General features: G+C 69.3%; 55 protein-coding genes and 2 riboswitches (1 of these 57 cut by a window edge). Of the genes, 23 read left to right on the top strand and 32 right to left on the bottom strand.

Annotation, left to right across the window (positions count from 1 at the left end; all coding sequences use genetic code 11):
* Positions 1 to 153, top strand: the 3' end of a protein-coding gene (locus Q0Q47_RS12115) for a DUF1499 domain-containing protein (RefSeq protein ID WP_293859533.1). 624 nt of this gene lie to the left of the window's left edge; 153 of the gene's 777 nt are visible here — the last part of the coding sequence; its start codon lies beyond the left edge, outside the window; it ends in the stop codon at positions 151 to 153.
* On the opposite strand, the gene Q0Q47_RS12110 is transcribed toward Q0Q47_RS12115, so the two are convergent.
* Entirely contained in the window at positions 154 to 1,065 is a 912-nt protein-coding gene (locus Q0Q47_RS12110; protein ID WP_293859530.1) for an MBL fold metallo-hydrolase, read from the bottom strand.
* 151 nt (positions 1,066 to 1,216) lie between these two features.
* On the opposite strand from Q0Q47_RS12110, the gene Q0Q47_RS12105 reads away from it, so the two are divergent.
* The 5 genes from Q0Q47_RS12105 to Q0Q47_RS12085 all read left to right on the top strand — a co-directional run bounded on the left by Q0Q47_RS12105 (position 1,217) and on the right by Q0Q47_RS12085 (position 8,108).
* Positions 1,217 to 1,816 carry a biotin transporter BioY gene (locus Q0Q47_RS12105; protein WP_293859527.1) on the top strand — a complete coding sequence of 200 codons (600 nt, stop codon included), beginning with the start codon at positions 1,217 to 1,219 and terminating at the stop codon, positions 1,814 to 1,816.
* Between the two features lie 66 nt (positions 1,817 to 1,882).
* On the top strand, positions 1,883 to 3,034 hold the full coding sequence (locus tag Q0Q47_RS12100) for a sugar MFS transporter (RefSeq protein ID WP_293859524.1): 1,152 nt from the start codon (positions 1,883 to 1,885) through the stop codon (positions 3,032 to 3,034).
* An 87-nt stretch (positions 3,035 to 3,121) separates the two neighbouring features.
* Positions 3,122 to 3,775, top strand: coding sequence for a TetR/AcrR family transcriptional regulator (locus tag Q0Q47_RS12095; protein WP_293859521.1), 654 nt, complete (start codon positions 3,122 to 3,124; stop codon positions 3,773 to 3,775).
* On the top strand, positions 3,772 to 4,965 hold the full coding sequence (locus tag Q0Q47_RS12090) for an efflux RND transporter periplasmic adaptor subunit (RefSeq protein ID WP_293859518.1): 1,194 nt from the start codon (positions 3,772 to 3,774) through the stop codon (positions 4,963 to 4,965). The genes Q0Q47_RS12095 and Q0Q47_RS12090 overlap by 4 nt, the downstream gene beginning before the upstream one ends.
* A complete protein-coding gene (locus Q0Q47_RS12085) occupies positions 4,965 to 8,108 on the top strand; it encodes an efflux RND transporter permease subunit (RefSeq protein WP_293859515.1) in 3,144 nt (1,047 codons plus the stop codon). The genes Q0Q47_RS12090 and Q0Q47_RS12085 overlap by 1 nt, the downstream gene beginning before the upstream one ends.
* Here the strand turns inward: Q0Q47_RS12085 and Q0Q47_RS12080 are convergent.
* Entirely contained in the window at positions 8,089 to 8,397 is a 309-nt protein-coding gene (locus tag Q0Q47_RS12080; RefSeq protein ID WP_293859512.1) for a hypothetical protein, read from the bottom strand. The genes Q0Q47_RS12085 and Q0Q47_RS12080 overlap by 20 nt on opposite strands.
* Before the next feature lie 3 nt (positions 8,398 to 8,400).
* On the opposite strand from Q0Q47_RS12080, the gene Q0Q47_RS12075 reads away from it, so the two are divergent.
* Positions 8,401 to 8,748 carry a hypothetical protein gene (locus Q0Q47_RS12075; protein ID WP_293859509.1) on the top strand — a complete coding sequence of 116 codons (348 nt, stop codon included), beginning with the start codon at positions 8,401 to 8,403 and terminating at the stop codon, positions 8,746 to 8,748.
* A 106-nt stretch (positions 8,749 to 8,854) separates the two neighbouring features.
* Here Q0Q47_RS12075 and Q0Q47_RS12070 read toward each other — a convergent pair whose 3' ends face one another.
* The 5 genes from Q0Q47_RS12070 to Q0Q47_RS12050 form a co-directional block, all read right to left on the bottom strand.
* A complete protein-coding gene (locus tag Q0Q47_RS12070) occupies positions 8,855 to 9,436 on the bottom strand; it encodes a Crp/Fnr family transcriptional regulator (RefSeq protein WP_293859506.1) in 582 nt (193 codons plus the stop codon).
* 50 nt (positions 9,437 to 9,486) lie between these two features.
* Positions 9,487 to 10,203 (bottom strand): HAD family hydrolase, encoded by a 717-nt coding sequence (locus Q0Q47_RS12065; protein ID WP_293859503.1) that lies wholly within the window; start codon positions 10,201 to 10,203, stop codon positions 9,487 to 9,489.
* 157 nt (positions 10,204 to 10,360) lie between these two features.
* Positions 10,361 to 12,595 (bottom strand): glycine--tRNA ligase subunit beta, encoded by a 2,235-nt coding sequence (gene glyS / locus Q0Q47_RS12060; RefSeq protein WP_293859500.1) that lies wholly within the window; start codon positions 12,593 to 12,595, stop codon positions 10,361 to 10,363.
* Positions 12,596 to 12,749: 154 nt separating this feature from the next.
* Positions 12,750 to 12,992 carry a CDGSH iron-sulfur domain-containing protein gene (locus tag Q0Q47_RS12055; protein ID WP_293859497.1) on the bottom strand — a complete coding sequence of 81 codons (243 nt, stop codon included), beginning with the start codon at positions 12,990 to 12,992 and terminating at the stop codon, positions 12,750 to 12,752.
* Between the two features lie 135 nt (positions 12,993 to 13,127).
* Positions 13,128 to 14,054, bottom strand: coding sequence for a glycine--tRNA ligase subunit alpha (locus tag Q0Q47_RS12050; RefSeq protein ID WP_293859494.1), 927 nt, complete (start codon positions 14,052 to 14,054; stop codon positions 13,128 to 13,130).
* Between the two features lie 267 nt (positions 14,055 to 14,321).
* On the opposite strand from Q0Q47_RS12050, the gene Q0Q47_RS12045 reads away from it, so the two are divergent.
* The gene (locus tag Q0Q47_RS12045; protein WP_293859491.1) at positions 14,322 to 14,612 is read left to right on the top strand and encodes a hypothetical protein; all 291 of its coding nucleotides are present in this window, start codon (positions 14,322 to 14,324) and stop codon (positions 14,610 to 14,612) included.
* A 43-nt stretch (positions 14,613 to 14,655) separates the two neighbouring features.
* Here the strand turns inward: Q0Q47_RS12045 and Q0Q47_RS12040 are convergent, their stop codons facing one another.
* Together Q0Q47_RS12040 and Q0Q47_RS12035 are read right to left on the bottom strand one after the other, a co-directional pair.
* Entirely contained in the window at positions 14,656 to 15,429 is a 774-nt protein-coding gene (locus tag Q0Q47_RS12040; protein ID WP_293859486.1) for a methyltransferase, read from the bottom strand.
* A complete protein-coding gene (locus tag Q0Q47_RS12035; RefSeq protein ID WP_293859483.1) occupies positions 15,430 to 15,663 on the bottom strand; it encodes a DUF2007 domain-containing protein in 234 nt (77 codons plus the stop codon).
* 166 nt (positions 15,664 to 15,829) lie between these two features.
* On the opposite strand from Q0Q47_RS12035, the gene Q0Q47_RS12030 reads away from it, so the two are divergent.
* The 4 genes from Q0Q47_RS12030 (at position 15,830) to Q0Q47_RS12015 (ending at position 19,454) form a co-directional block, all read left to right on the top strand.
* Entirely contained in the window at positions 15,830 to 16,828 is a 999-nt protein-coding gene (locus tag Q0Q47_RS12030) for a polyprenyl synthetase family protein (protein ID WP_293859771.1), read from the top strand.
* 67 nt (positions 16,829 to 16,895) lie between these two features.
* Positions 16,896 to 17,093 carry a hypothetical protein gene (locus Q0Q47_RS12025; RefSeq protein WP_293859480.1) on the top strand — a complete coding sequence of 66 codons (198 nt, stop codon included), beginning with the start codon at positions 16,896 to 16,898 and terminating at the stop codon, positions 17,091 to 17,093.
* Between the two features lie 194 nt (positions 17,094 to 17,287).
* Positions 17,288 to 18,436 (top strand): DUF898 family protein, encoded by a 1,149-nt coding sequence (locus Q0Q47_RS12020; protein ID WP_293859477.1) that lies wholly within the window; start codon positions 17,288 to 17,290, stop codon positions 18,434 to 18,436.
* Complete coding sequence (locus Q0Q47_RS12015) at positions 18,429 to 19,454, top strand: M48 family metallopeptidase (protein ID WP_293859474.1); 1,026 nt, start codon at positions 18,429 to 18,431, stop codon at positions 19,452 to 19,454. The genes Q0Q47_RS12020 and Q0Q47_RS12015 overlap by 8 nt, the downstream gene beginning before the upstream one ends.
* Positions 19,455 to 19,497: 43 nt before the next feature.
* On the opposite strand, the gene Q0Q47_RS12010 is transcribed toward Q0Q47_RS12015, so the two are convergent.
* From Q0Q47_RS12010 to Q0Q47_RS12000, 3 genes are all read right to left on the bottom strand, one after another.
* Positions 19,498 to 20,346 carry a 4-(cytidine 5'-diphospho)-2-C-methyl-D-erythritol kinase gene (locus Q0Q47_RS12010; RefSeq protein WP_293859471.1) on the bottom strand — a complete coding sequence of 283 codons (849 nt, stop codon included), beginning with the start codon at positions 20,344 to 20,346 and terminating at the stop codon, positions 19,498 to 19,500.
* Positions 20,347 to 20,369: 23 nt separating this feature from the next.
* Positions 20,370 to 22,157: a tetratricopeptide repeat protein gene (locus Q0Q47_RS12005; protein WP_293859468.1), complete on the bottom strand. Its 1,788-nt coding sequence runs from the start codon at positions 22,155 to 22,157 to the stop codon at positions 20,370 to 20,372.
* Between the two features lie 154 nt (positions 22,158 to 22,311).
* Positions 22,312 to 23,991 (bottom strand): electron transfer flavoprotein-ubiquinone oxidoreductase, encoded by a 1,680-nt coding sequence (locus Q0Q47_RS12000; RefSeq protein ID WP_293859465.1) that lies wholly within the window; start codon positions 23,989 to 23,991, stop codon positions 22,312 to 22,314.
* Positions 23,992 to 24,262: 271 nt separating this feature from the next.
* Here Q0Q47_RS12000 and Q0Q47_RS11995 point away from each other — a divergent pair, with 271 nt between their 5' ends.
* Complete coding sequence (locus tag Q0Q47_RS11995) at positions 24,263 to 25,069, top strand: uracil-DNA glycosylase (protein WP_293859462.1); 807 nt, start codon at positions 24,263 to 24,265, stop codon at positions 25,067 to 25,069.
* On the opposite strand, the gene Q0Q47_RS11990 is transcribed toward Q0Q47_RS11995, so the two are convergent.
* The 7 genes from Q0Q47_RS11990 to mutY all read right to left on the bottom strand — a co-directional run bounded on the left by Q0Q47_RS11990 (position 25,011) and on the right by mutY (position 29,640).
* Complete coding sequence (locus tag Q0Q47_RS11990; RefSeq protein ID WP_293859459.1) at positions 25,011 to 25,496, bottom strand: PleD family two-component system response regulator; 486 nt, start codon at positions 25,494 to 25,496, stop codon at positions 25,011 to 25,013. The two genes, Q0Q47_RS11995 and Q0Q47_RS11990, sit on opposite strands and share 59 nt — an antisense overlap.
* 194 nt (positions 25,497 to 25,690) lie before the next feature.
* Positions 25,691 to 26,170 carry an ATP F0F1 synthase subunit B gene (locus Q0Q47_RS11985; RefSeq protein WP_293859768.1) on the bottom strand — a complete coding sequence of 160 codons (480 nt, stop codon included), beginning with the start codon at positions 26,168 to 26,170 and terminating at the stop codon, positions 25,691 to 25,693.
* A gap of 18 nt (positions 26,171 to 26,188) precedes the next feature.
* Positions 26,189 to 26,731, bottom strand: coding sequence for a F0F1 ATP synthase subunit B (locus Q0Q47_RS11980; RefSeq protein ID WP_293859456.1), 543 nt, complete (start codon positions 26,729 to 26,731; stop codon positions 26,189 to 26,191).
* A gap of 89 nt (positions 26,732 to 26,820) precedes the next feature.
* Positions 26,821 to 27,048 (bottom strand): F0F1 ATP synthase subunit C, encoded by a 228-nt coding sequence (locus tag Q0Q47_RS11975; protein WP_091831801.1) that lies wholly within the window; start codon positions 27,046 to 27,048, stop codon positions 26,821 to 26,823.
* 53 nt (positions 27,049 to 27,101) lie between these two features.
* Positions 27,102 to 27,851 (bottom strand): F0F1 ATP synthase subunit A, encoded by a 750-nt coding sequence (locus tag Q0Q47_RS11970; protein ID WP_293859435.1) that lies wholly within the window; start codon positions 27,849 to 27,851, stop codon positions 27,102 to 27,104.
* 86 nt (positions 27,852 to 27,937) lie between these two features.
* Complete coding sequence (locus tag Q0Q47_RS31140) at positions 27,938 to 28,150, bottom strand: AtpZ/AtpI family protein (RefSeq protein WP_367278238.1); 213 nt, start codon at positions 28,148 to 28,150, stop codon at positions 27,938 to 27,940.
* 404 nt (positions 28,151 to 28,554) lie between these two features.
* Complete coding sequence (gene mutY / locus Q0Q47_RS11960) at positions 28,555 to 29,640, bottom strand: A/G-specific adenine glycosylase (RefSeq protein ID WP_293859429.1); 1,086 nt, start codon at positions 29,638 to 29,640, stop codon at positions 28,555 to 28,557.
* Positions 29,641 to 29,686: 46 nt separating this feature from the next.
* Here mutY and Q0Q47_RS11955 point away from each other — a divergent pair, with 46 nt between their 5' ends.
* From Q0Q47_RS11955 to smc, 3 genes are all read left to right on the top strand, one after another.
* Positions 29,687 to 30,223, top strand: a complete 537-nt coding sequence (locus Q0Q47_RS11955; RefSeq protein ID WP_293859426.1) for a DUF721 domain-containing protein — start codon at positions 29,687 to 29,689, stop codon at positions 30,221 to 30,223.
* A gap of 163 nt (positions 30,224 to 30,386) precedes the next feature.
* A complete protein-coding gene (locus Q0Q47_RS11950) occupies positions 30,387 to 31,022 on the top strand; it encodes a DsbA family protein (protein WP_293859423.1) in 636 nt (211 codons plus the stop codon).
* A 57-nt stretch (positions 31,023 to 31,079) separates the two neighbouring features.
* Positions 31,080 to 34,535 (top strand): chromosome segregation protein SMC, encoded by a 3,456-nt coding sequence (gene smc, locus Q0Q47_RS11945; RefSeq protein ID WP_293859420.1) that lies wholly within the window; start codon positions 31,080 to 31,082, stop codon positions 34,533 to 34,535.
* A gap of 259 nt (positions 34,536 to 34,794) precedes the next feature.
* On the opposite strand, the gene Q0Q47_RS11940 is transcribed toward smc, so the two are convergent.
* The 4 genes from Q0Q47_RS11940 to Q0Q47_RS11925 form a co-directional block, all read right to left on the bottom strand.
* The gene (locus Q0Q47_RS11940; protein ID WP_293859417.1) at positions 34,795 to 35,886 is read right to left on the bottom strand and encodes a site-specific DNA-methyltransferase; all 1,092 of its coding nucleotides are present in this window, start codon (positions 35,884 to 35,886) and stop codon (positions 34,795 to 34,797) included.
* Positions 35,887 to 36,123: 237 nt separating this feature from the next.
* Positions 36,124 to 36,774, bottom strand: a complete 651-nt coding sequence (locus Q0Q47_RS11935; protein WP_293859414.1) for a ribonuclease HII — start codon at positions 36,772 to 36,774, stop codon at positions 36,124 to 36,126.
* 57 nt (positions 36,775 to 36,831) lie between these two features.
* Complete coding sequence (locus Q0Q47_RS11930; protein ID WP_293859411.1) at positions 36,832 to 37,275, bottom strand: VOC family protein; 444 nt, start codon at positions 37,273 to 37,275, stop codon at positions 36,832 to 36,834.
* 16 nt (positions 37,276 to 37,291) lie between these two features.
* Positions 37,292 to 38,467, bottom strand: a complete 1,176-nt coding sequence (locus tag Q0Q47_RS11925; protein ID WP_293859408.1) for a PA0069 family radical SAM protein — start codon at positions 38,465 to 38,467, stop codon at positions 37,292 to 37,294.
* 136 nt (positions 38,468 to 38,603) lie between these two features.
* Between Q0Q47_RS11925 and Q0Q47_RS11920 the strand changes: the two genes are divergently transcribed.
* Positions 38,604 to 39,122, top strand: a complete 519-nt coding sequence (locus tag Q0Q47_RS11920) for a hypothetical protein (RefSeq protein WP_293859405.1) — start codon at positions 38,604 to 38,606, stop codon at positions 39,120 to 39,122.
* Here the strand turns inward: Q0Q47_RS11920 and Q0Q47_RS11915 are convergent.
* The 9 genes from Q0Q47_RS11915 to Q0Q47_RS11875 all read right to left on the bottom strand — a co-directional run bounded on the left by Q0Q47_RS11915 (position 39,117) and on the right by Q0Q47_RS11875 (position 49,434).
* Positions 39,117 to 40,034: a neutral zinc metallopeptidase gene (locus Q0Q47_RS11915; protein ID WP_293859403.1), complete on the bottom strand. Its 918-nt coding sequence runs from the start codon at positions 40,032 to 40,034 to the stop codon at positions 39,117 to 39,119. The genes Q0Q47_RS11920 and Q0Q47_RS11915 overlap by 6 nt on opposite strands.
* Positions 40,035 to 40,159: 125 nt before the next feature.
* Positions 40,160 to 41,731, bottom strand: a complete 1,572-nt coding sequence (gene gcvPB, locus Q0Q47_RS11910) for an aminomethyl-transferring glycine dehydrogenase subunit GcvPB (RefSeq protein ID WP_293859400.1) — start codon at positions 41,729 to 41,731, stop codon at positions 40,160 to 40,162.
* The gene (gcvPA, locus tag Q0Q47_RS11905) at positions 41,731 to 43,071 is read right to left on the bottom strand and encodes an aminomethyl-transferring glycine dehydrogenase subunit GcvPA (protein WP_293859397.1); all 1,341 of its coding nucleotides are present in this window, start codon (positions 43,069 to 43,071) and stop codon (positions 41,731 to 41,733) included. The genes gcvPB and gcvPA overlap by 1 nt, the downstream gene beginning before the upstream one ends.
* Positions 43,072 to 43,126: 55 nt before the next feature.
* The gene (gcvH, locus tag Q0Q47_RS11900) at positions 43,127 to 43,501 is read right to left on the bottom strand and encodes a glycine cleavage system protein GcvH (protein ID WP_293859394.1); all 375 of its coding nucleotides are present in this window, start codon (positions 43,499 to 43,501) and stop codon (positions 43,127 to 43,129) included.
* Positions 43,502 to 43,535: 34 nt separating this feature from the next.
* Positions 43,536 to 44,699, bottom strand: coding sequence for a glycine cleavage system aminomethyltransferase GcvT (gene gcvT, locus Q0Q47_RS11895; protein ID WP_293859391.1), 1,164 nt, complete (start codon positions 44,697 to 44,699; stop codon positions 43,536 to 43,538).
* A 57-nt stretch (positions 44,700 to 44,756) separates the two neighbouring features.
* Positions 44,757 to 44,856, bottom strand: a riboswitch (glycine riboswitch).
* Position 44,857: 1 nt separating this feature from the next.
* A riboswitch (glycine riboswitch) is annotated at positions 44,858 to 44,961 on the bottom strand.
* Between the two features lie 65 nt (positions 44,962 to 45,026).
* A complete protein-coding gene (locus Q0Q47_RS11890) occupies positions 45,027 to 45,449 on the bottom strand; it encodes a flagellar biosynthesis regulator FlaF (protein WP_293859388.1) in 423 nt (140 codons plus the stop codon).
* A gap of 70 nt (positions 45,450 to 45,519) precedes the next feature.
* Complete coding sequence (locus Q0Q47_RS11885; RefSeq protein WP_293859385.1) at positions 45,520 to 48,084, bottom strand: hypothetical protein; 2,565 nt, start codon at positions 48,082 to 48,084, stop codon at positions 45,520 to 45,522.
* A gap of 170 nt (positions 48,085 to 48,254) precedes the next feature.
* Positions 48,255 to 48,884 (bottom strand): hypothetical protein, encoded by a 630-nt coding sequence (locus tag Q0Q47_RS11880; RefSeq protein WP_293859382.1) that lies wholly within the window; start codon positions 48,882 to 48,884, stop codon positions 48,255 to 48,257.
* A gap of 58 nt (positions 48,885 to 48,942) precedes the next feature.
* Positions 48,943 to 49,434, bottom strand: coding sequence for an invasion associated locus B family protein (locus tag Q0Q47_RS11875; RefSeq protein WP_293859379.1), 492 nt, complete (start codon positions 49,432 to 49,434; stop codon positions 48,943 to 48,945).
* 434 nt (positions 49,435 to 49,868) lie between these two features.
* Here Q0Q47_RS11875 and coxB point away from each other — a divergent pair, with 434 nt between their 5' ends.
* From coxB to Q0Q47_RS11845, 6 genes are all read left to right on the top strand, one after another.
* Positions 49,869 to 50,711: a cytochrome c oxidase subunit II gene (coxB, locus tag Q0Q47_RS11870; RefSeq protein WP_293859765.1), complete on the top strand. Its 843-nt coding sequence runs from the start codon at positions 49,869 to 49,871 to the stop codon at positions 50,709 to 50,711.
* Between the two features lie 53 nt (positions 50,712 to 50,764).
* Positions 50,765 to 52,378: a cytochrome c oxidase subunit I gene (gene ctaD / locus Q0Q47_RS11865; RefSeq protein ID WP_293859376.1), complete on the top strand. Its 1,614-nt coding sequence runs from the start codon at positions 50,765 to 50,767 to the stop codon at positions 52,376 to 52,378.
* 218 nt (positions 52,379 to 52,596) lie between these two features.
* Positions 52,597 to 53,511: a heme o synthase gene (locus tag Q0Q47_RS11860; protein ID WP_293859762.1), complete on the top strand. Its 915-nt coding sequence runs from the start codon at positions 52,597 to 52,599 to the stop codon at positions 53,509 to 53,511.
* Complete coding sequence (locus tag Q0Q47_RS11855; protein WP_293859373.1) at positions 53,508 to 53,675, top strand: hypothetical protein; 168 nt, start codon at positions 53,508 to 53,510, stop codon at positions 53,673 to 53,675. Before Q0Q47_RS11860 ends, Q0Q47_RS11855 begins: the two co-directional genes overlap by 4 nt.
* Before the next feature lie 2 nt (positions 53,676 to 53,677).
* Complete coding sequence (locus Q0Q47_RS11850; protein ID WP_293859370.1) at positions 53,678 to 54,283, top strand: cytochrome c oxidase assembly protein; 606 nt, start codon at positions 53,678 to 53,680, stop codon at positions 54,281 to 54,283.
* A gap of 56 nt (positions 54,284 to 54,339) precedes the next feature.
* Positions 54,340 to 54,664 (top strand): cytochrome c oxidase subunit 3 (locus tag Q0Q47_RS11845; RefSeq protein WP_293859367.1); only part of this gene is annotated, 325 nt, incomplete at its 3' end.

The raw sequence follows: 54,664 nt of genomic DNA, 5'->3' as shown, positions 1-54,664 counted from the left end.
GACGACATCACCATCCGCATCCGGCCGACAGCGGTCGGCGCGCGGGTGGACGTGCGCTCGGCCTCCCGCATCGGCACGCACGACTTCGGGTCGAACGCACGCCGCATCCAGTCCTTCCTGCAGACCTTGCAGGAACTGGCCGAGGACCGCTGATCAGGCAGCCCGGTAGCGGGTGTCGAGCAGGGGCGGCCCCTCGCACACCACCGCGCCGCGCCCGACGAGGTCCTCGATGTGGGCGAACACGGACAGCGCCGCGGCACCGCGCAGCGCCGGCGACAGGCCCTCGTAGATCCGCTCGACGATCGCGGGAATGGTCTCGTCGCCCGCCTTGATCCGGTCGAGGATCGACGCCTCGCGCTGCCGCCGGTGGCCCATGAGGGCCCGCACGAAACGGTTCGGCTGGGTGACGGGGCCGCCGTGGCCCGGCCAGTAGACCACGTCGTCGCGGTCCATCAGCTTCTGCAGCGAGGCCATGTAGGGGGCCATGGCGCCGTCGGGCGGGGCCACGATGGTCGTCGACCACGCCATCACGTGGTCGCCCGAGAACAGCGCCCGCTCCTGCGGCAGCGCGAAGGCCAGGTGATTCGCCGAATGACCGGGGGTGTCGACCGCCACCAGTGACCAGCCGTCGCCCTCCACGCTGTCCCCCTCGGCCAGGATGCGCGCCGGGGCGTGCTCGCGGTCGCCGGCCGCGTCGAGACCCGGGGCTTCCTCGTCCCAGCGGGGCCGGAACGACACGTGCGGACCGCATCCCACGATCGGCGCGCCCGTGAGCGCCGACAGGAGGCGGGCCCCCGGCGAATGGTCCCGGTGGGTGTGGGTGACCACGATGGCCGACACGCGCTCGCCGGCGAGGGCGGCCGCCAGCGTGTCGATGTGACGCTGGTCGGCAGGGCCCGGATCGATCACCGCGACGTCGCCGCGGCCCACGACGTAGGTGCAGGTGCCCGTGAACGTGAACGGGCTCTTGTTCCCCGCCACCATGCGTCGCACGAGCGGGCTCAGGGCCCGCAGCTCGCCGGGGGGATCGTCGAACGTGGTGTCGAAGGGAATGGGCTCGCTCATCGTCCCTCGTCGCATGCTCGGAATGCACAGGCAAACCGTCTTTTGTCGGGCCTGCGCGCCCTTGTGGGGCGGGCCAGGGAAAAGCTATAGAGCACGGGTCGAGTTTCCTCGGTCCGCGCTGCGGCCCGGCCTGCGCAATGAAGGACGTCCGATGGCTTCCCAGCCCATGCCCACCACCATCGCCTCCGCCCTCTGGCCGTCGCGCGGCGATACGGCTGGCGTGATCCGGATGATCGTGCTGGCCTTCGCCGGCACCCTGCTCCTGACGCTCTCGGCCAAGCTCAAGGTGCCGTTCTACCCGGTGCCGATGACGATGCAGACCCTGGTCGTCCTGGCGATCGGCGCGGCCTACGGCTCGCGCCTCGGCGCGGCCACCGTGGCCCTCTACCTCCTGGAAGGGGCTCTCGGGCTGCCCGTCTTCGCCGACACGCCCGAGCGCGGCATCGGGCTCGCCTACATGATGGGCCCGACCGGCGGCTTCCTCCTTGGCTTCGTGGCCGGCGCCTGGATCTCCGGCGTGATCGCGGAAAGCGGCTTCGGCCGCTCGATCGTGGGCATGTTCGCCGCCATGACCATCGGCCATGTCGCGATCTTCGTGTGCGGCTTTGCCTGGCTCGCCACCCTCATCGGCACGGGCCCGGCCTGGATGGGCGGCGTCGCCCCGTTCTTCGCGGCGACCCTGCTGAAGACGCTGCTGGGCACCGCCCTGGTTCCGGCCGTCTGGAACCTGGTGGACCGCCGCCAGGCCTGATCGCCCTTCGCAGATCAGATCGGCAAACGGCGTCCGCGAGGGCGCCGTTCTTCTTTTCAGGCACCGATGTCGCGCCAGCCCCTCCCCTTCGTCCGCGATCGCGTGACCTTCGCGGTCTATGCCGCGACGGGCGCCTTCGCCATGCAGCTGGGCTTCATCGGGCCGCTGATGCCGCACCTGCGCGATGCGCTCGGCCTGAGCTACGCCGAGGCCGCGCTCCACACGAGCGCCTTCGCCATCGGCATGATCGTCTGCGGGCTCGTGGGTGAGCGGCTGGTTCGCCTCATCGGCCGGGACGGGACGATCTGGGTCGGCTTCCTCGGCATGGCGGTCGGGCTGACGTGCCTGGCCATCGCCCCGACCGCAGCGGTCAGCATCGCGAGTTGCGGCCTGATGGGCGTGTTCGGGACGATGATGGTCATCGCCGTCCCGGCCGTTCTGTCCGAAGTGCACGGCGAAAACCGCGGCTTCGCCTTGGCCGAGCAGAACGCGGTGGCCTATGTCGGCGCCCTGCTGGCGCCGATCCTCGTCTGGGCCTTCGTGCTGGTCGGCGGATGGCGGTGGGCCGGGCTCGTGGGATGGCTGGCGCTCGCCGCCTATGCCCTGGCCTTCATGAAGGCCCGCTGCCCGCCACCCACGGTCACGGCGTCGGCCGGATCCGCCCGCCTGCCCCGCGGCTACTGGGCCTTCTGGACCCTGCTCTGCGTCAACGTGGCCTGCGAATTCGCGGTGCTGATCTGGAGTTCGTCCTACCTGGAGACGGCCAAGGGCCTCTCGCGCGAGACGGCGATCCTCTCCACCGCGGTGTTCTCCGTCGCCATGATCGTCGGCCGCGTCGTGGGCATGATCCTGCTGCGCAAGATCCGCGTGGGTTGGCTCGTGCTCCCCTCGCTGACCCTCGGCTTCGTGGGCTTCATGATCTTCTGGCAGGTGACGAACCCGTTCCTGAGCTTCACAGGCCTCTTCGTGACGGGGCTCGGGCTCGCCAACCTCTACCCGGCCGGCATCGCCCTCGCGATGGCCGCCGCCGGCCCGGCCACGGGCGTCGCCGCGTCGCGGGCGCCGCTGGGGTCGGGCCTCGCGATCATCCTGTCGCCGCTCGTCCTGGGCGCCCTGGCCGACCGCTTCGGCATGGAGGCCGCCTATGGCGCCGTGCCTGTGCTCTTCGCCATCGGCGTGCTGTCCTACTCCATCGGCCGACGCGCCCCCGCGCGGTGATCCGCGCCCAGGGCGAACACGTAGCCCTTGACGAATGTTGCCACCCGCCCATATGAGAATGAACGTTCATTCTCATTCCTGGGCCGCATGTCCGTCCAACATCGATCTCCCGAGGCCGCGCGCCAGCGCCGCGACCACATCCTGGAAGCAGCCGAGCGCTGCTTCGTGCGCAGCGGCTTCCACCGCAGCACGATGCAGGACGTGGCGGCGGAAGCCGGCATGAGCGCCGGCAACCTCTACCGCTACTTCGCCTCCAAGGAGGCGATCGTGTCCGGGCTCGCCGAGCGTGACCGCGAGATGCTCACGGCGGACTTCGCCGCGATGGGCACGGCCACCGACTTCCTGACCGCGTTCGAGGCCGTGGGCCGCAAGCACCTCATCGAGGAGCCCCGCGAAAAAGCCATCCTCGTGGTCGAGATCTGGTCCGAGGCCAGCCGCAACCCGAACATCGCGGCCATGTGTCGCGCGTTCGACGGCGAGGTCCACAACGGCATGCGCATGCTGTTCTCGGCCGCCAAGGCCGCGGGAATGATCTCCCCGTCGACCGACGTCGACATGGCCGCCCAGATGATGCTCACCATCGCCGACGGGCTGGTCAAACGTCGCGCGCTGGAACCCGGCTTCGACGGCGAACGCGAACTGGCGATGGCCATGACCATCTTCCGCGCCGTCTTCGCCGGGCTGATCCCGACCGCGACCGCAGGCATCCCCTCCCCCGACCGTCCCGAGGCTCTCCCGTGACAAGCGTGATCCGCGTTTCCCTTCTCTGCACCGCCATGGCCCTTTGCGCGGCACCGGCCGCGCGTGCCGTCGAGGCCGCGCCGGCCGCCGGCGCGAGCAGCCTGTCCGTTCCCGCCGTCACCACCGCCACGGTGGCACCCCGGCCGATGACCGACCGGCTCATCGCCACGGGCAACCTCGTGGCGCGCCAGGAGGCCCTGGTCTCGGCCGAGATCGACGGCGTCCGGGTGGTCGAACTCCTCGCCGACGAGGGCGACAAGGTAGAAGCCGGGCAGGTTCTCGCCCGCCTGAGCCGCGACACCCTCGATGCGCAGGTGGCGCAGAACGATGCGACGATCGCCCGCGCGTCGGCCACCATCGCCCAGGCCAACAACCAGATCCCCCAGGCGGAAGCCTCTCTCGACGAGGCGCAGGCGGCGCTGACCCGGACCCAGGCCCTCCGGCAGACCGGCAACGCCACGCAGGAGATCCTGGAGCAGCGCACGGCCGCGTGGCGCACCGCGGACGCCCGCCTCGCCGCCTCGCGCAGCGGCCTGGCCATCGCGCAGGCCGACAAGGCCTCCGCCGAAGCCCAGCGCCGTGAGCTTATGGTGAAGCTGGCGCGCACCGAGATCCGCGCACCGGTCGCCGGCGTGATCAGCCGGCGCACCGTCAAGGTGGGCGCCATGGCCTCGCTCGGCGGCGATCCGATGTTCCGGATCATCGCCAACGGCGAGGTCGAGCTGGAGGCCGACGTCCTGGAAACGCAGCTCACCCGCCTCGCGGTGGGCAACGCCGTGACGGTCACTCCCGCCGGCGGCAAGGCCGTCGAAGGCCGGATCCGGCTGTTGCCGGCCGAGGTCGACAGCACCACGCGTTTGGGCAAGGTCCGGGTGTCCCTGCCCGCGGACCCGGCGCTGCGCGTCGGTGCCTTCGCCCGCGCCGTGGTGACCGTGGCCAGCCGCTCCGGCCTGGCCGTGCCCTCGCCGGCCGTGCTTTTCGCCGACAACGGCCGGCAGCGCGTGCAGCTCGTGCGCGACGGCAAGATCGAGGAGCGCCTCGTGCGCACCGGCATCGTCGCCGACGGCTGGACCGAGATTCTCGAAGGGGTCGCCCAGGGCGACGAGGTGATCGCCAGGGCGGGAGCGTTCCTGCGCGACGGCGACGCCGTCCGGCCGGTCGTGCCGGCGTCCGCGACGGGAGTTCGGTGATGGCTCTCAACGTCTCCGCCTGGTCCATCCGCAAGCCGATCCCCTCGATCGTGCTCTTCATGGTGCTGTGCGTCCTGGGGCTCGTGAGCTTCAAGGGCCTGCCCATCACGCGCTTCCCCAACATCGACCTGCCGCTCGTCTCCGTCACCGTCACCCAGTCGGGCGCGGCGCCGGCCGAGCTCGAGACGCAGGTCACCAAGAAGGTCGAGAACGCCGTCTCCGGCATCTCGGGCGTGAAGCACGTCGTCTCCGCCATCACGGACGGCAGCTCCGTGACGACCATCGAGTTCCGGCTCGAGGTGAACAGCGACCGTGCCCTGAACGACGTGAAGGACGCCATCGCGCGCATCCGCGCCGACCTGCCGCGCACCATCGACGAGCCGATCACCCAGCGCATCGACATCGCCGGCCTGCCGATCGTCACCTACGCGGCGCGCGCGCCGACGCTCTCGCCGGAAGAACTGTCCTGGTACGTGGACGACGTGGTCGCCCGCGACCTGCAGTCGGTGAAGGGCGTGTCCAAGGTCGACCGCATCGGCGGCGTCGACCGCGAGATCCGGGTGTCGCTCGATCCCGATCGCCTGCTCTCCTTCGGCATCACCGCCGCCGACGTGAACCGGCAGTTGCGGGCGACGCATGTCGACCTCGCCGGCGGACGCGGCGAGATCGGCAGCCGCGAGCAGTCCATCCGCACGCTCGCGGGCACCACGAGCATCGAGGATCTCGCGGCCACCTCGATCTCGCTGTCCGGAGGGCGCAAGGTCCGCCTGGACGATCTCGGCACGGTCACCGATGGCGCCGCCGAGGCCCGCACCTTCGCGCGCTTCGACGGGCAGCCGGTCGTCGGCTTCTCGATTTCCAGGGCGCGCGGCGCGAGCGACGCCACCGTGGCCGAACTGGTCGCCAAGCGCGTCGCCCAGCTGGCCGAGAAGCGCCCGGACGTCGAGCTGAAGCTCATCGACAGCTACGTCACCTACACGGTCGGCAACTACGAATCCGCCATGGACACCCTCATCGAGGGCGCCATCCTGGCGATCATCGTGGTGTTCATCTTCCTGCGCGACCTCCGCGCCACGCTGATCTCGGCCGTCGCCCTGCCCCTGTCGGTGATCCCGGCCTTCTGGGCCATCAGCGCCATGGGATTCTCGCTCAACCTCGTGAGCCTTCTCGCGATCACGCTGGTGACCGGCATCCTCGTCGACGACGCCATCGTCGAGATCGAGAACATCGTGCGCCACATGCGCATGGGCAAGTCGGCCTACCGCGCCGCCATCGAGGCCGCCGACGAGATCGGCCTGGCGGTGATGGCGATCACCCTCACCATCGTCGCCGTCTTCGCGCCGGTGAGCTTCATGGGCGGAATCGCCGGCCAGTACTTCAAGCAGTTCGGCCTGACCGTCGCGGTGGCCGTCCTGTTCTCGCTGCTGGTGGCGCGCCTGATCACACCCATGATGGCGGCCTACCTGATGCGCTCGCATCATCACGAGCCGCCGACCGACGGCTTCGTGATGCGGGCCTACACCCGCCTCGTCGGCTGGTCCGCGCGCCACCGCTTCCTCACCGTGCTGCTGGGCCTCGCCTTCTTCGGCGCGTCCGTCTACAGCACGCGGCTGCTGCCCTCCGGCTTCCTGCCGGGCGAGGACACCGGCCGTTCGCTCTTCGTGGTGGAACTCGCCCCCGGCGCCCGCCTCGACGACACCCGCGCCCTGACCGACCGCATCGTCGCCAAGCTGCGCGAGCGCCCGGAGGTGACCAGCGTCTTCGTCAACGGCGGCCAGGTTCTGGGCGGCGGCGCCGAGGTCCGCAAGGCCACGCTGGTGGTGAACTACGTCCGCAAGGACAAGCGCACCATGAACCAGAAGGCGCTCGAGCGCGCCGTCCTGGCCGACATCGCGCAGATCCCGGACATCCGCTCCTGGCTCCTCAACGAGAACGGCCAGCGCGGCCTGTCGCTGCTCGTCACGGGCGAGGATCCCAAGGTCGTGGCCGACGTCGCGGCTCGCCTGCAGAGCGAAATGCGCCGCATGCCGACGCTGCAGGGCGTGGTGTCCACCGCGGCGCTGGAGCGGCCCGAGATCCGGATCGAGCCGCGCAACGACCTCGCCGCCGACCTCGGCGTGTCCACCGACGCGATCGCCGAAACGGTGCGCGTCGCCACCATCGGCGACGTCGGGGCCAACCTCGCCAAGTTCAACGTCGGTGACCGGCAGGTGCCCATCCGCGTGCAGCTCGACGAGCGCTCGCGGTCGGATCGCAGCATCCTGGAGGCGCTGAAGGTGCCCACCGCCCGCGGCGGATCCGTGCCTCTCGCCGTCGTCGCGTCCGTCGGCTACGGCCAGGGTCCGTCGGGGATCGACCGCTACGACCGCACCCGCCGCGTCGCGCTGGAGGCCGATCTCTACGGCACCGACGCGCTGGGCCAGGTGCTGGAAGAGGTCATGAACCTGCCGACCGCCAAGGCCCTTCCGCCCGGCGTGAAGCTGCAGACCTCCGGCGACGCCGAGGTCATGGAGGAGGTGTTCCAGGGCTTCGCCACCGCCATGGGTGCCGGCGTGCTGATGGTCTACGGCGTGCTCGTGCTGCTGTTCGGCAGCTTCCTGCAGCCCATCACCATCCTGTTCTCGCTGCCGCTCTCCTTCGGCGGCGTGGTGCTGGCGCTGCTCATCACCAGCAAGCCGATCAGCATGCCGGTCGTGATCGGCCTGCTGATGCTGATGGGCATCGTCACCAAGAACGCGATCATGCTCGTGGACTTCGCCATCGAGGAGATCGCGACGGGTGTGAGCCGCACCGACGCCATCATCGACGCAGGCCGCAAGCGGGCCCGGCCGATCGTGATGACCACGATCGCCATGGCCGCCGGCATGCTGCCGAGCGCGCTCGCCTTCGGCGACGGCGGCGAGTTCCGCGCGCCCATGGCGATCGCTGTCATCGGCGGCCTGATCGTCTCGACGCTGCTGTCGCTGGTGTTCGTGCCGGCCGTGTTCCTGGTGATGGACGACGTCAGCCGGCTGCTGCGGTGGGTCTTCGGCCGGTTCCTCGGCAAGGCCGACGAGCCGGACGCACCGGGCCAGCCGGACGGCACCGCGACGGGCGCCCAGCTCAGCGCGGGCGAGCGTCCCTTCAGGATCGCGGCGGAGTGAGGCGGGCCAGCAAGGCTGCCGTCATGGCGGCCCATTCCTCTGCCAGAGAGCCGGAATGGGTCGGTTTGCCGGCACGCCGATACCAGTAGGCCGCATTGGAGGCGTCGCCTTCCTTGCGGTGGAGATAGGCATGAACCCATGCCGCGTCTGTGCTGTTGTCGTCCATCACGCAGGCGTGGGCTGAATCCCATTCGCCCTTCGCGTCCCACCACAGGGCCGCGAGGGGCGCAGACAGCGAAATGGGCGGGCGACCGTCCGAGAGCGTTGCCGAGAAGTCGTCGAGGGTCATGGCATGAGTACTTCCGATGGCGAGGACACGAAGGGGACGGACCTGGTTCCCGGGACGGAGCCGGTCTCCCCGGCCCGGCAGCCCCCGCGGTGGCAACGCCTGTGGGTGGTTCTGTGTTCGCGGTTCCCGAGCCTGAGTGTCGGTCGTGGCGACGTTTCCGTCGAGGGCGAAGTCGCAGCGCAGGGGCCGCGCCGCCTGCGCATGCTGGGCTTTGCGTGCCTGGGCGTCGCCGTCATGGTGGTGCTGGCCGGGACCACGGTGGGAAGCCTCATCGGGGCCGCCGCGGTGAGCGTGGTGAAGATCATGACGGAGCGTGAGCCGCTCGTGACGGGCGGAACGGGCGTCGAGTAGAGCATCATCCCACCAAGTGGATGCCGGTTGGTGGAAAAGGATGATGCTCGGTCAGGACCCTGGAGCGGACGACCTGACTCGGTCAGGTCGGATTCCGCTCTAGGCTTCAGGCCGCCGGCCCGGCCGCCCAGCGCTGGAGCAGATCCGGCTGCAGCACCGTGAGGGTGCCCCGCGCCAGCGCAACGGCCCCCCTCCGTTCGAAATCCTTCAGATGGCGGCTCACCACCTCGCGCGCCGTGCCGAGCTCGGCGGCGATGGCCTGGTGGGTGTGGGCCACGCGGCCGTCCCCGTCCCGCTGCCGCAGCAGCAGTTCGGCGAGGCGCCGGTCGATGGCTGTCTCGAGCAGGTCCTCGACCAGCAGCACGAGTTCGGTGAGCCGCGTGCCGTAGACCCCGAAGAGCCAGGACCGGAAGCCGGCGTCGTCCCGCAGCAGGGCTTCGACGTCTCGCGCCCCCAGGAAAGAACCGGCCACTTCGGTCTCGGCGATCCCTTCCGCCGGATAGGTCCCGCCGGCCAGGAGGCACTGGGTGGACAGAACGCAGGCCACGTCCGGAACGACCCGGTAGAGCGTGATCTGCCGGCCGGACTCCGACACGAGCTGCACCCGGATGCACCCCTCCTGCACCACCAGCAGCCCGCCACAACTGTCGCCCGGCCGGAACAGCACGGTCCCGGCCGGAACGCGCATCGGGGTGCCCCGTGCGGCAAGTGTCTCGGCGAAAGCTCCCGGCGGCACGCTCAGGCCGCCCGTGGTCCGGCCGCCCCCAGCAGCGCGGGAAGGTCGGCAATGCTGTCCACGACGTGATCGGCGAGCGGCTCCAGCTCCTCCCGCGTCGCCGGCCCGGTGAGCACCGCGATGGCGACGGCGCCCGCCGCCTTGGCGGCATGCAAGTCGTGACGGCTGTCGCCGACCAGCGCGACCTCGCCGGGGGGCACCCCGATCCGGGCGGCGAAGGCCAGCACCATGCCCGGCTCAGGCTTCTCGCCGTGGCCGGAGTCGTAGCCGGCCACAAATTCCAGGTGCGGCGCGAGCCCCAGCCGTTCGACCTGCCGCCAGGCCGAAGCCTCGGCGTCGTTGGTCGCGATGCCCAGCCGGTAGCCGGCCTCCGCCAGGAGCTGCAGCACCGCGAGGGGCTCGCCGATCGGCGCCATCGACTTCAGGGCCCAGTCCGACAGGCGCTGGTCCATCTCGGCATGGAGGTCCGGGTGGTTCTCGCGGCCGAGCGCTTCCGCCCACAGGTGGCCGTAGCTCGCGGACGTGCCGGACACCAGCGGCGAGGTGCGCAGGAAGCGCTTTTCCTCGACGATGAAATGATTGAGCTCGGCGAGCTTGCGGAAGGCGGCCTCGTCGCCGGCGGACATCTCGCGCATCACCTCGTAGGTGGCCGGCCCCCACGTCTGCTCGAAGTCGACGAGCGTGCCGTCCTTGTCGAAGAGGATGCCCTTGAGCGCCATCACGATCCCCGCTGGTGAGAGATCCCGCGTCCTTCGACACGCGGCCTGCGGCCGCTGCTCAGGATGAGGACCGTGGATTATGCACGACTACAGAGGTCCTCATCCTGAGCAGGCCGCGGAGCGGCCGTGTCGAAGGACGCACGACCGATTGAACGCCTCACCCGCCGATCTTCGAGAAATCCGCCACCGCCCGTGTCGCCTCGCGCAGCCGCGCCAGCAGGCGCAGGCGGTTGGCCCTCAGCGCCGGATCGTCGGCGTTCACGGTGACCTTGTCGAAGAAGGCGTCCAGCGCGGGACGGACCGCCGCGAGCTGCCCCATGGCGCCGGCGAAATCCTCCGCCAGGACGTGCTGGCGGGCATGCGCCTCGGCCACGTCGAGGACCTCGGCCAACACCTTCTCCTCGGCCTGCCCCGCGCCCTTGAGGAGCGGCAGGTCGAGCGGCTCGGCGTAGGAACGCCCGTCCTTCTTCTCCTCGATTCGCAGGATGTTGGCCGCGCGCTTGGTGGCGGCGAGCAGGTTGGCGCCGTCCTCGCTGTCGAGGAACTTCGCCAGCGCGTCCACGCGGCGCACGATCATCAGGAGGTCGTCCTGGTTCTCGCCGGCCGACATCACGGCGTCGATCAGGTCGTGTCGCGCGCCCTGGTCGCGAAGATAGACCTTGAGCCGGTCCGCGAAGAAGTCGCCGAGCTTGGCCGTGCGGAAGGCCGCGGTCATCACCCGCTCCATCTGCGCGAGCTCCTCGAGCGTCGCGGGCGAGGACCAGCCGTTGAGACCCGCGAGAACGGCCGGAGCCTTCTGCTCCAGCCAGCAGCGCACGACGGCGCCGAACACCGTGCCGAGCGGCAGGCGCGTCTCGTTCTCCAGCACGATCCGGATGACACCGAGTGCGGCGCGGCGCAGGGCGTAGGGATCCTTTGAGCCGGTGGGCTTCTCGTCGATGGCCCAGAAGCCGACCAGCGTGTCGAGCTTGTCGGCGAGCGCGACGGCGATGCTGACCGGGTCGGTCGGCACCCGGTCGGACGGACCCTGCGGCTTGTAGTGTTCCTCGATCGCCGCGGCGACGGAGGGGTGCTCGCCCTGCAACTCGGCGTAGCGCCGGCCCATCAGGCCCTGCACCTCGGGGAACTCGCCGACCATCTCGGTCACGAGGTCGGCCTTCGCGAGGCGCGCCGCGCGGCCCGCGAGGTCGGCATCCGCGCCCACCATCGGCGCGATGGCGCGCGCGAGCTCGACCAGGCGCTCCACGCGCTCGCCCTGGGTGCCGAGCTTCTCGTGGAAGACGATGTTGAGGTTCTCGAGCTTGGCGAGACGCTGGTCGAGCGGCTTGTCCGCGACCATCGCGTAGTCCGGCAGCGGCCGCTGGTCCGTCTCCCAGAAGTGCCGCGCATCCGACAGGCGGGCGCGCACGACGCGCTCGTTGCCGGCGACGATCTTCTCGCCGCCGTCCTTCGCCTCGATGTTCGAGACCAGGACGAAATGGTTCGACAGCGCCCCGCCCTTCTCCGCGGGCTGGCGCAGCACGAAGCACTTCTGGTTGGCGCGGATCGTCGCGCGGACCACCTCGGGCGGAATGGCCAGGAAGCTCTCGTCGAAGCTTCCCACCAGCGCGACGGGCCACTCCACCAGCCCGGCCACCTCCTCCAGGAGGCCTTCGTCCTCGACGAGTTCGAGGCCGCGGGCGAAGGCCAGGTTGCGCGCATCCGCCAGGATGATCTCCTTGCGGCGGTCGGCGTCGAGCACGACCTTGGCGCGCTGCAGGGCCTGCTCGTAGTCCTCGAACCGGCGCGCGAGGATCAGGTCCGGAGCCATGAAGCGGTGACCGCGCGTGAAGTCGCCCGAGCGCAAGCCGTCGATCTCGAAGGGCACGACGTCCGGCGTCTCGGTCTCCGGGCCGAAGGTGCACAGGATCGACTGCAGCGGACGCACCCAGCGCAGCGCGCCGGGCTGCGAGGAGGCGTTGCCCCACCGCATCGACTTCGGCCAGGGGAAGGACCGGATGATGCCCGGCATGATCTCGGCGATCACGTCGGGAGTCGGCTTGCCCTTGCTCTCCACGATGGCGACGTAGAAATCACCCTTCTTGGGATCGGTCTGCACGGTCGCCTGGCCGATGTCGCTCAGGCCGGCGCTCTTCAGGAAGCCCTGGATCGCGGCGTCGGGCGCGCCCACGCGCGGGCCCTTCTTCTCCTCGCGAAGATCAGGCTGGCTCGCCGGCAGGCCCGCTACGTGCAGCGCCAGGCGACGCGGCGTCGCGAAGGCCTGCGCGCCCTCGTAGACGCAACCGCGACCGACCAGCGCGTCCGTCACGAGCGACTTCAGGTCCTCCGCGGCACGCCGTTGCATGCGGGCGGGGATCTCTTCGCAGAACAGTTCGATGAGCAGGTCGGGCATGCGCTGACACCAGGATCGTGGCCGGAGCCGGAGTACTGGCTTTAATCAGGAGCAGCCGACCTGTCGAGACGCGAAAGCCGCCCGATTGGGCGGCTTGGTGCAGGAACGGCAAAGACGAGGGGTCCATGCCGGCGGCACGAGGACCGGAGGTCGATCAGGCGATCGCCTTGTGGCTGCCGTCGCACATCGGCCCGTTCTTCGTCTGCTTGCAGGTGCAGAAGAAGACTTTCTTGTCGTCCGGGGCCGTGAACTTCTGGGGCGTGAAGGTCGAGCCCTTGTGCGAACCGTCGCAGAACGGCTGGTTCTTCGACTGGCCGCACGTGCACCACCAGTAGTCCTGGCCGGCCTTGACCTCGACGGGGATGGGCGCTTTGCCCCCGATGGCGGGCGTCGTCATGTGTGAGCTCTCCGATGCGACGCACCCTCCGCGCGCCGTCGCCCCTAGGCTAAGGCGTGGCCGCAGGCCGCGGCAAATGCGTCAGCGCAAGCGACGCCGTGCGAGCGTGCAAGCGCAGGCACGGGTCGCCTTGGTTCAGCCCGAGAACCCGCCGCCGTCCGTCTGCAGCCAGGCCGCGCCGCAGGCCTTGGCGAGTTCGCGGACGCGCAGGATGTAGCTCTGGCGCTCGGTGACCGAGATCACGCCGCGCGCGTCGAGCAGGTTGAAGACGTGGCTCGCCTTGATGCACTGGTCGTAGGCCGGCAGCGCCATGGTGTGCGGCCCGCCATTGGCCCCCGCGGCGCCCTGCTCGAGCAGCGCCTTGCACTCGGCCTCGGCGTCCTTGAAGTGCCGGAACAGCATCTCCGTGTTGGCCGCCTCGAAGTTGTGGCGAGAATATTCCTGCTCGGCCTGCAGGAAGACGTCGCCGTAGGTGACCTTGTCGGCCCCGCTGCCGCCGTTGAAGTTCAGGTCGTAGACCCGGTCCACGCCCTGCACGTACATGGCCAGGCGTTCGAGCCCGTAGGTGAGTTCGCCCGAAACCGGCGAGCATTCGAAGCCGGCGACCTGCTGGAAATAGGTGAACTGGCTCACCTCCATGCCGTCGCACCAGCACTCCCAGCCCAGGCCCCAGGCGCCGAGTGTCGGGCTTTCCCAGTCATCCTCGACGAAACGGATGTCGTGCACGCCGGGGTCGATGCCGATCGCGTAGAGCGAGCGCAGGTACAGGTCCTGCAGGTCCGGCGGCGAGGGCTTCAGGATCACCTGGTACTGGTAATAGTGCTGCAGGCGGTTCGGGTTTTCGCCGTAGCGACCGTCCTTCGGCCGGCGCGAGGGCTGCACATAGGCCGCCTTCCAGGGCTTGGGACCCAGCGAGCGCAGCGTCGTGGCGGGATGAAAGGTCCCCGCGCCGACCTCCATGTCGTAGGGCTGCAGGACCACGCAACCCTGTTCCGCCCAGAAGCGGTGGAGCGTCAGGATCAGTCCCTGGAACGAGCGTTCGGGGCGCAGGGCATCGGTCATGCGAGGTCTCTCGGTATGGGCCGGCCGCCTGAACGGCACGCTCCCAGGAGCGGTCTGCGGTGCGGCCGGGCCGCACCTGTCGCATACAGCATCAGGGCCAACGATGAAAACCCGGTTTGTTCACCCTGCCGATCGCTGCCTCACGATCGCCGGAAACCGAGAGTCGGTGACGGCGTTGAGACGTGTGCGCCGCCGCACATCGGCCAATCGGGCGCAATGGCATTGACGCGTCCAGACACGGAACAACACGCTTCGAGGGTGACCGCCATGATCCGCCTGCTCGCCACCGCTTCCGCCGCCGCCCTGGTCCTGACCGCCGCCGTCGTGGGCTTCGACGGCGGTGCCACCGCCGGCACCGCCACCATCGACCGGCCGGCCCCGGTCCAGACGGCCAGCATGGACGCTCCCCAGGCCCCGGCCGAGCGCAAGGCCGAGGTCGTGACGGCCACGCCCGCCGGCTGCGCCAAGACGGTCCGCGTCGTGGGCGTGGGCTACGGCGAACCCGTCATCAACACCTGCAGGACCGCGACGCCCGCTCCCCAGCCCGTGCGTCAGTGAGTTGCCGCGAGCCGGTGAACGCGTGATCGCGCGGATGAACCCGTCACCACGCCAGGGCTGCGTCGCCGCGATGCATCGCCTCGACCCGCGGGACGAAGGCCCCGTCGGCCGCGTGGAGCACGAGGCCCGGCGCGATCGCCAGCGGCGCCCTGCTGGCGCGCACGGCGCGCAGGAGAATGCGGGTCGCCGGCACCCCGTCGCGCGGGTGGATCGGCAGCACGGTAACGCCCCCGAAGGCCGGCCCCAGGGCTGACAGAGCCCTCGACAGCCCGTCTGCGCGCAGGATCGCGATGAACCGCCCCTTCGGGCGCAGCAGAACGGCAGCGGTCCCGAACCAGGCCTCCAGATCGCCCGCGGCGGACAGATGGGCCAGCCGCCTGGCCGGATCCGGCGAGGGGCGCCCGCGCCCGGCATCGTCGAAGGGCGGGTTCGTCAGCACGAGATCGAACGCGTCGGCGGCAAGCCCGGCCTCCCGCCGCCCCTTTCCCGAGGCCAGGACGTCGGCCTCGATCACCTCGACCCGCTCCGCGAGCCCATTCGCCCGCGCATTCTCCGCGGCGAGCCGGCACAGCCCGGGTTCGACCTCGACGAGGCTCATCCGACACCCCCGTTCGCGCAACGCGAAGGCGAGCCCCACCACGCCGATCCCGGCCCCCAGATCGGCGGCCCGTCCGGCAAAGCCCTGGGGGCCGGCAGCGGCCAGCAGCAGCGCGTCGGTCCCGGCGCGGTGACCGCGGACGGGCTGGCGCAGGTGCAGGCGGCCGCCGAGAAAGGCGTCCGTGCGCACCGCCGCGTTGGGCTCGGCCGGCTCTGTCAATCAAGGCTCCTGCGCGGGCAGCAGTTCGGCGGCGAGCCCGGCATCGGTCAGGAGCCGACGGGCCTGGCGCACCTCGTCGGCCGGCACCAGGAGGCGCCGGGGAAAGGCTCCGATCGAGCCCTCGATCGCGCTCATGTGCTGGTCGGCCACGAAGCAGGCCACGTCCGCATCCTGCAGGATCGCCTCGGCGAGAGACAGGAGCACGATGTCGTTGGTGCGAAGGACCGGGATCATGCCGCACCATCCCTGCTGGAGCCGGCAAACGCAACCGGGGCGGCGGTTCGCCGCGCGTGACGAACTGGCGTGTTGCCGGCCCCCCTTCACCGTGGCAGTTTGCGCGGGTCGCGGCACACCCGGCCGCGGTCCGCAGAGAGGCATTCGCGTGGGCATCGTACTCAATATGGACGGCAAGCCGTCGTCCGCACCGTCCATCGACGCCCTCGTCCGCCTGACGGCCGGGGGCATGGACAAGGTGAACCAGCTCATCCTGGCCCGCGTCGGGTCGGACGTGATGCTGATTCCCGAGATCGCGCGCCACCTGATCAATTCGGGCGGCAAGCGCCTGCGCCCGATGCTGACGCTCGCGACGGCCGAGCTGTGCGGCTACAGCGGCGAGGGCGACGCCAAGCTCGCGGCCAGCGTCGAGTTCATGCACACCGCCACGCTGCTGCACGACGACGTCGTCGACGGCAGCGAGATGCGGCGCGGCCGGCTCGCCGCCCGCATGCTGTGGGGCAACGAGGCCAGCGTCCTCGTCGGCGACTTCCTGCTGGGCCAGGCCTTCAAGATGATGGTCGAGGTGGGCTCGCTGCAGGCTCTCGACGTGCTGTCGACCGCGGCGGCCGTCATCGCCGAAGGCGAGGTGATGCAGCTCGCGGCCGCCAAGAATACCGAGACGACCGAGGACGAGTACCTCGCGGTCATCCGCGCCAAGACGGCGGCGCTCTTCGCCGCCGCCTGCGAGGTCGGGCCGATCATCGCCGGCCAGGGCAAGGCCGAGCAGGCCGCCTGCCGCAGCTACGGCGCCAATCTCGGCATCGCCTTCCAGCTCATCGACGACGCGCTCGACTACGGCGGCACCAGCGCCAAGCTCGGCAAGAACGTCGGAGACGACTTCCGCGAGGGCAAGATCACGCTGCCCGTCGTGCTCTCCTTCCGGCGCGGCAGCGACGCCGAGCGCGCCTTCTGGAAGAAGACGATGGAGGCGGGCAACGGCTCGGACGCCGAGCTCGAGCACGCCATTTCGATCATGCGGCGCCACCGTGCGATCGAGGACACCGTGGAGCGCGCCCGTCACTACGGCGCCATGGCCGTCGACGCGCTGGCCCTGTTCCCGGATGGCCCGATGAAGTCGGCCATGCTCGAAGCCGTCGATTTCTGCATTTCCCGGGCCTACTGACCCGCCCGCGAGAACTCCTCCGCGCGGCCGGCGTTCTACGACCGGACCCAGCGCGGAGGAAGCAGCGATGAGCGGCGACCCGGGAAACGAAGGATACGTTCCCTCACAGAGCCCAAGACCCGGCGACGAAGCCCCAGCCGGAACGCCCGGCGCGGGCGAGAACACCTGCCGGCACTGTGCCGGCAAGGGCCGCATGCCGGACGGATCGATGTGCGAGGACTGCAACGGCACCGGCGTGGTGCTGAGCGAGATCGGCGGCGCTTAAGGCCGGCCGAAGCCGCGGACCCTGCCGCTCAAGACCAAGCACGGACGAGCATGGTCTAGCGGCGTCGAACCGCGGCTCCTGCGCCCTCGCTCTGCTCACGGACTGTGAAGCATGTCGCCCGACGGTCCTTGTCGGGCGACATTTCGCATGCACGATATGGAGATTATTCGACGATCCATTCGACTGCGTGCGCGATGACCCCCTCCTTTTGCTCCGCCTGCGGCACCAAGCTGCCCGACCAGGTGCGGTTCTGCCCCTCCTGCGGCCAGTTCGTCGCCGATGCGCCGGGAGCACCGGCCGCCCCTGCCCCGATCCGCTCCCTGGTGCCGCGCGAGGTCACGCCGCAGTTCCGCGGGCAGGCCTCCGAGTATTTCGGCATCTGGATCGTCAACGTGCTGCTGTCGATCGTCACGATCGGCATCTACTCGGCCTGGGCCAAGGTCAGGCGGCTGCGCTACTTCTACGGCAACACGGAGCTGGACGGGCACACCTTTGACTACCACGCCCAGCCGATGCAGATCCTCAAGGGGCGGGTCCTGGTCGTCGGCGCGTTGATCCTCTACCAGGCGCTGGTGGCCATCTCGCCGTTCTTCTCCGTCCTGCTCGTCGCCTATGTCTTCGCCCTGCCCTGGGCCATCAACAGCTCGCTGGCGTTCAATGCCCGGATGACGAGCTACCGCAACGTGCGGTTCTCGTTCCAGGGCAATTACTGGTCCGCCTTCTTCATCTACGCCGTCTTCCCCGTCCTGATCCTTCTGTCGCTGGGCCTGCTGCTGCCGTTCTTCTCGAAGCTGTCCGGCAGCTATGTCGGAAACCGGCTCCGCTTCGGCGTGGCGGCTTTCCGCACGGACATGAAGGTCGGCCCGCTCTACGGCAATCTCGGACTGAGCGTCCTGTTCCTGCTCGGCTGCTCGGTCGCGTTCGCCGTGCTGATCGGGCTGATCATGGTGGCGACCGCCGGGAAATCCGTCGATGGACGCGAGATGGTCGCGGTCGTGCCCTTTGCGATCTACGTCTCCTTCATCGTCTCGGCGGTGTTCTACCGGGCCGGCGTCAGGAACGTTCTGTTCGGCGCCACGCGGCTCGAACCCGGCCACCAGCTCGTCTCTCGCCTGAACCGGGCCAAGATGGCCTGGATCGCCGTGTCGAACACCGTCGTGACCATCCTCACCATCGGCCTCATGCGCCCCTGGGCCGCCATCCGGTCCTACCGGTACACGATGGCGTCCTCGGCACTGGTCGTGCAGGGCTCGCTCGACGGGATCGTCGCGGCGGCGGCCACGCAGGGCTCGGTCGTCGCCTCGGAATACGTGGACGTCGGAGGGATCGACCTCGGTGTCTGATCCCGGCCAGAGCCAGGGCCTGCGGGGGCGCTTCTTCGCCCAGGGAGCCACGACGGTCCGCAACGCGGTGCTGCGGCGCGAGGCCGGCACGCTGATCGTCGATCTCGGCGACGGCGAACGCCGGGCCGCGCCCACCATCGCCGAGGTGAGCGAGCGGGTCGGGCGCATCCCGGTCCAGATCCGCTTTTCCGACGGCAGCGCCTTCGAGGTTCCCTGGGACGCCGACCTCGCCGTCCTCGGCCATGTCTCCGGCGCGCATGAGGCGGTGCTCAACCGCGTGGAGCGCAACTGGATGGCGGTGGCGGCCGCGACCGTTGGCCTGGTGCTGACGGCGGCCGCCCTCTACGTCTGGGGCGTGCCCGCAGCGGCGCGGGGCCTCGCCGCAGTGACGCCCGCGGCGGTGGTGACAGCCATCGACGCCGCCAGCCGGGAAACGTTCGAGCGCTCCATCCTGCAGCCGACCACCGTGTCCCAGGCCCGGCAGGACCAGCTGCGATCGGCCTTCGCGGACATGCTGGACAAGGCGGGCTACCAGGGGCCGCCGCCCCGGCTGCTTTTCGCCAGCGCGCCCTCCATCGGGGCGAACGCCTTCGCCCTTCCCGGCGGCACGGTGCTGGTCACCGACGGCCTCCTGACGCTGGCGAGCACCGACGACGAGATCCTGGGCGTCCTGGCCCACGAGGCGGGTCACGTGCAGGCCCGCCATGGCCTGCGCCAGCTCTATGCGGCCCTGGGCATCTACGTGGTGATGGGCATGATCGGCGGGGATCCCGGCCATCTCGCCGACACCGTCGCGACCCAGGCCGGAGCGCTGCAGATGCTCTCCTACTCCCGGGACTTCGAACGCGAAGCCGACCGCTACGGGGTCGCCGCGATGAAGGCCGCCGGACGGGATCCCCTCGCCCTGGCGAGGATCCTGGGCCGCCTCGGCAAGCAGGACGATTCGAGCCTCTGGTCGAGCCACCCCGACACGGCGGAACGCAGGGCGGAGATCGAGCGGCTGGCAAAGGAGCCATGACGCCCGACCCGGATGCGGAGAGGCAGGTGCACGTTGGACCGGCCTAGCGCAGCACCGTCGGCACCACCCACCACTCCGGCCGGCGCAGCCGGACCTGGCGCGCGGCGCGGGCGGCGGCGTGGCAATCCGGATAGAGCGCGAAGCAGGTCGCGCCGGAACCGGACATGCGGACGATGGTGGCCTGGGGCGTCACCGCGAGCGTCCACAAGACCTCCCCGATCACGGGCTGCACGAACAGCGCCGGCGCCTGCAGGTCGTTGCGCCCCTTGAGGATGAGGTCCGCCGGGTCGTCGGCCCCCTCGCCACGGTCGGCCGGATTGGCCGCCCCCTTGGCCAGCCCGAGTTGCGCGAACACGGACGGCGTGGGCACCGGACGGCGCGGGTTGACGAGCACCGCGAACCGGGGAGCGAGCCCCAGGGGCGGTCCGACCCGCTCGCCGGCTCCCGCCATGATGCGGGCCACCGGATCGAGGCACACCGGCACGTCCGAGCCGGTGGCTCGTGCCGCAGAGGACAGGCGCGGGTCGTCCGGGGCGAGCCCGTTCAGCCGGGCGAGCAGCCGCAGGGCCGCGGCCGCGTCGGAGGATCCTCCGCCCAGGCCAGCGGCCACCGGAAGGCGCTTGAGAAGCCGGAACGCACCGAGGCGCAGCCCCGCCACCTCGCGCGCCAGGAGCCGCGCCGCCTTGATGACGAGGTTCTCGTCGTCCGGCCCCGCCGACACTGCGGTGGGCCCCTCGACGGCAATGGACAGGTCGGGGCCCGGCACCAGCTCCAGCCTGTCGCCGGCGCCGGCAAAGGCCACGAGGCTGAAGAGGTCGTGATAACCGTCCTCGCGACGCCCCCGCACGTGGAGCGTCAGGTTCACCTTGGCCGGGGCACGTTCGGCGAGCACGGGGCCGGCCACGTCGTCTGGCGTCAGCCGCCGCTGGCCTTGTTGGGCTCGGCTTCGGCCGCGGCCGGCTTCGGATCGTCCGGGAGGCCCTTCTCGATCTTCTCCAGGATCTTGGGAAGATCCTCGGGCTCCGGCTTCAGGTCGCGCGCGTGGTTCCACTGGAACGTCGCCTCGAGGCGACGGCCGACCTTCCAGTACACGTCGCCGAGGTGGTCGTTGATGACCGGATCGGCGGGCTTCAGTTCCACGGCCTTCTCGAGGAAGCGCAGGGCTTCGTCGTAGCGGCCCAGCCGGTAGTAGGCCCAGCCGAGGCTGTCGACGATGTAGCCGTCCGTCGGGCGCTGCTCGACGGCGCGCTTCAGCATCTTGAACGCCTCGTCGATGTTCATGTGCTGGTCGGCCCACGAATAGCCGAGATAGTTCAGCACCAGCGGCTGGTCCGGATAGAGCTCCAGCGCCTTGCGGAAGTCGGCCTCCGCCTTCGGCCACTGCTTGGTGCGCTCATAGGCGATGCCGCGGAAGTAGAACACCGACCAGTGCCCCTGCTCGACCTTGTCGAGCGTGCCGATGGCGCGGGTGTAGGCGTCAACCGCCTTCTCGAAGTCCTTGCGCGACCGATAGACGTTGCCGAGCGCGCTCAGCGTGTCGAAGTCCTTCGGCGAGGTCGTCAGGATCCTCTGCAGGTGCTCCACCGCCTCGGGGCGACGCTCGAGCTGCTCGAGATTGAGCGCGATCTGGATGTCGGAGCTGCGCCGCATCGGCGAGGTCGCGGGCACCATCTCGTAGGTGTCGTTGGCCCGCTCGAGCTGCTTCAGGCGGTCGTAGATGTCGGCCAGCGTGATGGTCGTCAGAACGTTCGAGTTGTCGAGCCACAGCGCCAGCCGCAGGTAGATCATGCCGGCCAGTTCGTCGCCCTGCCGGTTGCCCGCGGCGCCCAGCCCGTAAAGCACTTCGGCGGCGCCGGCCGCGACGGTCGGAACGGCGCTGTCGAGCGGCTTACCGGCGTCGAGCTTCGCCATCGCGTCCACCACGATCGGATGGCGCGGCAGCAGCTTGTCGAACGCCGCGTAGACCTTCTTGGCCTCGTCGATCTTGCCGCGGCGCGCGAGGAAGCGGCCGTAGACGTCGACCATGCGCAGGGTCCGGCTCTCCGCGTCGTAGGCGGCCTTCAGGCGCTTCTCGGCCTCCGGAACGTTGCCGGCGACGTCGGCGATCAGGCCGGCATGGTAGTCGCGGAAAACGCCGAGCCCCTCGCCACCCTTCATCGCGTCGATCGTCTCGATGGCCTTCTTGGCGTTCCCGGCCCCGAGATAGGACCACGCGCTCAGCAGGGTGCCGGTGAGGTCGTCCGCCCGGTTCTTGCCGCCGCGGGCGAAGCGCTGCCGGGACTTCGCGTACTGCTTGGCCTTGAAATCGCGGACCGCCAGAACGAGCTGCGCGGGAACGTTGGCCGGCTGCTTGGCGACGATGCGCTCGCCGAGCTTCACCGCCTCGGGATAGGCCCCCTCGACCAGCAGCGCGATGAAGGCCCGCTCGGTCAATTCCGCGCTGCGTGGATCGTCGCGCAGCGCCTCGCGATAGAAGAAGGCGGCCGCGCTCGTGTCCCGCGAGGCACCGGCGACCCATGCGGACAGGTAGTTGCCCGCCAGGCTCGACCCGGCGTCGATGGTGTCGGTGTAAGCCTGCGTCGCGCCTTCCCCGGCCGCCTGGACGGGCCCCGGCAAAAGGCCGGCCGCCAGCAGAGCCGCGGTCGCGGCTGTCCGGATGAAAGCGGCGCGTGCGCGCCCCGACTTCGAAGTCCAATGGGCCACGGCGTGGTGTCTCCGACGGGCTGCGCGGCGCAGCCCTAGTCATCGCTGAATCGTCCCCGCAACATGGCGTTTTTGGGGTGCGCGGGCAAGGTCGAGCGACAGTTCGTCCCTTTTCCCCGCCGATCCTGGTTTCCTCGCGATCGCGCCGCGAGGCCTACATATTGGGATAGTTGGGCCCGCCGCCCCCTTCGGGCGTCACCCAGGTGATGTTCTGGGCGGGGTCCTTGATGTCGCAGGTCTTGCAGTGCACGCAGTTCTGCGCGTTGATCACGAAGCGGGGATCGGTCTTCGCGTCGGCATTGGCATAGACGATTTCGTACACGCCGGCCGGGCAGTAGAGCCGCGCCGGCTCGCCATAGACCGGCAGGTTCCTGGCCACCGGGATCGAGGGATCCGCCAGCTTCAGGTGGGCCGGCTGGTCTTCCTCGTGATTGGTCGCCGACAGGAACACCGACGACAGCTTGTCGAACGACACGACGCCGTCGGGCTTGGGATAGGCGATGGGCTTCACCTGGTCGATGGGCTTCAGCGTCGCGTGGTCGGGCTTGCCATGGCCCAGCGTCCCGAACAGCGAGAAGCCGAACAGTTCGTTGGTCCACATGTCGAGGCCGCCGAGCGCCACGCCAATTGCGGTGCCGTAGCGCGACCACAGCGGCTTGGCGTTGCGGACCTTCTTGAGATCCTGCCCGATGGCGGAATCCCGCCAGGTCTTCTCGTAGCCCGCGAGCACGTCGTTCGAGCGCCCCTGCGCGATCGCGTCGCAGGCGTGCTCCGCCGCCATCATCCCCGAGAGGATGGCGTTGTGCGACCCCTTGATGCGGGGCACGTTGACGAAGCCGGCCGAGCACCCGATCAGCGCGCCGCCCGGGAAGGCCAGATTGGGCACCGACTGCCAGCCGCCCTCGGTGATGGCGCGGGCACCATAGCTGATGCGCTTGCCGCCTTCGAACGTCGAGCGCACCAGCGGATGGGTCTTGAAGCGCTGGAACTCGTCGAAGGGCGAGAGGGTCGGGTTCTGGTAGTTGAGGTGGACCACGAAGCCGACGGCGACGAGATTGTCCTCGAGATGGTAGAGGAAGGATCCGCCGCCGGTCGAGTTGTCGAGCGGCCAGCCGAAGCTGTGCTGCACGAGGCCCGGCTGGTGCTTGTCCGGCGCGACTTGCCACAGCTCCTTCAGGCCGATGCCGAACTTCTGCGGCTCGCGCCCCTCGGCGAGGTTGAATTTCGCGATCAGCTGCTTCGACAGCGACCCGCGGGCCCCCTCGGCGAAGAGCACGTACTTGCCACGCAGCTCCATGCCGCGCGTGAAGCCGTCCTTCACCTCGCCCGTCTTCGAGATGCCCATGTCGCCGGTCGCGACGCCGACGACCTCGCCGCTCTCGCCGAACAGCACCTCGGCCGCCGCGAAGCCCGGGTAGATCTCCACGCCGAGCGCCTCGGCCCGAGTCGCAAGCCAGCGCGCGACGTTGCCGAGCGACACGATGTAGTTGCCGTGGTTGGACATCAGCCGCGGCATGAACATGTTGGGAAGCCGCAGGGCTCCCGCCGGCCCGAGGACGTAGAAGCGGTCGTCCGTCACGGGGGTGCGCAGCGGCGCGGTGTCATCCTCGCGCCAATCGGGCAGAAGCCGGTCGAGACCGATCGGATCGACGACGGCCCCGGAAAGAATGTGGGCCCCGACCTCCGATCCCTTCTCGACCACGACGACCGAGAGATCCGGATTGACCTGTTTCACGCGGATCGCGGCGGCAAGGCCCGCGGGGCCCGCTCCGACGATGACGATGTCGTAGTCCATGCCCTCGCGGGGCGTGCTCTGGGCTTCGGCCAGGTCCATTCCCGGTCATCTCCGCTTTGCTTCGCGTTCACCTATGGAGGACGGGCGAAAAGCCTGCAAGCCGTCCTTTTGCCACCGGCTCGACCGTTGCCGCGCAAAAGCGGACGGAGGACTGCACGAGGGCTCGCAGGCCATTCCCCTCGCGTCCCCGACGCTCCGGACGCGGGCCGTGAAAGGGGGGACGCGATGTTCTCGCAGACAGCGTGCCGCCGCCGGGGCGTGAGACCACGCCGCGTTTCCCTGGAGGCGCGGCATGCTCTAGAAACGAGCCATGGACGACCTCGCCTTCGACCCCCGCCAATCTGCCGCAGAGCTCATCCGCTGGTACGTGGAGATGGGCGTCGACGCCGTGGTGGACGAGGCGCCGCGCGATCGGCTGGCCGAGGCGCGCCGGCCCGTCGTCCAGGAGCGGGTAACGCCCTCGCCGGGCGCTCGCCCGGTCGCCGCTCCGGGCGACGCGACCGAGGAGGCGCGCCAGTTGGCGCGCTCCGCACCGGATCTCGACGCCTTGCGGGGGCTGCTGGAGCGTTTCGAGGGCTGCGCCCTGCGCGGAACGGCGAAGTCGCTGGTCTTCGCGGACGGCAATCCCGCCGGGCGGGTGATGTTCGTCGGGGAAGCCCCGGGTGCCGAGGAGGACCGGATCGGCAAGCCCTTCGTGGGGCGAAGCGGGCAGCTGCTGGACCGCATGCTGGCGGCCATCGGCCTCGACCGGGACCAAGTCTACATCGCCAACATCATTCCGTGGCGGCCGCCGGGAAACCGCACGCCCACGCCGCAGGAGGCGGCCGTGTGCCAGCCCTTCATCGAGCGGCAGATCGAGCTCGCCGATCCCGACATCCTGGTGTGCCTCGGAGGTCCGTCGGCGCAGGCCTTGTTGGCCACGAAGGACGGAATCCTGAAAAGCCGCGGCCGATGGACGACCTACGCCACCGGCACGCGGGAGATCCGCGCCCTGGCAACCCTCCACCCGGCCTACCTGCTGCGGCAGCCGCTGCAGAAGCGGCTCGCCTGGCGCGACTTCAAGACGATTCGGGCGGCATTGGACGCAACGCCCCGTCCCCCTGGCCCGTCGGCATGAGCTTGTGACGGGCGCCCTCGACCTCGACGCTGGGGACCGTCTCGGCCACGCGGGCGATGCTGCGCAGCAGCACGTCGGGTGCGAACGGCTTGCGGATCACCGTCACCGCGCCGAGGTCCCTCGCCATGGCCACCATGGCTGCCGTGGGCAAGGCGGTCATGACGATGATGGCTGGCCGGGGAGCCAGGTCGATCGACGAGAGAGACCGGAACACGACGTCGCCGTTCATGTCGGTCATGAACCAGTCGAGAAGGATGACGTCCGGCGAGCGTTCGAGCACGGCCGACAACACGTCCGCTCCGGACCCGACGTCGCTCACGAACTTGGCGCCGAAGGTCCTGAGTGTCCGCACCGCGAGCTTTCGCTGGGGTAGGCTGTCGTCCGCCACGAGATAGCGGAACGACCAGATCCGTCGCAACGTACCCATCTGAAACCACGACATAAAAAAAGACGTCTGAAACGACGTCAGCAGAAAGCGGCAGCGCTTAAGCCACCGTTACGCGAGGGTGCGACAATTTCGCACGCCCCGGATGCAGGGTCGGCAGGACACACGGAAGGGCTGAAACGACAAAGGCCGCCCGGAGGCGGCCTGTCTCGGAGTGGATCCGGTGTGCGAGCGGATCAGTTCAGCTTGGCCCGAACTTCGGCCAGGCCCTGGCTCACGAGCGCGTCGCCGCTGCCGCCGTGAACCCGGTTGCGCAGGATGCCTTCGGCAGCCTTGACGGCGGCCTCCGCGGCAGCGGCGCGAACCTCGGCAGTCGCCTGGACCTCGGCCTGCGCGATCTTCTGCTCGGCCATCTTGGTGCGGCGGGCGACGAAGTCGGCGAGCTTGGCGTGGGCGTCCTGGGCGAGACGCTCGGCCTCGGCCCGGGCGGCCTTCACGATGTCGTCGGCCTCGGACTCGGCCTGCTGACGGCGCTTCTGGTAGTCCGCCAGGACGCGCTGGGCTTCCTCGCGGAGCTGGCGGGCGTCCTCCAGCTCGGCGCTGATCTTGGCGCTGCGGCCGTCGAGACCATCGACCAGCGCCTTGAAGGCACCCATCTTCCAGGCGATGCCCACGAAGATGAAGAAGGCGACGGCGACCCAGAATTCAGGTTCCATGAAGAACATGGCGCGTCCTCACTGAGCCAGGGAACGGGAAACGGCAGCCTCGACCTCGTCGGTCGCGGGCGCCTGCCCGGCAAGGCGCTCGACGATCGCAGCGGCCGCGTCGACCGCGATGCCGCGGACGTTCTGCATGGCCTTCTGCTTGCCGTCGACGATCTGCTGCTCGGCCGCGGCGAGCTTGACGTTGAGGTCGGCCTCCAGCGCCTTGCGGCGGGCGTCCGATTCAGCAGCGAGCTTGTCGCGGGTTTCGCCGGCGATGGCCTGGGCCTTCGCCTTGGCATCCGCGAGCGCTTTTTCGTAAGCCGCGATGGCGGCATCGGTCTCGGACTTGAGCTTGGCCGCCTTGTCGAGGTCGCCCTCGATCCGGTTGCTGCGCTCCTCGAGGATCGCGGCGACACGCGGCAGGGCCACCTTGCTCATCAGCACGTAGAGCGCGCCGAAGGCAATCGCCAGCCAAAGCAGCTGGCCACCGAAGGTGCTGCTGTCGAACGGCGGAAAGCCGCCGCCGTGCTCGGCGGGAGCATGTCCGGTCGATGTATGTGTCGTCTGCGCCATGACCATTCCTCAGACTGACTGGACCGCCGACCACGGGCAGCGGGGCGGATGACCGCCCCGCGCCGGACGACGACCGACCTTGCCGCCGATCAGACGGCGAAGAGGAGGAGCAGCGCGATCAGCAGCGAGAAGATGCCGAGCGCTTCCGTCAGCGCGAAGCCGAGGAGAAGCGTGCCGCGCTGGCCGTCGGCGGCCGACGGGTTGCGCAGGGCGCCCGACAGGAACTGGCCGAACAGGTTGCCGAGGCCGATGCCGGCGCCCGCCATGCCGAGGCAGGCCAGACCAGCGCCAATGTACTTCGCAGCGACGGGATCCATGGAACACTCCTTGAGGTCGGATCGTGGGGAGAGAAGCCCCGGCCGGGGTGACGTCAGTGGCCGGGGTGAAGGGCGTCGTGAAGGTAGATCGAGGTCAGCGTGGCGAAGACATAGGCCTGCAGCACGGCGACCAGCACTTCGAGGGCGGTGAGCGCGACGGTGAGCGCCAGCGGCAGCGGGGACAGGATTCCCCAGGCCCCGGCGGCCAGAAGCGTGGCGATGAAGCCCGCGAAGATCTTGAGGGCGATGTGACCCGCCAGCATGTTGGCGAACAGACGGACCGAGAGGCTGATGGGCCGCGAGATGAACGAGATCACCTCGATCGGGACCAGGATCAGCAGCATGAGCGGATGCACGCCCGACGGCACGAAGAGGCCGAAGAAGTGCGTGCCGTGCGCCATCAGCCCGTAGATGATGACGGTGAGGATCACCAGGCCGGCGAGCGCCGCCGTGACGATGATGTGGCTGGTGACCGTGAAGCCGTAGGGGAGCATGCCCGCCAGGTTCAGGACCAGGATGAAGATGAAGAGGGAGAAGACGAGCGGGAAGAACTTCATCCCGTCGTGCCCAGCCGAACTTCGAACCGTGTCGGCCACGAAATTGTAGAGCAGTTCCACCACCGACTGGAGCCGGGACGGCACCATGCTGCGGCTCAAGGTCGCCATCAGCATGACGACCGTGATGACCGCCACGGCGGCGAACATGTACAGCGCCGACTGGGTGAAGGCGATTTCCGTCCCGCCGATGTGGAACAGAGGCTGCCCAATGGTCTTCAGCTGAAACTGATGAATCGGATCGGCCATGGCCGGTCAGGCTCTCTCTTTTCCGTCGCGCGTCCTTCCCGGAGGAAGGCCGCACGCCCGCCGTCGAAACGGCACCACGAATTCGGTCAGGATCCCCCACCCGCGTCCGGCGATCCGGGCGGCCGGACGAAGCCCGACGCACGCATCACGTTCCAGACGCCGGCGCCGAAGCCCAGCAGCACGAAGATGATCATCCCCCAGGGTCGCGTACCCGCGAACTGGTCGAGCCCCCACCCCATGCCAGCCCCGGCGATGATGCCGGCGATGAACTCCGTCGAGAGACGGAAGGCCTTCCCCATCGAGGATGGATCTGCCTTCTGGGGCGTGCGGTCCGCGCGCCCGCCGGGAGCAGCGCCACGCGTTTCCGCGAGACGTTTTTCCAGGCGTTCGAGCCTTCCGGAGAGATCGACGTCCCTGGGAGATCCCGGTCCCGTCCCGTGCCCGTCTCGCTGGTCGTCAGCCGTCATGGCGAAAACCGCGCCCAAGAGCCCGGGGCGCCACCGGACACCCCCTTGAAAGTCGGGCGCACCATAGTTTCCGGTCTGTTAGGTGTCAAGGATGGTCGGATCTCCATCATCCCGTTGAAATAACAGGATTTTTGCGTCCTTCGACCAATGGATGGGGACGATCGACCTTTCCGTTTCGCAACATCGCGCGGCGGCGTGGCGGTCGTGCGGGACTCACGGCGCTCCGGGCGGGTCGATCAGCCCTCCACGCCCGCATGGGCGAGGACCTTGCGAAACACGGTGGGAAAGGCGGCGCCCGCGATCTCGCCGGCCGGCAACCAGCGTGTGCCCGGGGGGGCCGGCGTCGGCACCGGGGCCCGGCCACGGTAGACGGTCAGGTCGAGGGGAAAATGCGTGAAGACGTGGACCACGGCGCCCGGGAGCTTCTGCCAGGCGATGGGGAGCGGAGCCTCGCCGAGGTCGCCCGAGTCGTCGCGGGTCGCCGCCCACGCGGTCCCGGGCACCTCGGTCATCCCGCCCAGAAGACCCTTGGGCGGCCTCGTGCGCACCAGGATGGCGCCGTCGGCCCGCACCGCGACGAAGGCGGCGCCGGAGCGGCGCTTGCCTTCGGTCTTCTTCTCCTTGCGCGGAAAGCTCTGGGCGGTGCCCAGCGCGCGGGCCTCGCACCGGTCGGCGAAGGGGCACAGCCCGCAGGCCGGGTTCTTCGGCGAGCACAGCGTGGCGCCAAGGTCCATCATCGCCTGGGCGAAATCGCCCGGCCGCCGCGACGGCGTCAGCGCGTCGGTGAGCGCGCGGATGGCGGGCTTGGAACCGGGCAACGGCTCCTCGAAGGCATGGAGCCGCGTCACCACGCGCTCGACGTTTCCGTCCACCACCACCGCCCTGCGGTCGAAGGCGATGGCGGCCACCGCCGCCGCCGTGTAGGCCCCGATTCCCGGCAGGCCGCGCAGGGCTTCCTCGCCGTCGGGAAACACGCCGCCATGCTTCTCAACGACGGCCTTGGCGCAGGCATGGAGATTGCGCGCCCTGGAATAGTAGCCGAGCCCGGCCCAGGCCTTCATGACCTCCTCCGTCGGCGCCGCCGCGAGGTCGGCGACGGTCGGGAACAGGGAGAGGAACCTCTGGAAATAGGGAATGACGGCCCTGACGGTGGTCTGCTGCAGCATGACCTCCGACAGCCACACCCGGTAGGGATCCGCCGTCTCGCCGGGGCGGGCGCGCCAGGGCAGGACCCGCCGATGCCGGTCGTACCAGGCCAGGAGGGCGTCCGCGGCATCCGGAAGCGGACTTGCGCGTTTGTCGGGAGCGGGGGATCGCGTCATGCTAACAAGGCTGACGGTGCGGCCCCGGCATCGCAAGAGGCAGGCTGTGGACAAGACGACGCAAGACAAGGCCCCGTCCCCCCGGCCCTTCAAGCCGCGGCTCTCGCCGCTGGCCGACCTGCTCGATTCGGCGATCGGGCCGATTCTCGCCGCCAAGGGATTCGCGGCGTCCGACGTCGTCGTCGGCTGGCCCGAGATCGTGGGGCCCCGGCTCGCCCCTCACTGCGAGCCCTTGCGGATGCGCTGGCCGCGCAAGCCTGCCGGCGTCGTCGACGGTTCTCCCGGCGAACCGGCGACCCTGGAGATCCGCGTCGAGGGCGCCTTCGCGCTCGAAGTGCAGCACATGGTCCCGGTGATCATGGAGCGCGTGAACACGCGCTACGGCTGGCGCTGTGTCGGCCGCATCGTCCTGAAGCAGGGGCCGGTCGGGCGCGACAGGGTGGTGGCCAAGCCGCCCCCTCCCCCCGACGAGAGCGCCGTCGCGGCGGCGCGTGACGTCGTCGGCGGGGTCGAGGACGATGCCCTGCGGGATGCGCTGGTGAGGCTCGGTGCGGGCATCCTGTCGCGAAAAGCGGCCCGTTGACGCGTTTGTGACCGCGCTGGGGCGCGCAGGTTGCTTCCACCCGGTGTCTCACTCGGGCTTACCTGCGTCTTGCCACAATGCTCGTGCCGATGGATTGTCGACGTGGACCCGGCTCCGGCGCGACAGCCGCACAGCCTGGGCAGCCAGACCGAGGAGACGATCGATGCCGACCCGCCGTTCCGTGTTCCACAGCCTCGCCGCCGCGGGCGCGCTCGCCCTGGCGCTGCCGGGTCTGTCCGCTCCGGCCGCGGCTCAATCTGCGGCCGAGCTGGCGATCCCGGGTCCGATGGGAGACATCTTCCTCGGCAAGGACGACGCCAAGGTCACCATCTACGAATATGCGTCGATGACCTGCACGCACTGCGCGGCCTTCCACGGCAAGACCTGGCCGGCCCTCAAGTCGAAGTACATCGACACGGGCAAGGTCCGCTTCGTGCTGCGGGAATTCCCGCTCGATCCCCTCGCCACCGCGGGCTTCATGCTCGCGAGGTGCGCCGGCAACGACAAATACTACGCGGTGGTCGACCTCCTGTTCTCGCAGCAGAAGAACTGGGCGTTCACCGACAAGCCGCTCCAGGGACTCTCCTCGCTCGTCAAGCAGGCGGGCTTTACACAGGAATCCTTCGAAGCCTGCTTGAAAAACCAGCAGATCTATGACGCGGTGAACGCGGTACGGGATCGGGGCGCCAAGATCGGCGTGGACTCGACCCCGACGTTCTTCATCAACGGCCAGATCCAGCGGGGCGCGATCTCGATTGAAGAGTTCGACAAGATCCTCGCTCCGCTCGTCGGGAGCTGACGTCGCCGCCGGCCTGATTCGGCGCGCGGGAGGCCGCGCGCCGCGGGACCGCGCGTCATGAGGCTCACCCGGCTGCGGCTCGTCGGGTTCAAGTCCTTCGTGGAACCCACGGAATTCCTGATCGAGCCGGGTCTGACCGGCGTGGTCGGGCCGAACGGCTGCGGCAAGTCGAACCTCGTCGAGGCCCTGCGCTGGGTCATGGGCGAGAGCTCCTACAAGAGCCTGCGCGCCTCGGGCATGGACGACGTGATCTTCGCGGGCTCGGGCAACCGCTCGGCCCGCAACACGGCCGAGGTCGGCCTCGTCATCGACAACAAGGAACGCACGGCCCCGGCCGCCTTCAACGACGCCGACCAGCTCGACGTGACGCGCCGGATCGAGCGCGACGAGGGCTCCGTCTACAAGATCAACGGGAAGGACGTCCGCGCCCGCGACATCCAGCTCCTGTTCGCCGACGCCTCCACCGGCGCCCGCTCGCCCGCCATGGTCCGCCAGGGGCAGATCGGCGAGATCATCGCCGCCAAGCCGCAGGCCCGCCGCCGCATTCTCGAGGACGCGGCCGGCATCGCCGGCCTCCACTCCCGCCGCCACGAGGCGGAGATGCGGCTGAAGGGCGCCGAGGACAACCTGCTGCGCCTGGAGGACGTGCTCCAGCAGATCGACGGGCAGGTCGACAGCCTGCGCCGGCAGGCCCGCCAGGCCGCCCGTTACCGCTCGCTCGCCTCCGACATCCGCAAGGCCGACGCCCTGCTGCTGTGGCTGGCGTGGCGCGAGGCGAGCGAGGCTGTTCTCGCCGCGGAAGCCAAGGTCGACGCCGACGTGCGGGACGTGGCCGAGCGGACGCGCCAGCAGGCCGAGTCCGCCCGCCTGCAGGCCGTCGCGGCACACGGGCTCCCCGCCCTGCGCGATGCCGAGGCCTCGGCCGCAGCGGCACTGCAGAGGCTGCTGCTGGCGCGCGAGGCCCTCGACGCCGAGGAACGGCGCGCCCAGGAACGCGCGGTCGAGCTCGCCCGGCGCGCCGAGGAACTCGTGCGCGACCTCGCCCGCGAGCGCGCCCTGATCGAGGATGCGGCCGGCGCCCTGGAACGCCTCGACACCGAATCCGAGGGACTGGCCGCGGACGCCGAAGGCGCGACGGAGGCCCAGGCCGAGGCCCAGGAGCGCCTGGCGGCGCTCGAGGACGTGCTGTTCGATTCGGAGGCCGCGCTGGCCGCCGCCCAATCGGCCGTCGCCGACCGCAATGCCCGCCGCGCCGCCGCCGAACGCGCCCTGCGCGAGGCGGAGGAACGGGTCGTGCGGCTGGAGCGCGAGCGCGAGAAGGTGGCGCGCGACATCGCCGCCATCGACGCCTCGCTGGGCGGCGACGCCGACCTGGAGACCCTGCGGGCCGAGATGGAGGCCGTGACCGAGGCGGCCGCGGAAGCCGAGGACCGCGCCGCCGCCGCGCGCGAGGCCCATGCGTCGGCCCGCGACCGCGAAGCGGCCCTGCGCGCGCCCCTCCAGGAAGCGGACCGCACGGCGCAGCGTCTCGACACCGAGGCGCGGACCCTCGCCAAGCTGCTGACGCCGCCCTCGGACCGCCGCTTCACGCCCGTCCTCGACGCGCTGACGGTGACCAAGGGATATGAGACCGCCCTGGGTGCGGCGCTGGGCGAGGACCTGGACGCGCCGGCCAACACGGCAGCTCCGATCCACTGGGCGGAGACGGACGGTAGCGCGGATGCCGCTCTGCCGGCCGGCGCCGCCCCGCTGGCCGACCATGTCGAGGGCCCGCCAGCCCTGCTGCGCAGGCTGCGCCAGGTGGGCGTCGTCGCCCGCGCCGACGGCCCTCGCCTGCGCGGACTGCTCAGGACCGGGCAACGGCTCGTCAGCGTCGAGGGCGACCTGTGGCGGTGGGACGGGTTCACCAGTGCCGCCGATGCCCCGAGCGCCGCCGCGAGACGCCTGGCCGAGCGCAACCGGCTGGGCGAGCTCAAGGCCCAGGCCCAGGAGGCGCGCGAGCGCGCCGACAGCCTTCGCGTCGAGGCCGAGGCCGCGCAGGCCGCCGTGAAGCTGGCCGCCCGGGACGAGACGCAGGACTACGAATCGGCCGTGATGATGCGCCGTGGCGTGGAAGCTGTGCGCCAGCGGCTCGCCGAGGCCGAGCGTCGCCGTGGCGAGGTGGCCGCCCGCCGTGCCGCCCTGTCCGACGCGCTCGAGCGCCTGTCGACGGAACTCGCCAACGCGATCGGCAGCCGGGACGAGACGACCGCGCTGATCGCGGGCCTCCCCGGCGCCGCCGACCTCGAGGCGGCGCTCGACCGGGCCAAGGCGCGGGCCGCCCACGATCGCCAGGCCGCCAGCGAAGCGCGGGTGCTCGTGCAGTCCCTGCAACGCGAAGGCGAGATGCGGGCCCGTCGGCTCGCGGCCATCGTGGCCGAGCGCACCGCCTGGGACGACCGTCGCAGCCGGAGCATCCGACAGATCGACGAGATCGAGCGGCGCTCGACCGAGGTCGAGGAGGAGCGCGAGGCGCTGCGCGAGGCGCCCGAGGCCTTCCTGCTGCGGCGGCGCTCCGTCATGACTCAGATCAGCGAGGCCGAGGGCCGCCGCAAGGAGGCCGCCGAGGTGCTGGCTGCCGCCGAGGGCGCGCTGTCGGACCTCGACCGCGTCGCCCGGGAGGCCCTCGCGGCCCTCTCGTCCGTGCGCGAGGAACGCGCGCGCTCCGAAGCCCGCCTCGAGGCGGCCCGGCAGAAGCTCGGCGAGACCGTCCGCACCATCCAGGAGCGGCTCGAGGCCGACCCGCCGCAGCTGCCGGAGATGGCCGGTCTCGCCGCGAACGCGGCCGTGCCGGACGTCGCCGAGGTCGAGCGCCGGCTGGAGAACCTGCGCCAGGACCGCGAACGCCTGGGTGCCGTCAACCTGCGGGCGGACGAGGAACTGTCCACCATCGAGGCGCAGCGCGACGGCCTCGTCGCGGAGCGCGAGGACCTCACCGAGGCGATCAAGCGCCTGCGCACCGCGATCGGCAACCTGAACCGCGAGGGCCGCGAGCGCCTTCTCGCCGCCTTCCAGGTCGTGCAGGGGCATTTCGAGCGCCTGTTCACGAGCCTCTTCGGGGGCGGCACCGCACAGCTCGAGCTCATCGAATCGGACGACCCGCTGGAGGCCGGCCTCGAGATCGTCGCTCGCCCGCCGGGCAAGAAGCCCCAGGTGCTCACGCTCCTCTCCGGCGGCGAGCAGGCGCTGACCGCCATCGCGCTCATCTTCGCGGTGTTCCTGACGAACCCCTCGCCAATCTGCGTGCTGGACGAGGTCGACGCGCCTCTCGACGACGCCAACGTCGAGCGCTACTGCGATCTCCTGCACGAGATGGCGCAGTCGACCGAGACACGCTTCATCGTCATCACCCACAACCCCATCACCATGGCCCGCATGGACCGCCTCTTCGGCGTCACCATGGCGGAACGCGGCGTCAGCCAGCTGGTATCGGTGGACCTGGAACGCGCCGAGCAGTTCCTGGAAGCGAGCTGACGCTCTGCCGTCCCTGCCCCATGCTCTTCATCGCGAGGGCCTGGGACTCATTCACCGGGGGAGCCAAAGCGCAACGAAGGGCACCAAGTCCTGCCCCCTCCGCCGCAGCGAAGCAACCCTGTCGACTGCGCGCCCATCTCTCCGGTCTAAGCACCAGGCCCGGCCATGACGCTGAGAGGGTCAGGCAAGCTGGATGGGCCGAAGAGTCATTGGCTCTCGGGGACAAGGACTTGAACGAAGAACAGCCCGAGCCTTTGGCTCAGGCAGCCTTCATCGCGCCGCGCAGGACCTGCCGGAACGAATCGATCGGCACGAGCGCGCTGCCCTGCTCGACATGCCAGAACGTCCAGCCGTTGCAGGCCGGCAGGCCCTGGACCAGGGCACCGATCTTGTGGATCGAGCCGATCACCCCGCCATGGGCGAGCGTGCCGTCCGGCCTCACGACCACCCGCCAGCGGCGGCGCTCGTCGGTGAGCTCGGCGCCGGGCACCAGCATGCCGGCCTCGACGACGGCGAGGAACGGGATGCGCGGCTCGCTGCGCTTCTCGGGCGCGGGCTCGAGCGAGGCGGCCGACAGGGGCTCGACCCGCGCGATGCGCTCCATGGCCGCCGTCGCGTAGGACGTCTCGCGCTCGATGCCGATGAAATGACGCCCGAGCCGGCGCGCCACGGCGCCGGTGGTGCCGGTCCCGAAGAAGGGATCGAGCACGACGTCGCCGGGGTTGGACGACGCCATCATCACGCGGGCCAGCAGCGCCTCGGGCTTCTGGGTGGGGTGAAGCTTCTGGCCGCCCGCGTCCTTCAGCCGTTCCTGGCCGGTGCACAGCGGAAGGAACCAGTCCGAGCGCACCTGCAGGTCTTCGTTGCCGGCCTTCAGGGCGTCGTAGTGGAACGTGTAGGACTTGGACTTCTGGTCGCGCGAGGCCCAGATCATCGTCTCGTGGGCGTTGGTGAACCGGCGCCCCCGGAAGTTCGGCATGGGGTTGGCCTTGCGCCACACCACGTCGTTGAGGATCCAGAACCCGAGGTCCTGGAGCGCCGTGCCCACGCGGAAAATGTTGTGGTAGGAGCCGATCACCCACAGCGTGGCGTTGGGCTTCATCACGCGCCGGCAGGCCAGCAGCCAGGCCCGCGTGAAGGCATCGTAGTCGGAAAAGCTCGCGAACTTGTCCCAGTCGTCATCGACCGCATCGACGAGCGACTGGTCCGGCCGCGTGAGGCCGCCTTCGAGCTGCAGATTGTAGGGTGGGTCGGCGAAGACCACGTCGACGCTGGCGTCGGGAAGCTTCTCGAGCTCCGCGACGCAGTCTCCGACCAGGACACGGTCGAGGGGGAGCGGCGCGCGCTCCATCCGACGTGCCGACAGGGGTCGCCCGGTACGCAAAACCTGAACCCGGGTCCCACTGTCGGCTGCGTCGGTACGCTGGATACCCATGTGCAGCACCGTTTACGCAACGCAACTCAACGACGCGATCATGGGTGCATCAGGGTAAAGAGCTCGTTTCCAGCGTGATATTATTTCGTCCGAAATAAGGACAGTTTCGGCAAGAATTGCCGATGTCTGATTTTTACTGGTTGTTAATTGAGATTAATCGTTCGTTTCCGAACCGAACGCTGCGGACCCGAAGGTCAGGCGGTGGAAAGGGCAATGCCCCAGGGTCCCGATGGCCGCGCGGTGGGCGGCCGTGGGATAGCCCGCATGGCGTTCGAAGCCATAGCCGGGATAGTGCCGGCCCAGGCGGGCCATCATGCGGTCGCGCGTGACCTTGGCCACGATCGAGGCGGCCGCGATGGACGCCACCTGCGCGTCACCCTTGATCACCGCCTCGCCCGGGCCGGGCCACGGCGGCAGGTCGCGACCGTCCACGAGCACGAAGGCGGGGCGATGCCGGAGGGCCGAAAGGGCTCGGCGCATCGCTTCGAGGGACGCCTTGCGGATGTCCGTCTCGTCGATACGGACGGCCGAAACCGACGCGACGGCGACGTCGGCCGTGCTGAGGATGGCCTCGTAGAGGATCTCTCGCTGCCCTGGCTGGAGCTTTTTCGAATCGTCGAGCCCGCTGGGGATGCGGTCGGGATCGAGAATCACCGCGGCGGCGACGACGGGCCCCGCCAGCGGTCCCCGGCCGACCTCGTCCACGCCCGCAACGGGGGCCGTGCCCGAGCGGTAGAGATCGGCCTCACGCCGGAAGTCGGGACCTGAGACGAACTGGACGGTGCGGATAGCGATTCGGGCCATGCCCCCATGCTGTCGCCTCGCGGGCCGAGCGCAAGGGCCGGGGCGGGTTGCCCACCGTCACGATGCGTCCCGGGCCGAATCCGGCAGCACCACGTTTCCGCGCGAATCGAAGGTCCAGAACGGGTTGAAGGCGATCTCCCAGATGAAGCCGTCCGGATCGGCGACGAAGCCGATGGTGCCGCCCCAGAACGCCTTGTGCGCCGGCTTCACCAGGGTCCCGCCGGCCTCCACGAAGCCGGCGATGGTGCTCTCGACGGCCGCGGGGTCCGCCACGTTCAACGCAAGCGTCACTCCCGCGCCGGGCGGCCCGCCAGCCTCCTGTCCGAGGTCCCGGGCAAGGTCGGCGCGGCCGTAGAGCGCCAGCACTGTGCCCCCGGCCTGGAAGAAGGCGCAGCCCTCCTGGCTCTCGGACGATGCCGTCCATCCCAGCCGTTCGTAGAAGGCGCGCGCCCGTGCGACGTCCTGCACGCCGAGCGTGATCAGGCTCATCCTCTGGTCCATGGCGGCATCCCCCTCGTCAGAACAGCGTGAGCTGCTCGCCCGCGGCGCGCGGCGGCGTGAACAGATCGGTCCGGAGCTTGGCCCGGCGCTTGTTGAAGCCGAGGCGCTCGGACGCGATCTCGAAACGGCGGCCGATCAGCCAGGCGAACGGGCCGTCGCCGGTCATGCGTTCTCCCCACTTCGCATCGTAGTCCTTGCCGCCACGCGTCGAGCGCACCAGCGACAGCACGTGGCGCAGCTTGCCGGGATGATGCTCCAGGAGCCACTCCCGCACGAGATCGCGGATCTCGAGGGGGAGCCGCAGCATCACGTAGCCGGCCTCGCGCGCACCGGCCTCGTAGGCCGCTTCGAGAATGCGCTCGATCTCGGGGTCGTTCACCGCCGGGATGATGGGCGCCACCATGACCGAGGTAGGGATGCCGGCCGCCGAAAGCTGACGGATCGCCTCCAGCCGGCGGTGCGGCGCGGCCGCGCGCGGCTCCATCTCGCGGGCGAGCTTGGGATCGAGCGTCGTGACGGACAGGGCGACCTTGGCCAGACCTTTCGCCGCCATGCGCGACAGGATGTCGATGTCGCGCGTCACCAGGGCCGACTTCGTCACGATGCCGACCGGATGATTCGCCTTCTCCAGCACCTCGAGCAACGAGCGCATGATGCGATGCTCGCGCTCGATCGGCTGGTAGGGATCCGTGTTGGTGCCGATCGCGATCGTCTTCGGGCTGTAGCCGGGAGCGGCGAGTTCGCGCTCCAGGAGCTGCGCGGCGCCGGCCTTGGCGAAAAGCTTGGTCTCGAAGTCGAGCCCAGGCGAGAGCCCCATGAAGGCATGGGTCGGCCGGGCGAAGCAGTACACGCAGCCGTGCTCGCACCCCCGATAGGGATTGATCGACCGATCGAACGAGATGTCGGGCGATTCGTTGCGGGTGATCACCGTCTTGGGCTTCTCGACCGTCACCTCGGTCTTGAGCGGCGGCAGGTCTCCGCCGCTCTCCCAGCCGTCGTCCACGGCCTCGCGCGTCAGCGGTTCGAATCGGCCCGTGCGGTTGGTGGCCGTGCCTCGCCCGCGCCGGCGGGCGGGATCCAAGGCATCCGACCCGAAGGCCAGGCCATCGCCGATGACGACGTTGTTGGGTCCGGGGCGCGGCTTGCCGAGGCGGTCGGCCGGCGCACGCAAACTGGTCTGGCGGTTCAGCATCTCTTCGCTCCGAGTTCGGAACATAAAGAGAACAAACCCCAGACTCGTTCCCAACGCAAGCAGGAACGCTGCCGCATCCCCCGCTCTCGGCCACTCCCCTCTTGCCTCGTTGGCGCGCGCCTTGCAGCGTGCCGCCATGCTGTCCGTGATCATTCCCGTCGTGGCCGACGAATCGGCCCTCATCGAGACCCTCGCCGCCCTCGTCCCGGCCGTGGCGGACGGGGCGATCCGCGACGTCAGCCTGGCGGCGCCACCGTCGACGGGCATTCTGCGCGACCTCTCCGATGCCACGGGGTGCCGGCTGGTCGAAACTGTGGGGCCTCGTGCTGCGCTGGTCGCGGCAGCGGCCGGCCAGGCACGCTGCGACTGGCTGCTGGTGCTCGAACCCGGCCTCGTCCCCGGCTCGCTGTGGGCCGACGAGGCGGCCGACTTCGTCGCCAGGTCGAGGCGCCCGGAGACGGCCGGCTTCACGCTTCAGCCCGCCCGCGGGGCCAGCGCTGCGCTGCGCGCCTGGGCCATCAACGCCTCGGCTGGCCTGCTGGGGCGGCCCCATCCCGACCTGGGTCTCATCCGCCCGCGCGACGGCGCGGGCTCGTTGCCGTTCACCCGGCTGCAAAGCCCCATCCACGACCGGCGGATGGGCCCCGGCTCATAGCCGGACGTTCTGCTGGAAGGTGTTGCACTGGCGAATGTCGCCGCCCTTGAGGCCGATGGTCAGCCAGCGCACGCGCTGCTCGGACGAGCCGTGGGTGAAGCTGTCGGGCACGACGTAGCCCTGCGCCTGCTTCTGCAGCTTGTCGTCGCCGATCGCGGTCGCGGCGGCGACGGCCTGCCTGACGTCGTTCTCGTCGATGTTGTTGTGGCGCGCGTTCATCTTGTTCGCCCACACGCCGGCGAGGCAGTCGGCCATCAGCTCCACGCGCACCGACAGCGCGTTGGCCTCGGTGCGGTCGCCGCGGCGCTGCGCCTGCTGCACCTTCGGCAGGATCCCGAGGAGGTTCTCGACGTGGTGGCCGACCTCGTGGGCGATGACGTAGCCATAGGCGAAGTCCCCACCGCCGCCGAAGCGCCGCTGCATCTCCTGGAAGAAGGACGTGTCGAGATAAACCTTCTGGTCGACGGGGCAGTAGAACGGCCCCATCGCGGCCTGGGCCGCACCGCATTCCGAACGCGTCGCGCCGGAGAACAGCACCAGGCGCGGCGCGACGTATTCGCGGTTCGCCTGTTGCGGCAGCACCTGCGACCACACGTCCTCGGTCTCGCCGAGGATCTTGGCGACGAAGGTGCCCACCTGGTCCGAAGGCGCTCCGGGCCGCGTGGGCGCGCTCTGGCGCTGCTGCACCGAACTGGACGAGCCGCCGGCGATCATTTCCGCGCCGCCGATGAGGATCGCGGGGTTGATGCCCAGCGCCCAGCCCACGAGCCCGAGCACGATGACCGTGCCGATGCCCAGCCGCCCGCCGCCGAACCCGATTCCACTCGGCCCCGAACCGCCGCCGAAGCCGCCGCCGTCATCGCCGCGGCGGTCCTCGATGTTCTGGGATGTCCTGAGATCGTCGATGCGCATGGCGTTCCACCCGTGACTGTGCAGCCGGCCGCAGGATCAATGCAGGACCGGCCACCCGGTTGCAACGCCGGGCTGTCCAACCATCATGCCGCATGCGCGGCCCGGCGGAAACCTTCCCGGCGGGACTACTCGGCGGCGTCGCGGATGGGCTCCGGTGGCGTCCAGCGCAGCACGGGCGAGCGCGCCGCCTTGGTCTCGTCCAGGCGCCGGCGCGGCGCCAGACGCGGAGCCGCGGTGAAGCGCTCCGTGTCGCCGGCCTTCACCGCCAGCGCGAGATCCCGCAGCGTGGCGACGAACAGGTCGAGCGAAGCCTTGGACTCGCTTTCGGTCGGCTCGACCAGCATGGCTCCGTGCGCCACCAGCGGGAAGTACACCGTCATCGGGTGATACCCCTCGTCGATCATCGCCTTGGCGAAATCGAGCGTGGTGACGCCCGTGCCCTTCAGCCACGTGTCGTCGAACAGGGCCTCGTGCATGCAGGGCTTGTCGCCGAACGGCTGCGACATGAGGTCGGCGAGACCCGCACGGACGTAGTTGGCGTTGAGGACGGCATCCTCGGAGGCCTGCCTCAGGCCGTCGGACCCGTGCGAGAGCATGTAGGACATGGCCCGCACGAACATGCCCATCTGGCCATGGAACGCCGTCATGCGCCCGAAGGACTGGGCCGCCTCGCCGTCGCCGTCGACCTCCACCAGGGCGAGCCCGTCGCCGGACCGCCGCACGAAGGGCACCGGCGCGAAGGCCGCGAGCCGATCGGACAGCACCACCGGGCCAGCGCCGGGTCCGCCGCCGCCGTGCGGCGTCGAGAAGGTCTTGTGCAGGTTGATGTGCATCGCGTCGACGCCGAGATCGCCCGGGCGCGCCTTGTCCACGATCGCGTTGAAGTTGGCGCCGTCGCAGTAGAAGTAGGCGCCGGCCGCGTGCACCGCGTCGGCGATGGCCACCACGTCGCGCTCGAAGAGCCCGCAGGTGTTGGGGTTCGTCAGCATGATGGCGGCAACGTCGGGCCCGAGCACGGCCTTCACCGCTTCCGGATCGACGGTGCCGTCCTCACGGGCCGGAACGGCGCGGACCGTGAAGCCGATCAGCGCCGCCGTCGCGGGGTTGGTGCCATGGGCACTGTCGGGAACCACCACGACCGTGCGCTGCGCGGCTTCGCCCCGGGCGGCTATGGCGGCCTTGATGGCCATCATGCCGCACAGTTCGCCATGGGCGCCGGCCTTGGGCGACAGGGCGACCGCCGCCATGCCGGTGAGCGTCGTCAACCAGTGGCCGAGCATCTCCATGAGCGCCAGCGCGCCCTGGACCGTCGAGACCGGCTGGAGCGGGTGGATGTCGCCGATGCCGGGCAGGCGCGCCATCTTCTCGTTCAGGCGCGGGTTGTGCTTCATGGTGCAGGAGCCGAGCGGGAACAGCCCGGTGTCGATGCCGTAGTTCTTCTGCGACAGCCGGACGTAGTGGCGCATGGCCTCCGGTTCGGAGAGCCCCGGAAGAGCCAGCGGCGTCTTGCGCTCCAGGCCCCCCAGTCGCGAGACGAAAGGCGCCGGCTCGTCGATGTCCACGCCGGTGGCGTCCAGCCGCCCGGTCTCGAACAGCAGCGCTTCTTCCTGCAGGAGAGCGCGGTTCCCCGTGAAGGTGCCCGCTCCCGACGTTGCGGCCTCACCCGTGCCCGTGGGGCGTCCCTGACGATTCAGCATCACAGCACCTCCCGCAGGCCGGCCACCAGCGCGGCGCGGTCCTCATCGGTGTTCACCTCCGTGGAGGCCACCAGCAACAGATCGTCGAGTCCGGCCCCGGGCAGGAGCCGCGAGACCGGGACGCCGCCCAGGATCCCGCGCCGCGCGAGATCCTCGACCACGTCCGCGGCGGGCCGCGGCAGGCGCACGGTGAACTCGTTGAAGAACACCCAGTTCAGCACGGTCACGCCGGGAACGCCGTCCAGCATGTCGGCCAGCCGCACCGCATTGGCGTGGTTGACGCGCGCGAGGCGCGTCAGGCCGGCCTGGCCCAGGAGCGACATGTGGATGGTGAAGGCGAGCGAGCACAGGCCCGAATTGGTGCAGATGTTCGAGGTCGCCTTGTCGCGGCGGATGTGCTGCTCGCGCGTGGACAGGGTCAGCACGAAGCCGCGATTGCCGTCGGCGTCCACCGTCTCGCCGCACAGGCGGCCCGGCATCTGGCGCACATATTTGGATCGCGTGGCGAAGAGGCCGACATAGGGGCCGCCGAAGGACAGCGCGTTCCCGATCGACTGGCCCTCGCCCACCACGATGTCGGCGCCCATCGCGCCCGGCGGCTCGACGAGCCCGAGCGACACCGCCTCCGTGAACACCGCGATCAGCAGGGCGCCGTTGGCATGGCAGGCATCGGCGACGGCGCGCAGGTCGCGCAGGTTGCCGAAGACATCGGGCGTCTGCACCACCACGCAGGACACGGTGCCGTCGATGGCCTGGATCAGGTCCTCGGCCGCGCTGACGTCCGGCTCGAGGGCGACCACGTCGTCGCCGGCCATGGCCGACAGCGTCCGCACCACGTCGGCATAATGGGGGTGGAGCCCGCCCGACAGCACCGCCTTGCGCCGGCGCGTCACCCGGTGGGCCATCAGCACGGCCTCGCCGCACCCGGTCGAGCCGTCGTACATGGAGGCGTTGGCGACCTCCATGCCGGTCAGCGCCGCCACCTGGGTCTGGAACTCGAACAGGTATTGCAGCGTGCCCTGGGCGATCTCGGGCTGGTAGGGCGTGTAGCTCGTCAGGAACTCGGAGCGCTGGATGAGGTGGTCGACGCTCGCCGGCACGTGGTGCTTGTAGGCCCCTGCCCCCACGAAGAACGGGACCGAGCCGGCCGAAACGTTGGCCGCGGCCATGCGCCCGATGGCGCGCTCGACCTCGAGCTCGGTCTTGCGGCGCGGCAGATCGACGAGGTCCGCGAGACGGTGCTTCTCGGGGATGTCGACGAACAGCGCGTCGATGGAGCCGACGCCGATGCGCGCCAGCATGTCGGCGCGCTCGGTGTCGGTGAGTGGCAGGTAACGCATCGGGCAGGCTCCGGACGGATCGGACAGGCACCGCGGCCGGCGGCGCCGAGGCGAATCAGAGGTTGGCGACGAAGTCGTTGTACTGGTCTTCGGTCATCAGGCCCTGCAGTTCCGACGCGTCGGTGACGCGAAGCTTCAGGAACCAGCCGCGCCCCTTGGGATCCTCGTTGACGGTGGCCGGAGCCCCCTCCAGCTCGGAATTGACCTCGACCACCTCGCCGCCGACCGGGGCGTAGACTTCGCTGGCCGCCTTGACGCTCTCCACGACGGCCGCCTCGGCGCCCTTGCCGATGGTCTTGCCCACCTGGGGCAGCTCGACGAACACGACGTCGCCCAGCTGCTGCTGCGCGTAGTCGGTGATGCCCACCGTCCCGGTGTCGCCCTCGATGCGGATGTACTCGTGGTCCTTGGTGTAGCGGGTCTCGGCCATGCTGGGCTCCTGGGCGGAAAGGGAGTGGGACGGATCAGCGCGGGGCGCGCGCGTAGCGGTGGGGAGCGAACGGCATGGGCGCGACCCGCGCGGGCAGCGCCTTGCCGCGCACCATGAGGGCAAGCTCCGTGCCGGGGGCGGCGAACGCCGCCTCGACATAGCCCATGGCGACGGGACCGTTCACGGTGGGACCGAACCCGCCCGACGTCACGCGGCCGACGATCCTGCCGTCAGGAAGCGCGATTTCCGCGCCCTCGCGGGCCGGGGCTCGCCCCTCGGGCAGCAGGCCGACGCGGACGCGCGAGGGGCCTTCGGCGAGTTCTCGGCGGATGCGGTCGAAGCCGGGGAAGCCCCCCTCCTCGCGCCGCCGCTTCTGCATGGACCACACGAGCGCGCCCTCGACCGGCGACGTGGTCTCGTCGATGTCGTGGCCGTAGAGGCACAGGCCCGCCTCGAGCCGCAGCGAATCGCGGGCCCCGAGGCCGATCGGCTTCACCTCAGGCTCGGCGAGAAGCGCCTCGGCGACGGCCTCGAGCCGCTTCGACTTGACCGAGATCTCGAAGCCGTCCTCGCCCGTGTAGCCCGAGCGCGAGACATGGCAGGGGATGCCGTCGAAGGTGAGGGACGTGGCGCCCATGAAGGCGAGCGCGGCGGCACCCGGCGCATGACGCTCCAGGACCTCGGCGGCCTTCGGCCCCTGGAGGGCGAGAAGGGAGCGGTTGTCCGCCTTCATCAGGCGCACGCCCGCGGGCAGCCGCGCCTCGATGTGGGCCCAGTCCGCGTCCTTGCGTGAGGCGTTGACGACCAGCATCAGCACCCCGTCCTCGGACGGGTCGGACGATCGCGTGACCATGAGGTCGTCGAGAATGCCGCCGTCGTCGGCGAGCAGCTGCGAATAGCGCTGCCGGCCTGGGGCCAGCCCCACGAAGTCCGCGGGGCACATCGCCTCCAGCGCCCGCGCCACGGTCTCGTGGTCGGATCCCACGAGGAAGCCCTGGCCCATGTGCGAGACGTCGAAGAGCCCGGCGGATTCGCGGGTCCACTGGTGCTCGGTCAGGATCCCCGTGGGGTACTGGACCGGCATGTCGTACCCGGCGAACGGCACCATCCGGGCGCCCAGCGCCTTGTGGCGGGCGTGCAGAGGGGTTTGCTTCAGCGGGGCGCCGCTTTCGGCGGCAGTCTGGTCGGCGTCGGCCATGGCGGCTCCCGGGGCGCGGCACGTTGAGGCCGGACCTCTCGGCCCGACCGGCGTGCCCCCTCTGTCCGCAGACCTGAGAGATTTCCCGGAGCGCAGGCGCCCGGTTACCCCCGTCGGTGGGCCGGGGCCCTGACGGACCCGGCCACTTTCCAGAGTGTCAGCTCCCCGCGGTCCTGGGACCTGAGCGTTTCCGGGGCGGTTGCGCCTTCGGTGCCGGCCTCTCCGCCCGAAGGCGGCCGCCGGACTCTTCCGCGGGGATCAAAGACGCGCCAAGGGGTAGTGGCGCGCGGCGGCCGTGTCAATCGACCCGGCGGCGGTCGAGGAGGGTCAGGCCGCGACGGGGCCGCGCAGGGGAGACGGCGCCCCAGCCGGACCGACCGGATCGGGTCGGGCGGACAGGCCCTCGGCCAGGATGCGGTTGATCCGTGCCAGGGGAAGCACCTGCGGCGGTCGCGGATCGACCAGCGCACGGACGCTTTGCTTCATCGTCCAGGCGCACAGGCCCTGCAGGTCGCGCTTGAGATCGCCCGGCAGGCTCGACTCCGGCGCCGCCGCGTCGCCGCCGACGAGAGCCCAGAATGTCCGGTTGCGGTCCACGGCGCGCTGCAGGGCATCGATGTCGACGCGATCGTCGCTGACGCAGCGCTCGATCTCCACGGCGATCTGGTTGAACAGTGCGGCTTCGAGCGCACGGCCGGTGAGGCCCGCTCGTGCTGCGGTGGCGTAGGTCTGCTGGGCTTTGGCGTTCATGGTACCAATTGGTGTGCTTCAGGATGGGCACGGCGGCCCAATCGACGCGGGCCGCCGTTAAGAAACAGGCTCAGCGGAGAAGCTGTGCAGCCAGCTGGTTGGACTGGTTCAGAATGCCAAGGGCGGATGTCGCGAGCTGGTAGCGGGTCGATGTGGCCTGCATCTGCGCGGCATCTTCCGTGGCGTTGCTGGAGGTCATGGCCGTCGCCGCGTCGGTCAGAACCTTGCTGATGCTGTCGTTGAAGGTCTTCGCGTTCGTGAGCAGCGTCGAACTGGAGGCCAGCGTGCTGGTATGTCCATCGACCTTGCCGATCGCCGTCTGGAACAGCGCGATGGCCTTGTCCACGGCAGCGTCATCGCCCAGCGCCGTGGTCAGGAAATCATAGTCCGTACCGGTCATCGTGAAGCCGAGCGAGGTCGTATCGACGCCGGTGGTCAGTCCGATGTCCACTTTCGCGTCGCCGTCGGACAGTTGGGTCGTCAGGATACCACCCTTCAGGATGTTGGCCTGGCCGACCAGCGACGAGTCGTCGACCGTCTTGGCGATCATGTTGAGCATCTTGGCGATCGACTGCGTCGCGGCTTCCCGCTTGGGGTCACCCGTCGTGGCCGATGTCGACGGGTTGCGGCTGTAGCTGATCTTGGCGCCGTAGTTCTCCTGCTTGGCGATGACCGCGCCGTTGGCATTGCGGTTGTCCTGAGTGCTCAGCAGGGTATCGCCGCCGAGCTTGGAGGCCAATTGTCCCGCGCCGGTCCCGTTCGCCGTCCCGAAGAGCGTGTCGAGTGCGTTTGCCTTGTTCCTGAGCAACGGAATACCGCCGAGCGTGCCGTTGCTCGACGCCGTGTTGTCTCCCACGTTGTTCGTCTGCTCGATTTCCATGCTGTAGTTGGCCGTCAACGTGAGCTGAAGCTGGAACTGGCTGGCCGAAGCGTTCTGCCCCGTTCCCGCGAGCTTCACCGCGTCGGCCTTGACCTGGCCCGGTCCGAAGGCCGTGTTGATGGCCTTGGTGAGATCCTGCATCGTGCTGAATTCGTACGGCTTGGTGGCCGAGCCGTCATAGCCGGTGTAGCTCGCGGGCGAGGAAGCCGCGGCCCTGAAGCTGATGGTGCGGGTGTCGGGCTTCACGGGATCGTCGGACCGCACGGTGATCGAGAAGATGTCACCGACCTGAAACTGTCCGGCTCCCGTCCCGATCAGGGAGATCGTCGAGGCATCCGTGGCCGCAAGGCTCTGATCGACGTTCAAGGACGCGACGCCTGGGAGGCCGAAAGCTCTGTTGAGAGTCCCGTTCGTGGCTGACGTGGCCGCAGATGCGGCATCGTTGCCCTGGCCGATGCTGATGCTTGAACTTGCGAGATTGTTCCTGAACGTGAGCCCTTTGCTCGCGTCGTAAACGGCGCGCGTCGTGATCCCGGCGGTCACTGCATTGGTATTGAATGCGTTGATGAAATCCGAAACCGTCGAGGTGGCGCCGTTCATCTGGGCGCCGGTGACCGAGATGGTGGTGCGCACACCGTTTTCGGTGACCGCCACCGCGATCGTGTTGCCGGTCGTCACGCCATAATTGCCGTAGTTGATCGCGTTGTTCGTCGCATCCCACTGCGGCGGCGTGCCGGCCCCGAAGATCTGGCGGTTGGCGTTGATCAATCCCGCGGTCAGGTTCGCCGGAACCACGTTGGCGAAGTTTCCCGTGGCTTCGACGGCCGTCAGACCGGTCGATGTTCCCACGACTGTCGCCGCATAGCCTGTCGAGCTCGCGGAGTTGAAGGCCAGACCGAGGTTGCTGGTGAGGTCGGTGGAGATCTGGGACGCGTTGCCAGCCGCCGTCGACGTGCCGGTCGTGACCGTGCCGATCCTGATCTTGAACTGGACTGAGTTGTTCGAAGAAAATCGCAGCGTTCCGTCCTGGTCGATCGAGGCGGACAAGTTGCCACCTGTGCCAAGCGCGGCGTCGAAGACCGTGCTGGTGTTGATGGTCCTGACCAGATCACCGAGCGTGAGATCCGCCAGATTGGCGACGCCGGTCGTGGCCGTCGTGATGTCCAAAGCCGAAACGCCGTTGTTGTTGATGCCGTTGTTTGTTGCGTTGGCACGGATGAGTTCGACGCGCAGGGTCTGCCCCGTCGGGAGATTCAGTCCGAGATTGCCCTGGGACGTCGCCGACGCTTCTTCCTGAGTGCCGAAGAGCTTCTTGTTCGCACGCAAGGCGCTTGCGCCGACGCCCATGACCCCCGCGGAGGTGGAGATCGACATCGTCTCGCCGGTGACCGTGCCGGTCACACCCTTGATGACCTCGTCGATTTTGGAGCCCACGACCGCGCCGCTGGCGGCCTTCGTGCCCTTCAGGGCTCTCAAGTCCGACACGGCGCTGTTGAAGTCCGACGTGATCTTGGCCAGTCCCTTCTGGGCCATTGAGACCGCCGAGACGCTGAGATCGATCTGCTTGTTGGCGGCGAGCAGCGCCGTGGAGCGGTTGTTCATGCTCTGCGACTGCAGGTACTGCGTCGCCCCGTCGAAGACCGAGTTGATCTTCTTTCCCGTGGAGATTCGCGTCTGCAGATCGCTCATCGTGGCGCTCATGTCGAGCAGACCATTGAGGGCGGACAGCTGCTGTGAAGAAAGGGCGCTCACCATGACAATAACCTCGACATCAAAATATCGCTCCGGAAAGCCCAGGAGCCAATGACGTCAAGTTGGAGCAAAATATGAAATACAAAGTAAACCACGCCGACCGGCGCACGAATACTTCTTATACTTGCGAGACTGCAGTCAAACTCGCAATACGTGTATAGGCCGGAACGCGGTCAGCCGCGCTTGCGCTTGCGCGGCGCATCGCCGCCGCGACCCGACGGATCGAGGCCCACGGAGATCGACAGTTCCTCGCCCTGGCGCGGCACGATCATGTTGTCCTCGATCACGACGAAGCGCGCCTGGACGTCGCCCGACGGCACTGTCGCCGTTGCGCGCTGGAGGCGAGACACCAGCACCTTGTCGCCGCGCTTGATGACCACGCGGACGGGCGCGGTGAACGTTCCCGGCGATCCCGCCGGGCCGAGCAGGACGCGCCCCTCGACGCCCACCTTGATCGCGATCTGGCCGCCGGGCTGGGCCCGGCACTCGCGCGCGACCTCGCCCAGCGACACCTGGTTGCGCACGTCCGAGCCGCCGACCTGGCGCATGGCCGCGCCGCCATCGAGGATCTCGACCGACGGGCACTCGAAGTCGTCGTCGACCGGGGCGGCCGGCGGCGGCACGGTGGAGCCGCCGTTGCGGAAGAACTCCGAGAAGGAGGACGTGCCGGACGACGACGCCACGGTGGCGCGCGGCTCGTCGGAGCCGAGGCCCAGCGTCGAGCACCCGCCCAGGACACCGGCCGTGACCGCCAGGACGAGGACGCTGGGCAGGGTCGAGGGGCGCGACGAGGACCGGTTCATGACGGCAACTCCAGGGAGGCGAAGCGAGGACGAAGGAAGAAAGGCGCTGGTCCCGAGATCAGGGCAGCGAATCGAAGGCCTTGCCGAACCCGTCGAGGGACACGGGAATGCCGATTCCCTCCTCCGGGGTCTGGAAGACGATGAAGGTGGCGGCCTGGCCGTTGCGAAGCTTGCCCAGGAGGTCCTCGTCCATCACGACCTCGGCGATGCAGCCGGAGGGCAGGCAGCGCACGAAGCCGGCGCGACCGACGTCGGTGCTGTCGATCTTGAGGCCGAGGCCCGAGGGCAGCAGGACGCCGAGCGGCGCGATGACGCGCAAGAGGCGGCTGCGGCCGTCGGCCGTCTTGAGCACGATGACGACGAGAGAGACGTTGGGCTTGTCCTCGGCCTGCACGCTCTGGACGATGGCGCACTGCTCGGTCTTGGCGCCCGCCGGCGTCTCGCAGCGCATCTGCCAGTCGCCGAAGGTGCTCTTGACCGCGCCCTGGGCCAGGACAGGTGCCGGACTGGCCGCCATGCCCACGGCAAAAACGGCGGCCAAGGCCGCCATCGGTCCCGTCGGCCAGCGCCGCGGCCCGCTTTGGTCGTGTGTCACCGCCATTCGCGATGCTCCCGCTCTCGTCGCGTCTGCAGCCGGCGCCGAGGAGATTCGCTCTCAACGCGCCCCTCCGCGTCAAGCGGCGTTCGGACCATGGCCCGTGTCACCTGTCAAGACAAGGTGCCGCATGCCGCCCAGCCGGTCCGGATGCCGGCGTCGGCAGCGTCCCCGGGCATGCGACCAAAGCACAACGCTTCCCCATGACGCAGATCATAGATCCTAAGACGGCGTTGCGCTCGTGGCCCTGATGTGATTTTTGGCGACTGCAACACTCCGCCGGAGACGGATTGGGGCGCATTGGCGTTTCTCAAGGTCGTTTTCGGGCAATTCGGGCGCCCTCACGCTTCCGAATTGCGATTGGTCAAGGGGGAGAACCAGAAGTGAAGATGTCTTTCTGGAACCGTACTGCGCTGGCAGTGGCCGCGCTCGGTCTCAGCACCGCCGGACCGGCCATGGCCGAGATCGGACATCCCGTGTCGTGGCAGGTCGGACTTCAGGGTCCCGCCACCGAGGTCGCCGCGTTCACCTACAATCTGCACACGGCGCTGGTCTGGATCATCACCCTGATCTCGCTGTTCGTGCTGGGCCTCCTGGTCCTGGTCGTGGTGAAGTTCAATGAGAAGGCGAACCCGACGCCCTCCAAGACCACTCACCATACGGGTCTCGAGATCGCCTGGACCATCATTCCGGTGCTGATTCTGGTCGGGATCGCCATCCCGTCCTTCCGCCTGCTGAAGTTCCAGGTGGAGATCCCGAAGGCCGACATGACCGTGAAGGTCTACGGCAACCAGTGGTACTGGTCTTACGAGTACGCGGCGGACCAGGGCGGCGGCTTCAAGTTCGACTCGAACGTCCTCTCCCCCGAAGAGGCGAAGAAGGCCGGCCAGCCGAACCTGCTCGCGGTGGACAACGAGATGGTCGTGCCGGTCGGCAAGACGGTCGTGCTGCAGGTCGTCGGCAACGACGTCATCCACTCGTTCTCGGTCGCCTCGCTCGGCTTCCGCATGGACGCGGTGCCCGGCCGCCTGAACCAGACCTGGTTCCGCACGGAGCGCGAAGGCGTCTATTACGGCCAGTGCTCGCGCCTGTGCGGCCAGAACCACGCCTACATGCCGGTCGCCATCCGCGCCGTCAGCCAGGAGAAGTACACGGCCTGGCTCGCCGACGCGAAGAAGAAGTTCGCTTCGGCCGACACGCCGGTCCGCGTCGCCGCGGCCGCCACCGAATGACGGGACGCCCTCGGCGCGCCCCGACCGAAATGAAGACCTGCGGGATCTGAACCATGGCTCATGCCGCTACTGCGCACGACGCGCATCATTCCATACCGACGGGTTGGCGACGCTGGGTGCTGTCGACCAACCACAAGGACATCGGCACGATGTACCTTCTCTTCGCGCTCATGGCGGGCCTCATCGGCGGCGCGCTGTCGATCGCGATGCGCCTCGAGCTGCAGGAGCCGGGGCTCCAGTTCTTCTCCAATCCGCAGACCTACAACGTCTTCGTGACGGGCCACGGCCTGATCATGGTGTTCTTCGTGGTCATGCCTGCGCTGATCGGGGGCTTCGGCAACTGGTTCGTGCCGATCATGGTCGGGGCGCCGGACATGGCGTTCCCGCGCATGAACAACATCTCGTTCTGGCTGCTGCCCTCCTCCTTCGCCCTGCTGCTCATCTCGATGTTCGTCGAGGGCGCACCCGGCGCGAACGGCTTCGGCGGCGGCTGGACGGTGTATCCGCCGCTCTCCACGGCGGGCCACCCCGGCCCGGCGCTGGACTTCGGCATCCTGTCGCTGCACTTGGCCGGCGCCTCGTCGATCCTGGGCGCCATCAACTTCATCACCACGATCCTGAACATGCGCGCGCCGGGCATGACCCTGCACAAGATGCCGCTGTTCGCGTGGGCGATGCTGATCACGGCCTTCCTGCTGCTGCTGTCGCTCCCGGTTCTCGCCGGCGCGATCACCATGCTGCTGACCGACCGCAACTTCGGCACGACGTTCTTCGATCCGTCGGGCGGCGGTGACCCGATCCTGTACCAGCACCTGTTCTGGTTCTTCGGTCACCCCGAAGTGTACATCATGATCCTGCCGGCCTTCGGCATCGTCAGCCACATCATCTCGACCTTCTCCAAGAAGCCGGTGTTCGGCTATCTCGGGATGGCCTACGCGATGGTGGCGATCGGCGCCGTCGGCTTCGTCGTGTGGGCGCACCACATGTACACGGCCGGCCTGTCGCTCGACACGCAGCGCTACTTCGTGTTCGCCACCATGGTGATCGCGGTGCCGACGGGCGTGAAGATCTTCTCCTGGATCGCGACGATGTGGGGCGGCTCGATCCGCTTCACCGTGCCGATGATCTGGGCGATCGGCTTCATCTTCCTGTTCACCGTCGGCGGCGTGACCGGCGTGGTGCTCGCCAATGCCGGCGTCGACCGCGTGCTGCACAACACCTACTACGTGGTGGCGCACTTCCACTACGTGCTGTCGCTCGGCGCCGTCTTCGGCATTTTCGCGGCCTGGTACTACTGGTTCCCGAAGATGACCGGCTACGTCTTCCCGGAGACCATCGGGAAGCTGCACTTCTGGATCGCCTTCATCGGCGCCAACGTGCTGTTCTTCCCGATGCACTTCACGGGCCTGGCCGGCATGCCGCGCCACTACGTGGACTATCCGGAGGCCTTCGCGGGCTGGAACCGGATCTCCTCGTTCGGCTCCTACATCTTCGCCTTCGGCCTGCTCGTGTTCTTCTACGGCATCTTCGTCGCCTTCCAGCGCAAGGAGAAGGCCGGCGAGAACCCGTGGGGCGAGGGCGCGACGACGCTGGAGTGGACCCTTCCCTCCCCGCCGCCGTTCCACCAGTTCGAGACCCTGCCGCGCATCACCGGCTCGGATCACTGAAGACACGAGGCGGGCCGGCTCTCGCAGCCGGCCCGCCTCCACCACCGATCCTTCGCTCCGCCGCCGGCCTGTCCCGCGGCGGAGCCGAGGACCGGACGAGCCGGCGGACCTGCCGGTTCCGGACCTGAAACGGAGCAAGCGGAGAGACGATGTCTCTGGCCACGGACAGCCTCGCAAAGGGCACCAGCCTTTCGAAAGGCACTGAGAGCGGCGTTTCGATGGGAACGGCGGGCGACTTCTTCGCGCTGCTGAAGCCTCGCGTCATGTCGCTCGTGGTGTTCACGGCGCTCACGGGCATGCTGCTCGCCCCGCATGTGAACCCGGTCCTGGGCTTCGCGTGGCTCCTGGCCATCGCGGTCGGCGCCGGCGCCTCCGGCTGCCTCAACATGTGGTACGACGCCGACGTCGACGCCCTCATGGGCCGCACGGCGAAGCGTCCAATCCCCTCCGGCAAGGTCACCCCGGACGAGGCGCTGGCCTTCGGCATCGTCCTGTCGGCCGGTTCCGTGGCGTTCCTCGGGCTGACGGCCAACTGGCTCGCCGCCGGGCTCCTGGCCTTCACCATCTTCTTCTATGCCGTCATCTACTCGATGTGGCTGAAGCGCTGGACCCCGCAGAACATCGTCATCGGCGGCGCCGCCGGCGCCTTCCCGCCCATGATCGGCTATGCGGCGGCGACCGGCTCGGTGTCGCTGGAGAGCGTGGCGCTCTTCGCCATCATCTTCATGTGGACGCCCCCGCACTTCTGGGCGCTGGCGCTGCTCAAGACCGAGGACTACCGCCGCGCCGGGATCCCGATGATGCCCGTGGTCGCCGGAGAGGCCTCCACCCGCTTCCAGATCCTCGTCTATTCCACGCTCCTGCTGCCGGTCGGCCTGCTGCCCGTCGCCATGGGTTTCGCGGGTCCGTTCTATGCGGTCGTCGCCGGCATCTCCGGCCTCATGATGATCGCGCGCTCCTGGACCGTGTACCGCCAGCCCGAGGGCGATGCGGCCCGCCGCGCCGCGGTGAAGCTCTTCACCTTCTCGATCCTCTATCTCTTCATCGTGTTCGCCACCCTGATGGCCGAGACGATCGTCGGCCTCGACCGGGTTCGGGCCGTCGCGGGCGTCCTCACAGGAGCGCTGTCATGACCGGCAAGCCGAACGAGAACGGGGTGTCCCTCACCGCCGACGAGGAACGCCGCCGCCGCTCGCGGTCCAACGCACTGGGCCTGGTGCTCGGCGCCCTCGCCATCCTGTTCTTCGTCGTCACCATCGCCAAGCTCGGCGGGAACGTCCTGAACCGTCCGCTCTGACCATGGCCGAGACCACCCCCTCCCCCACCGACAAGGCCCGACGCGCCGCCCGGCGCACGGCCTATCTGTGCGCCGGCCTCATCGCCGGCATGGCGGGCCTCTCCTACGCCGCCGTGCCGCTCTACGACCTGTTCTGCAAGGCCACGGGCTTCGGCGGAACGCCGAGGGTCGCGACGGCGGGAGCCTCGTCGATCGGCGATCGCACCGTCACCGTGCGCTTCGACGCGAACGTGTCTCCGGGGCTGTCCTGGCGCTTCGAGCCCGAGGTTCGCTCCGTCGACGTGCGGCTGGGCGAGACGAAAACCATCTTCTACAAGCTCACCAACACGGGCACGAAGGCGACGACCGGCATCGCGTCGTTCAACGTCCTGCCCGAAATGAGCGGCGGCTACTTCAACAAGATCCAGTGCTTCTGCTTCACCGACATGACGCTGCAGCCTGGCGAGAGCCTGGAGGCGCCCGTCGTGTTCTTCATCGATCCCGCGATCGAGAAGGAACGCGATCTCAAGAGCGCAACCACCATCACCCTTTCCTACACCTTCTTCCCGGCCAAGGGCTCGCCAAAGCCCCTGGCTGCGGCTAAGGACGGAACGGGTTCGAACCTTTAGAACACGGGGGACGCGCCAGGCTCCGGCCGGGCGCGGAATGATCGGAGAGCGACCACATGGCGGACGCCCATACCAAGAACCACGACTACCATCTCGTCGATCCGAGCCCGTGGCCGTTCGTCGGCTCGATCTCGGCCTTCGTCATGGCGGTCGGTGCCATCATGTGGATGAAGGCTTTGACCCTGGCCGGCCTGAAGGCCGGGCCGGTTCTCTTCGGCATCGGCTTCATCGGCATCCTCTACACGATGATCGCCTGGTGGTCCGACGTGACCAAGGAAGCCGAGTACGGCGGCTATCACACCCGCGTGGTGCAGATCAGCCACCGGTACGGCATGATCATGTTCATCGCCTCCGAGGTGATGTTCTTCGTGGCCTGGTTCT

Source organism: uncultured Alsobacter sp. (assembly GCF_945952055.1).
In the GTDB taxonomy this organism is placed as follows: Bacteria; Pseudomonadota; Alphaproteobacteria; order Rhizobiales; family Beijerinckiaceae; genus Alsobacter.
This window is presented reverse-complemented; position numbering and strand designations above follow the sequence as displayed.

Bases quoted from the DNA above. Each gene is read 5' to 3' on its own strand.
- smc (WP_293859420.1), top strand. From the start codon at position 31,080: ATGAGGCTCACCCGGCTGCGGCTCGTCGGGTTCAAGTCCTTCGTGGAA.
- Q0Q47_RS11920 (WP_293859405.1), top strand. From the start codon at position 38,604: ATGCTGTCCGTGATCATTCCCGTCGTGGCCGACGAATCGGCCCTCATC.
- Q0Q47_RS11850 (WP_293859370.1), top strand. From the start codon at position 53,678: ATGGCCGAGACCACCCCCTCCCCCACCGACAAGGCCCGACGCGCCGCC.
- gcvPA (WP_293859397.1), bottom strand. From the start codon at position 43,071: ATGCGTTACCTGCCACTCACCGACACCGAGCGCGCCGACATGCTGGCG.
- mutY (WP_293859429.1), bottom strand. From the start codon at position 29,640: ATGACGCGATCCCCCGCTCCCGACAAACGCGCAAGTCCGCTTCCGGAT.
- Q0Q47_RS11915 (WP_293859403.1), bottom strand. From the start codon at position 40,034: ATGCGCATCGACGATCTCAGGACATCCCAGAACATCGAGGACCGCCGC.
- Q0Q47_RS12075 (WP_293859509.1), top strand. From the start codon at position 8,401: ATGAGTACTTCCGATGGCGAGGACACGAAGGGGACGGACCTGGTTCCC.
- Q0Q47_RS12070 (WP_293859506.1), bottom strand. From the start codon at position 9,436: ATGCGCGTTCCGGCCGGGACCGTGCTGTTCCGGCCGGGCGACAGTTGT.
- Q0Q47_RS11875 (WP_293859379.1), bottom strand. From the start codon at position 49,434: ATGGCGGCCTTGGCCGCCGTTTTTGCCGTGGGCATGGCGGCCAGTCCG.
- Q0Q47_RS12080 (WP_293859512.1), bottom strand. From the start codon at position 8,397: ATGACCCTCGACGACTTCTCGGCAACGCTCTCGGACGGTCGCCCGCCC.
- Q0Q47_RS12000 (WP_293859465.1), bottom strand. From the start codon at position 23,991: ATGGACCTGGCCGAAGCCCAGAGCACGCCCCGCGAGGGCATGGACTAC.
- gcvPB (WP_293859400.1), bottom strand. From the start codon at position 41,731: ATGCTGAATCGTCAGGGACGCCCCACGGGCACGGGTGAGGCCGCAACG.
- Q0Q47_RS11985 (WP_293859768.1), bottom strand. From the start codon at position 26,170: ATGGAACCTGAATTCTGGGTCGCCGTCGCCTTCTTCATCTTCGTGGGC.
- Q0Q47_RS11950 (WP_293859423.1), top strand. From the start codon at position 30,387: ATGCCGACCCGCCGTTCCGTGTTCCACAGCCTCGCCGCCGCGGGCGCG.
- Q0Q47_RS11940 (WP_293859417.1), bottom strand. From the start codon at position 35,886: ATGGAGCGCGCGCCGCTCCCCCTCGACCGTGTCCTGGTCGGAGACTGC.
- Q0Q47_RS12110 (WP_293859530.1), bottom strand. From the start codon at position 1,065: ATGAGCGAGCCCATTCCCTTCGACACCACGTTCGACGATCCCCCCGGC.
- Q0Q47_RS12055 (WP_293859497.1), bottom strand. From the start codon at position 12,992: ATGACGACGCCCGCCATCGGGGGCAAAGCGCCCATCCCCGTCGAGGTC.
- gcvH (WP_293859394.1), bottom strand. From the start codon at position 43,501: ATGGCCGAGACCCGCTACACCAAGGACCACGAGTACATCCGCATCGAG.
- Q0Q47_RS11980 (WP_293859456.1), bottom strand. From the start codon at position 26,731: ATGGCGCAGACGACACATACATCGACCGGACATGCTCCCGCCGAGCAC.
- ctaD (WP_293859376.1), top strand. From the start codon at position 50,765: ATGGCTCATGCCGCTACTGCGCACGACGCGCATCATTCCATACCGACG.
- Q0Q47_RS11970 (WP_293859435.1), bottom strand. From the start codon at position 27,851: ATGGCCGATCCGATTCATCAGTTTCAGCTGAAGACCATTGGGCAGCCT.
- coxB (WP_293859765.1), top strand. From the start codon at position 49,869: ATGTCTTTCTGGAACCGTACTGCGCTGGCAGTGGCCGCGCTCGGTCTC.
- Q0Q47_RS12035 (WP_293859483.1), bottom strand. From the start codon at position 15,663: ATGATCCCGGTCCTTCGCACCAACGACATCGTGCTCCTGTCTCTCGCC.
- Q0Q47_RS11990 (WP_293859459.1), bottom strand. From the start codon at position 25,496: ATGGGTACGTTGCGACGGATCTGGTCGTTCCGCTATCTCGTGGCGGAC.
- Q0Q47_RS12065 (WP_293859503.1), bottom strand. From the start codon at position 10,203: ATGGCGCTCAAGGGCATCCTCTTCGACAAGGACGGCACGCTCGTCGAC.
- Q0Q47_RS11860 (WP_293859762.1), top strand. From the start codon at position 52,597: ATGGGAACGGCGGGCGACTTCTTCGCGCTGCTGAAGCCTCGCGTCATG.
- Q0Q47_RS12030 (WP_293859771.1), top strand. From the start codon at position 15,830: ATGGACGGCAAGCCGTCGTCCGCACCGTCCATCGACGCCCTCGTCCGC.
- Q0Q47_RS11925 (WP_293859408.1), bottom strand. From the start codon at position 38,467: ATGCTGAACCGCCAGACCAGTTTGCGTGCGCCGGCCGACCGCCTCGGC.
- Q0Q47_RS12050 (WP_293859494.1), bottom strand. From the start codon at position 14,054: ATGACCGATGCCCTGCGCCCCGAACGCTCGTTCCAGGGACTGATCCTG.
- Q0Q47_RS11855 (WP_293859373.1), top strand. From the start codon at position 53,508: ATGACCGGCAAGCCGAACGAGAACGGGGTGTCCCTCACCGCCGACGAG.
- Q0Q47_RS11880 (WP_293859382.1), bottom strand. From the start codon at position 48,884: ATGAACCGGTCCTCGTCGCGCCCCTCGACCCTGCCCAGCGTCCTCGTC.
- Q0Q47_RS11935 (WP_293859414.1), bottom strand. From the start codon at position 36,774: ATGGCCCGAATCGCTATCCGCACCGTCCAGTTCGTCTCAGGTCCCGAC.
- Q0Q47_RS12105 (WP_293859527.1), top strand. From the start codon at position 1,217: ATGGCTTCCCAGCCCATGCCCACCACCATCGCCTCCGCCCTCTGGCCG.
- Q0Q47_RS12100 (WP_293859524.1), top strand. From the start codon at position 1,883: ATGTCGCGCCAGCCCCTCCCCTTCGTCCGCGATCGCGTGACCTTCGCG.
- gcvT (WP_293859391.1), bottom strand. From the start codon at position 44,699: ATGGCCGACGCCGACCAGACTGCCGCCGAAAGCGGCGCCCCGCTGAAG.
- Q0Q47_RS12095 (WP_293859521.1), top strand. From the start codon at position 3,122: ATGTCCGTCCAACATCGATCTCCCGAGGCCGCGCGCCAGCGCCGCGAC.
- Q0Q47_RS12020 (WP_293859477.1), top strand. From the start codon at position 17,288: ATGACCCCCTCCTTTTGCTCCGCCTGCGGCACCAAGCTGCCCGACCAG.
- Q0Q47_RS11995 (WP_293859462.1), top strand. From the start codon at position 24,263: ATGGACGACCTCGCCTTCGACCCCCGCCAATCTGCCGCAGAGCTCATC.
- Q0Q47_RS11890 (WP_293859388.1), bottom strand. From the start codon at position 45,449: ATGAACGCCAAAGCCCAGCAGACCTACGCCACCGCAGCACGAGCGGGC.
- Q0Q47_RS11930 (WP_293859411.1), bottom strand. From the start codon at position 37,275: ATGGACCAGAGGATGAGCCTGATCACGCTCGGCGTGCAGGACGTCGCA.
- Q0Q47_RS11975 (WP_091831801.1), bottom strand. From the start codon at position 27,048: ATGGATCCCGTCGCTGCGAAGTACATTGGCGCTGGTCTGGCCTGCCTC.
- Q0Q47_RS31140 (WP_367278238.1), bottom strand. From the start codon at position 28,150: ATGGGGAAGGCCTTCCGTCTCTCGACGGAGTTCATCGCCGGCATCATC.
- Q0Q47_RS12085 (WP_293859515.1), top strand. From the start codon at position 4,965: ATGGCTCTCAACGTCTCCGCCTGGTCCATCCGCAAGCCGATCCCCTCG.
- Q0Q47_RS12045 (WP_293859491.1), top strand. From the start codon at position 14,322: ATGATCCGCCTGCTCGCCACCGCTTCCGCCGCCGCCCTGGTCCTGACC.
- Q0Q47_RS12025 (WP_293859480.1), top strand. From the start codon at position 16,896: ATGAGCGGCGACCCGGGAAACGAAGGATACGTTCCCTCACAGAGCCCA.
- Q0Q47_RS11885 (WP_293859385.1), bottom strand. From the start codon at position 48,084: ATGGTGAGCGCCCTTTCTTCACAGCAGCTGTCCGCCCTCAATGGTCTG.
- glyS (WP_293859500.1), bottom strand. From the start codon at position 12,595: ATGCCCGACCTGCTCATCGAACTGTTCTGCGAAGAGATCCCCGCCCGC.